Origin of the sequence: Blastococcus saxobsidens, assembly GCF_010682065.1 — a bacterium.
Lineage (GTDB): Bacteria > Actinomycetota > Actinomycetes > Mycobacteriales > Geodermatophilaceae > Blastococcus > Blastococcus saxobsidens_B.
On the sequence record NZ_JAAGWG010000014.1, the window covers coordinates 1 to 57,671 of the forward strand.

Here is a 57,671-nt window from a genome sequence, read left to right on the forward strand (position 1 = left end):
TGAACCGGCCCCACCTGGGCATCGGCGGACGCTCACCCATCGACCGCGTCAACAACGCAGCGGGTCAGTACACCTAGACGACGGCCACGTCCTCGATGGTCACGGTGGTGTTCGGCGTGCCGTCGCCGGGGCCCTCGACGTCCTGGATGCCGCCCTCGGCGACGCGGTCGAGGATCGCCAGGCCGGCCTCGTCGATCGTGCCGACGACCGTGTACTCCGGCGGCAGCGTGACGTCGGTGAAGGTCAGGAAGAACTGGCTGCCCGTGGTGTTGGGCGCCGCCGTCTTGGCCATGGCGATCGTGCCGCGGGGGTAGGTCGTGTCCGCCGTGACCTCCTCGGCGTACTTGTACGTCGGGCCGCCGGAGCCGGTGCCGGTCGGGTCGCCGCACTGCAGCAGCCCGAAGGCCTCCTGGGTGACCAGCCGGTGGCAGCTGCTGCCGGCGTAGAAGTCCTGCTCGGCCAGGTAGACGAAGCTGGCGACCGCGCAGGGCGCCTTGGCCCGGTCGAGGGTCAGCGTCAGGTCGCCCTCGTTGGTGGCCATGCGCAGCGTCGCGGTCCCCTCGGTGGGAGTGGCCTCCGGGGTGGGCGGGGTGCCGACGTCGGTGAGGTTCGGGTTGCCGGTCTCGTCGGGGAGGTACTCGCAGGTGACCGTGCCGTCGGGGTTGGTCGTGCGGGCCGCGGACTCGGTAGCGGCCGGCGTCGACGGGTCGGCGGCCTGGTCGTCGCTCTCGTCGTCGCCGGAGAAGACGCCGGTGATCAGCAGGGCGGCGCCGACCACCACGACGACGGCGAGCGCGGTGAGGAGCAGGCCCAGGTTCCGGCGGCGCTTCTTGGCCAGATCGGTGCGGCGCTCCAGCTGGCGCTGCAGGTGGCGCTGCGCGGCTTCGCGGCGCTGCTTGTTCGTGGGCACGGGTGCGGACTCCTCGGGCGGACGGGCGCGACAGGGCGGCCTCGACGGCGGTGCCGGGCGGGCCGCACCGCGCTGGTCGGGGAGGGAGTCTAGGTGGCGGGGCTGGGGAATCCCTGGCAGCACCGGGGAGCCCGGGTGCGTCCGCGTAACCTGCACGGGTGCTCATCCGCTCCTTCCCCGCCGGCGCGTTCGGCACCAACTGCTACGCCGTCGCCTCCGGGCCGGGGGCCGAGTGCGTCGTCGTCGACCCCGGGATGGACGCCGTCGAGCCGCTGGCCCGGATGCTGGCCGACGACGGGCTGAAGCCGGTCGCCGTCGTCCTCACCCACGGACACCTGGACCACACCTTCTCGGTGCTGCCCGTCTGCGACGGCTACGACATCCCCGCCTACCTGCACCCGTTGGACTCCGGGATGCTGTCGGACCCCGCGCGGTGGCACGGGCCGCAGCTCGCGCCGCTGATCACCGGCGTCCGGTTGCCCGACCCGTCGGAGGTGAAGAGCCTGGACGACGGCGAGGTGCTGTCGCTGGCCGGTGTCGACCTGACCGTGCGGCACGCACCCGGGCACACCCAGGGCTCGGTGATGTTCTCCCTCGACCTGGGCGAGGCTCCCGGGCTGCTCGCCGGGGACGTGCTGTTCGCCGGCTCGGTCGGCCGGGTCGACCTCCCGGGCGGCTCGTGGGACGACATGCTCCGCTCGCTGCGCGACGTCGTGCTGCAGCTGGACGACGAGACGGTCGTGCTGCCCGGCCACGGCCCGGCGACGACGATCGGCCGCGAGCGGGCGACCAACCCCTACCTGGCCGAGGCGGCCTCCGCCCCCAAGGGACGTGGACTGTGAGAGCGACGGGGGAGCGAGCATCGCAGGGAGCGCCAGCGACCGAGGAGCGGAACGAGTCCGGAGCCGAACGGGGAGCACTGTGAGCATCGGCCTGACCGCCCCCAAGGGCACCTTCGACACCCTGCCGCCGGACTCGGCGCGCTTCCTCGCCGTGCGCGACACCCTGACCGCGCCGCTGCGCCGGGCGGGTTACGGCTACGTCGAGACGCCGGTCTTCGAGGAGACCGCCGTCTTCTCCCGCGGCGTGGGCGAGTCCACCGACGTCGTGACCAAGGAGATGTACACCTTCGAGGACCGCGGCGGCCGCTCGCTCACCCTGCGCCCCGAGCTCACCGCCGGGCTGATGCGCGCCTTCATCGAGCACCGGCTGCACGACGGGGCCCTGCCGGTGAAGCTGTGGACCGTCGGCTCGGCGTTCCGCTACGAGCGCCCGCAGGCCGGCCGCTACCGGCACTTCACCCAGGTGGACATGGAGGCTCTCGGCACCGACGACCCGGCGCTGGACGCCGAGGTGGTGGCGCTGGGCGTGCAGGGCTTCCGCGACCTGGGGCTCACCGACTTCGAGCTGCTGCTCACCTCGCTGGGCGACGCCACCTGCCGGCCGCAGTACCGCGAGCTGCTGGTGGCCTACCTGGACAAGCTGGACCTCGACGAGGAGACCCGGCGTCGCGCGGCCATCAACCCGCTGCGGGTCTTGGACGACAAACGGCCCGAGGTGCAGGCGCAGCTCGACGACGCCCCGCTGATGGTCGACCACCTCTCGGACTCCACCAGGGCGCACTACGACGCCGTCCGCCAGCACCTGACCGACCTCGGGGTGACCTGGACCGAGGCGCCGAAGCTGGTGCGCGGGCTGGACTACTACACGAAGACCACCTTCGAGTTCGTGCACAACGGGCTGGGCGCACAGTCGGCGATCGGCGGCGGCGGGCGCTACGACGGCCTCTCCGCGGCGCTCGGCGGGCCGGACGTCTCGGGCATCGGCTACGCCGTGGGCGTGGACCGGACCCTGCTCGCCGTGCAGGCCGAGGGGCTGGACGTCGGCGCGACGGCGGGCGTCCAGGCGTTCGTCGTCCCGCTGGGCGCGGAGGCCAAGCGGCTGGCCGTCCGCCTGGTGGGGCAGCTGCGCCAGGCCGGCGTCGCCGCCGACACCGTGTACGGCGACCGCGGGCTCAAGGGCGCGATGAAGGCGGCCGACCGGTCGGGCGCCACGCACGTCGTCGTCATCGGCGACCGCGACCTGGCCGAGGGCGTCGGCCAGCTCAAGGACATGCGCACCGGAGAGCAGCACGCCGTCCCCGTCGGTGAGCTGTTCGACCGGCTTCGTGAAAGCGTGGAGGCATGAGCATGGAGCAGCGACCGCTCGGACGGACCGGGGCCGATGTCAGCGTGATCGGGCTGGGCACCTGGCAGCTCGGCGGTGACTGGGGCGACGTGACCGAGGACGACGCCGCCGACGTCCTCGACGCCGCGCTCGACGCCGGCGTCACCCTGCTGGACACCGCCGACGTCTACGGCGACGGACGCAGCGAGGAGCGGATCCGCAAGGCGCTCGCGCCCCGGGCCGACCGGCCGTTCGTGGCCACGAAGGCCGGCCGCCGCGCCGACCCGTTCACCGCCGAGCAGTACACGCCCGAGAACCTGCGGGCCTGGATCGACCGGTCGCGCCGCAACCTCGGCGTCGACACGCTGGACCTGGTGCAGCTGCACTGCCCGCCGCCGGCCGTCTACTCCGACCAGCGGGTCTACGACGCGCTGGACGCACTCGTGGCCGACGGCGCCATCGCCGCCTACGGCGTCTCGGTGGAAACCGTCGAGGAGGGCCTGACCGCGCTGCAGCACCCGGGCGTGGCCACGATCCAGGTCATCCTCAACATCTTCCGGCGCAAGCCGCTGGAGGAGCTGCTCCCGGCCGCCCAGCGGGCGGGCGTGGGCATCCTCGCCCGGGTGCCGCTGGCCAGCGGGCTGCTGACCGGCAAGTACGACGAGTCGACGACCTTCCCGGCCGACGACCACCGCAACTTCAACCGCAACGGCGAGGCCTTCGACGTCGGCGAGACGTTCGCCGGCGTGCCCTTCGACGTCGGCGTCTCGGCCGCCCGCGAGGTCGCCGCCATCGCCGGTGACAGCGTGCCGACCGCGGCCTTCGCGCTGCGCTGGGTCATCGACCAGCCCGGCGTCACCACCGTGATCCCCGGTGCCCGCAACGTCACGCAGGTGCGCGGCAACGTCGCGGCCGCCTCGATGGCGCCGCTGTCGGACTCCCAGCTCGCCGATCTCGAGCGGCTGTACGACGAGCGCATCCGCGCCCACGTGCACGACCGCTGGTAACCCACCGCTGCTTCTTCGCCCACCCACCACCCCGGAAGGCAACATCCCGTGCTCCGCACCCACGACGCCGGCGCGCTCCGCGCGTCCGACGCCGGTACCACCGTCACCCTCGCCGGCTGGGTGGCCCGCCGCCGCGACCACGGCGGGGTGGTCTTCCTCGACCTGCGCGACGCCTCCGGGTACGTGCAGGTCGTCGTCCGCGAGGAGGAGGCCCACCACCTGCGCAACGAGTACTGCGTGCTCGTGACCGGTGAGGTGCGCCGCCGTCCGGAGGGCAACGAGAACCCCGAGCTGCCCACCGGCGAGATCGAGGTGGCGACGTCGGAGCTGCGCGTGCTCTCGGCCTCCGCGCCGCTGCCCTTCCCGATCGAGACCGACCAGGCGGCGTCGGACGACGTCCGCTACAAGTACCGCTACCTCGACCTGCGACGTCAGGGCCCGGCGAAGGTCCTGCGGCTGCGCTCGGAGATCAGCCGGATCGCCCGGAACGTGATGGCCGGTCACGGGTTCACCGAGGTCGAGACCCCGAACCTGACCCGGTCCACGCCGGAGGGCGCCCGCGACTTCCTCGTGCCGGTCCGCCTGCAGCAGGGCAAGTGGTACGCGTTGCCGCAGTCGCCGCAGCTGTTCAAGCAGCTGCTGATGATCGGTGGCCTGGAGCGCTACTACCAGATCGCCCGCGCCTTCCGGGACGAGGACTTCCGCGCCGACCGGCAGCCGGAGTTCACCCAGCTGGACTTCGAGATGAGCTTCGTCGACCGCGACGACGTGCTGGCCGTCGCCGAGGACGTCGTCCGCTCGCTGTGGCGCGAGCTCGCCTCCTACGAGCTGCCCGAGATCCCGCGGATGACCTACCGCGAGGCCATGGACCGCTTCGGCTCCGACAAGCCCGACCTGCGCTTCGGGGTCGAGCTGACCGAGCTGACGTCCTACTTCGCCGAGACGCCGTTCCGCGTGTTCCAGGCGCCCTACGTGGGTGCCGTCGTCATGCCGGGCGGCGGCTCGCAGCCGCGGCGCGCGTTCGACGCCTGGCAGGACTGGGCGAAGTCCCGCGGCTACCGCGGCCTGGCCTACGTGACGATCGCCGAGGACGGCACCCTCGGCGGCCCGGTGGCCAAGAACCTCTCCGACGCCGAGCGCGAGGGCCTGGTCGAGGCCGTGGGCGCGAAGCCCGGGGACTGCGTCTTCTTCGCCGCCGGCGCCCGCCGCTCGGCCCAGGAGCTGCTGGGCGCGGCCCGCAACGAGATCGCCAAGCGCCTGGAGCTCATCACACCCGGCTCGTGGTCGTTCCTGTTCGTCGTCGACTTCCCGATGTTCGAGGAGACCGAGGACGGCGACTGGACGTTCATGCACCACCCCTTCACCTCGCCCACCCCCGAGTGGCGGGACCGGTTCGCCGAGGACAAGGGCGCGGCGCTGTCGGACGCCTACGACATGGTGATCAACGGCAACGAGGTCATGAGCGGCTCGGTCCGCATCCACGATGCCGACCTGCAGGAGCGGGTGTTCGAGACCCTCGGCATGTCGCGCGAGGAGGCCCGGGAGCGGTTCGGCTTCTTCCTGGAGGCGTTCGCCTTCGGTCCGCCGCCGCACGCCGGCGCGGCGCTGGGCTGGGACCGGCTCACCGCGCTGCTGGCCGGCGTCGACTCCATCCGCGAGGTCATCGCCTTCCCGAAGACCGGTGCCGGCTACGACCCGCTGACCGGCGCCCCGACGCCGATCACCGCCGCGCAGCGCAAGGAGTCCGGCATCGACGCCGTTGCTGAGAAGGATGGCCTGGAGGAGCCGGCGCTGCCCGGCGTGCCCGGAGCCCCCGGCCCGACCGACCCCACGAAGCAGTAGGAGCGCCGTCGACATGGCCCTGCGTGCCCGCACCCTGCTCGGTCCCGGTCCCTCGAACCCCTACCCCGAGGCGCAGGTCGCGCTGGCCCAGCCGCTGCTGGGTCACCTGGACCCCGAGTTCCTGCGGGTCCTGGACGAGACCTCCGACCGGCTCCGCCAGGTGTTCGGGACGGCGAACCGGCGCACGCTGCCGCTGTCGGCCACGGGCTCGGCGGGCATGGAGGCGGCGTTCGTCAACACCGTCGGCCCCGGCGACGTCGTCGTCGTCGCGGTCAACGGCCTCTTCGGCCGGCGGATGACCGACGTCGCCGCACGCTGCGGCGCCGAGGTGGTCGCCGTCGAGCACGAGTGGGGGCAGCCGGTCGACGCCGAGCGCGTCCTGGCCGCGCATCCCTCGCCCAAGCTGATCGCCGCCGTGCACGCCGAGACCTCGACCGGGGTCCGCTCCGACCTGGCGCCGCTGGCCGCAGGCAAGGGCGAGGCGCTGCTGCTGGCCGACTGCGTCACCTCCCTCGGCGGCATCCCGGTGGAGCTGGACGAGTGGGGCGTGGACCTCGCCTACTCCGGCTCGCAGAAGTGCCTCGGCGTCGCGCCCGGCCTCGCGCCGTTCACGATCAACGACCGGGCCTGGGAGCGGCGGATCGAGAAGCCGCAGAGCTGGTACCTCGACCTGGGCCTCCTCGGCGGCTACGCGGGCGAGGCCGCCGGGGGTGGGCGCACCTACCACCACACGGCGCCGACCGGAATGGTCGTGTCGCTGCACGCCGGTCTCGGCCGGATCCTCGAGGAGGGGCTGGACGCCGTCCACGCCCGGCACGCCGAAGCCGGCCGCCTGCTGCACGAGGGGCTGTCCGAGCTGGGGCTGGAGCTCTTCGCCGCCGAGGGGCACCGGCTGCCGGAGCTGACCACGGTGAAGGTTCCCGACGGCGTCGACTCGGCCGCGGTCCGCACGGAGCTGCTCGAGCGGTTCGGCCTGGAGATCGGTGGCGGAGTGGGCGCCTACGCCGCCACCGTGTGGCGGATCGGGCTGATGGGCCCCAACGCCGCGCCCGACAAGGTGGCGCTGGTCCTCGCTGCCCTGCGGAGCGTCCTCGGGCGCTAGTGTCCCGGCACGTTCCGTAACCGGAGGTGCCCGTGATCGAGGATCCGCCCGCCCGCCCGGCGGCCCGGCGGCTGCCCTGGTGGGCGCTCGTCCCGCTGGCAGCCGTGGCCTGGTGGGTGGGCGGCCACCTGTTCTGGCTGCTCGGCGGGCTGCGGATGACGCCGGTCGGCGCCCGGACGGCTCTGCCGCTCGTGCCCGCCATGCTCTCGTACCTCGTCCTGGGGGCGCTGGTGGGCGGGGTGGCCGCCGGGATGCTCGGCCGGGCGACCGCGCGGCGGGGGCTCGGGGTCGCGGCGACCGCCGGAGGCACGGTCCTGGCGGTCGCGCTCGCTCTCGTGGCGACCGTGACGACGCTGCGCGAGAACGCGCCCGACAACTTCGAGACCGAGCCCGCGGTCCTCCTGGGTCTCGGCGCCGTCGTCGTCGTGGTGTCCGCGCTCGGCTGGGGCGTGGGGGCGCTCGCCGTCCTCGGGCCCGCGGGCGCCGTGCCGGGTCTCGCAGTGCTCGCCGGGGCCGCTCCCTGGTGGTTCTCCTCGGTCGTCTCCGCCCTCGTCGGCTTCGGGTCGGCCACGACGCTCGGCCACGCCGGACCCTGGCTCGGCGCCGCGCTGCTGGTCGCGGCCCTGCTGCTCGTCGGGTCGCGGCCGCTCTCCCGGCTCGGGTGGTGGCCGGTGGTGGTCCTCGGGGCGTGGCTGGTCTCCCCGGCGCTGACGGCGGCGAGCTATCTCGAGCAGTTGCTGCGTCCCGGCTACGGGCTGCCCCGCACGTTGCCGGACTCGCTCTCCGCCGCGTGGGACGTGTTCGGCCTGGCGTCGATGCCGGGGCAGCGGGACCTGGCGCCCTGGCTGGCGGCGGTCGCGGTGGCCGCGGTGCTGACCGTCGTGCTCCCGCGGATCCGGCCGTCGGCGCCCCTACGGCTGGAGCGCCAGGAGGAGGTGACCGGTGTCGTCGGCTGAGCCCGACGCGCGAGATCGGTCGTCGGCCTCGACGCGCACCGGCGCTGCGCTCCACGAGGTGAGCCCGGAGCGGGCGGCCCGGGTCGGCGACCGGGTCCTGCTCGTCCTGCTCGTTCCGCTCGCCGCCCTCACGTGGTGGTTCGTCAGCTCCCTCCCGGCGCTGCTGGAGCGCATGTTCGCGGTGCTGGAGGGCCTGGGGCGGGTCGGGGGAGGGGTGACCGGCCCCGAACCCGGGCTGCTCGCACTGCCGTTGCTCGGCTGGCCGCCCACCTTCGTCTCGGGAGCGCTGCTCGGCGGGGTGCTCGCCGGCCTGCTGGCCCGGCCGGCGGATCCGGCCCGCCGGCGGGCGGCGGCGGGCGCGACCGTCGGCGGGGTCCTCGCGGGGCTCGTCGTCGTGCTCGCGCAGGCCTTCGCCGAGCTGGACGAGGCCGCGACGTCCCCGTTCACGCCGTGGTCCGGGACGGCGATGGCGGTCACCCTGGTGCTGGTGTCGTTGCTGGGCTGGGGAGCGGGCACCGGTGCGCTGGGCGGTCGCACGGGCACGGGGATCGCCCTCGGGGTGGTGGCCGGGACGCTGCCGGCCTGGTTGGCCGGCTCCGCGTTCGCCGTGCTCGGCCCGGGCTCGCTCGGACCCGGGTTCGACCTGGGCTGGACCACGTGGATCGGGGTGGCCGTCCTCGTCGGAGCGCTGGTGACGGTCGGGCTGCGACCGGTCTCCCGGCTCGCGCGCTGGCTCCTCGTCGTCGGGGTGGCGTGGACGGCGCTGCCGCTGGCCTGGTCCCTCCAGGTACTCGTCCCCACCGTCGTGAACTCGACCGGAACCGGCCCGATGGGTGGTCGGCTGCCGTCGCCGTGGCAGGTGCTCCAGGACGCACTGCTGGATGGACCCGGCCGGCCGCTCCCGTTGGTCGCGGCCCTCGTGGTGGCGGCCGGCATCGCGGCGGTCCGCGCACGGGCTGCCGCTCCGCCGGGCCGCTAGCCGGGGAGGATCACGCGCCGTCCAGGCGCGCCAGCTGGTCGGGGGACAGCTCGAGCGCGGCGGCCGCGGCGGAGTCGGTGATCGAGGTCGCCCGCGAGGCGCCCGGGATCGGGACGACCGTGTCGCTCTGCGCCAGGTGCCAGGCCAGCGTCACCCGGTACACCGAGACGGCCAGCTCGTCGGCGACCTCGGCGAACGCCGGCGCGGTCGAGTCCAGCGAGCCTGCCGCGCCCACCCCGCCGAAGGGGCTCCACGGCAGGAACGCGAGCCCGTGCGCCGCGCAGTGCGCCAGCTCGTCGGCCGAGGAGCGCCATCCCGGCGAGAACTGGTTCTGCACGCTGACCAGCGCCTCGCCGACGATGGACCGGGCGACGTCGATCTGCGCGATGTCGGCGTTGGAGATGCCGACCATCCGGACCAGCCCGTCGTCGGCCAACTGCCGCAGCGCACCCATGGAGTCCTCCCACGGCGTGGCCGGGTCGGGCCGGTGGAACTGGTACAGCCCGATCGCGTCGACGCACAGCCGCCGCAGCGACGCCTCGCACGCCCGCCGCAGGTAGGCCGGCGACCCGTCCAGCTCCCAGTCGGTGCCGCGCCGGGTGTGCCCGCCCTTGGTGGCGACCAGCACCGACGACGGATCGCCGCCGTAGGAGCGCAGCGCCGCGGCGACGAGCGACTCGTTGTGGCCGAACTCCGCCTCGTCGCGGGAGTAGGCGTCCGCGGTGTCGATCAGCGTGACGCCGGCGTCCAGCGCCGCGTGCACCACGGCGATCGCGTCGTCCTGGGGCGGCCGGGGGTCCTTGGTGGACAGGGGCATCGCGCCCAGTCCGATGGCGCTCACGGTCGCGTTCCCGATGCGTCGCTGCTGCATGAAGGACGTCGTGCCCCGCGGGTAGCGTTCCCACCCGTGACATCCCTGTTCGACGCGCCCGACGACGGCCCGGCCGCCGTCGACCCGGGTGCCCCGCTGGCGGTGCGCATGCGGCCGCGCTCGCTGGAGGAGGTCGTCGGGCAGCAGCACCTGCTGGGCGACCGGGCCCCGCTGCGCCGGCTGGTGGAGTCCGACGAGCCGATGTCGCTGGTGCTCTACGGCCCGCCCGGCACCGGCAAGACCACCCTCGCGCACGTCATCTCGCTGGCCACCAAGCGGCAGTTCGTGCAGCTGTCGGCGCTGGACTCCGGCGTCAAGGAGGTCCGGGCGGTCATCTCCAGCGCGAAGCAGGAGCTCACCTACGCCGGCCGGCGCACCGTCCTGTTCATCGACGAGGTGCACCGCTTCTCCAAGACCCAGCAGGACAGCCTGCTGAGCGCGGTCGAGGACCGCATCGTCAGCCTCATCGCGGCCACCACCGAGAACCCGTTCTTCTCCGTGGTCAGCCCGCTGCTCTCGCGCAGCCTGGTGCTCGCGCTCCAGCCGCTCACCGACGACGACGTCCGCACGCTGCTGCGCCGGGCGCTGGCCAGCGAGCGCGGGCTGGCCGGCGAGTTCACGCTGACGGAGGAGGCGCAGGAGCACCTCATCCGGATCGCGGGCGGTGACGGGCGCAAGTCGCTGACCGCGCTGGAGTCCGGTGCCGGGGCGGCCCGGGCCGTCGGCGCGACCGAGATCGACCTCCCCACGCTGGAGACGGCGGTGGCGCAGGCCGCGGTCCGGTACGACCGGCAGGGCGACATGCACTACGACGTCGCCAGCGCGCTGATCAAGAGCATCCGCGGTAGCGACGTCGACGCCGCCCTGCACTACCTGGCCCGCATGGTGGAGGCGGGGGAGGACCCGCGCTTCATCGCCCGGCGGCTGGTCATCTCCGCCAGCGAGGACATCGGCATGGCCGACCCGACGGCGCTGCTCACCGCCGTGGCAGCCGCCGACGCGGTCGCCTTCATCGGCATGCCCGAGGGCCACTTCCCGCTGGCCCAGGCCGTCGTCCACCTGGCCACGGCGCCGAAGTCCAACGCCGTGACCGCCGCGATGGGGGAGTCGGTGGCCGACGTGCGCGCGGGGCTGGCCGGCCCGGTGCCGGCCGGTCTGCGAGACGCGCACTACGGCGGGGCGAAGAAGCTCGGGCACGGCAAGAGCTACGTCTACCCGCACTCCCACCCCGACGGGGTCGTGCCGCAGCAGTACCCGCCGGACGCGCTGGTGGGCAAGGACTACTACCGGCCGACCGGCCGCGGCGCCGAGGCGCGGCTGGGGGAGCGGCTGGCCAAGCTGCGGGCGATCATCCGCCGGACCCGCTGACGCCCCGGCGGGGGACGGACGGCGGCGGGGGGCCGCGACTAGTGTGACCAAGCCGGAACGTCGCTCCCGGCGCTGAATCCCCCGAGAACAGGAGCACGCGTGTCCGTAGGAGAGATCGCCGGGCTGATCGCAGCCGGCGCCCTGGTGCTGCTGGTGGTGCTGGTGGCCGTGCCGCTGCTCAAGCTCGGCCGGACGCTCGACGAGACCACCCTGACCATCCGCCAGGTGCGCGAGCAGAGCGCGCCGATCCTGGGCCAGGCCAGCACCACGGTCGCGCACGTGAACAGCAACCTGGAGCGGGTCGACGACATCACCGGCAACGCCGCGAACGTCTCCAGCAACGTCGCCGCCCTCACCAGCGTGGTCGCCGCGACCCTGGGCAGCCCGCTGATCAAGGTCGCCGCGTTCAGCTACGGCGTGCGCAGCGCCACCAAGAAGAAGCGGGAGGGCCAGGCCCTCGCCGACGCCGCCCGCCGCGACAAGGAAGCGCGTCGCTCGCGCCGCGCCGCTCGGCGGGCCGCCTGATGCGCCGCCTGTTCTGGCTCGCCATGGGCATCACCATCGGCGCCCTGGTCGTGCGGAAGCTGTCGGCCGCGGCCGAGAAGATGACCCCGGCCGGCATCGGCGCCTCCATCGCCGAGGGCCTGCGGGACCTCGCCGACGCCATCGGCGACTTCGGGGCCGACGTCCGCGAGGCGATGTCCGAGCGCGAGCTCGAGCTGCGCGCGGGTACGGGCCTGGACGCGCCGCTGCCCGACGCGGGCGAGGCCGCCGCCCTGCGCCGCGGCGCGCACGCCGCCGACTCCTGATCCATCGGCCGGGACGCACCTTCCTGTCCCGGTCCCGTCGAACCGAGTAGACCTGAGATGCAGACCGCCGAGATCCGCCGCCGCTTCCTGCAGCACTTCGAGCAGCGTGGCCACACCGTCGTCCCCAGTGCCTCGCTGGTCTCCCCGGACCCGTCGCTGCTGTTCACCGTCGCCGGCATGGTGCCGTTCATCCCGTACCTGACCGGGCGCGAGCCCGCGCCGTTCCCGCGGGCCACCAGCGTGCAGAAGTGCGTGCGCACCCTCGACATCGAGGAGGTGGGCAAGACCACCCGGCACGGCACGTTCTTCCAGATGAACGGCAACTTCTCCTTCGGTGACTACTTCAAGGCCGAGGCGATCCAGTTCGCCTGGGACCTCGTGACCGGCAAGGTCGCCGACGGCGGACTGGGCCTGGACCCCGAGCGGATCTGGCCGACGGTCTACCTCGACGACGACGAGGCGTTCGACGCCTGGCGCGCCTACGTCCCGGCCGAGCGGATCCAGCGCCGCGGGATGGAGGACAACTACTGGTCCACCGGTGCGGCGGGCCCGGCCGGGCCGTGCTCGGAGATCCACTACGACCGCGGACCGGAGTTCGGGCCGGACGGCGGTCCCGAGGCCGACCCCACCGGCGACCGGTTCCTCGAGATCTGGAACCTCGTCTTCATGCAGTACGAGCGGGGGGACGGGGAGGGCAAGGACTTCCCGATCCTCGGCGAGCTGCCGCGGAAGAACATCGACACCGGCATGGGCCTGGAGCGCGTGGCCTACCTGCTGCAGGGCGTCGACAACATGTACGAGATCGACGAGGTCGCCCCGGTGCTGCGCCGGGCCGCCGAGCTCGCCGGGGTCACCTACGGCAAGGACACCGAGGCGGACGTGCGGCTGCGGGTCGTCGCCGACCACGTGCGCAGTGGGCTGATGCTCATCGGCGACGGCGTCACGCCCGGCAACGAGGGGCGCGGCTACATCCTGCGCCGGCTGCTGCGCCGCGCCGTCCGGTCGATGAAGCTGCTCGGCGTCGAGGACGCGACCCTCCCCGAGCTGCTGCCGGTGTCGAAGGAGGCGATGAAGGCCAGCTACCCCGAGCTGGAGACCGACTTCGCGCGGATCAGCAGCGTCGCCTACGCGGAGGAGGAGGCGTTCCGCCGCACCCTCACCTCCGGCACGGCGCTGTTCGACACCGCGGTGACGCAGGCGAAGAAGGCGGGCACCCCGAAGCTGTCGGGGGAGCAGGCGTTCTCGCTGCACGACACCTACGGCTTCCCGATCGACGTCACCCTCGAGATGGCCGCCGAGCAGGGCGTGACCGTCGACGAGGAGGGCTTCCGCGCCCTCATGAAGGAGCAGCGCGACCGCGCCCGGGCCGACGCCCGCGCCAAGCGCACCGGCTCGGTCGACGTGCTGGCCTACCGCCGGCTGCTGGCCGAGCACGGCCCCACCGACTGGCGGGCCTACGACACCCTGCGCACCGACTCCCGCGTCCTCGGGGTCGTCGCCGAGGACTCCGACGCCGCACAGCGCCCGGTCGGCCCCGGCGAGATCACCCGCGTCGTCCTGGACCGGACGCCGTTCTACGCCGAGTCCGGTGGTCAGATCGCCGACGCCGGCATCCTGACCTGGGACGGCGGCCGCGCAGAGGTCATCGACGTGCAGCGCCCGGTCAAGGGTCTGGTCGCCCACCAGGTGCGGGTGCTCGAGGGAGAGCTGCGCGAGGGCGCCGAGCTCACCGCCGAGGTGGACCACGAGTGGCGGGTGTCGGCCTGCCAGGCGCACTCGGGCACCCACGTGGTGCACGCGGCGCTGCGCGAGGTGCTCGGCCCGCAGGCGCTGCAGTCCGGTTCCTACAACCGGCCGGGCTACCTGCGGCTGGACTTCGCCTGGCAGGGCGCGCTCACCCAGCAGCAGCGCAAGGACATCGAGGACGTCGCCAACGCGGCGGTCCGCGCCGACCACAGGGTCACCGCCTCGTACATGACGCTGCCGGAGGCGCAGGCCTTCGGCGCCATCGCGCTGTTCGGCGAGACCTACGGCGAGCAGGTCCGCGTCGTGGAGATCGGCGGCCCCTGGTCGCGCGAGCTCTGCGGTGGCACGCACGTCCGCGGCAGCGCGCAGATCGGCACCCTGGCACTGACCGGCGAGTCCTCGGTGGGTTCGGGTGCCCGGCGCGTGGAGGCCGTCGTCGGCCTCGAGGGCTTCCGGTACCTGGCCCGCGAGCGCGACCTGGTCCGCCAGCTGGCCGAGATCCTCAAGTCGCCCCAGGACGGCCTCGTCGAGCGGGTCAGCGGCATGGTCGCCCGGATGCGCGACCTCGACCGCGAGCTCGCCGACCTCCGCGCGCAGCAGTCCGTGGCCGCGGCCGGGCAGCTCGCCGCGTCTGCGCGGGACGTGGGCGGCGTCGCCGTCGTCACCGGTGCCCCGGAGGGGCTGGGTGGTGGCGACCTCCGCACGCTCGCCCTCGACATCCGGGGCCGGCTGGCCGCCGACCGGGCCGCGGTCGTGCTGCTGGCCTCGGAGTCCGGTGGCAAGGTGGCCCTGGTGGCCGCACTCAACCCGGCCGCGGTCGCGCAGGGGCTGTCGGCCAACGACGTCCTCAAGGCGGCCTCGGCCCCCGTCGGCGGCCGCGGTGGCGGCAAGTCCGACGTCGCCCAGGGGGGCGGCACCGATCCCGCGGGTATCCCCGCAGCACTGCAGGCCGGCGAGCAGGCGGTTGCGGCCGCCAGTGGGAGGTGAGCCCCGTGAGGAGCTCCGACAACAGCGGATCCGACGAGGGCTTCGGCTCGAACCCGGGGGACACCGGTCCCGTCGGCGGACGTCGCCGCGAGCTGCCGGCCGTGCCACCGGCCCGGCCGCGGACGCCGGGGTCCACCGGTGAGCAGCCGGCGCACCACCCGACCACGGAGATCGACCTCAGCCAGGGGTTCCCGCCGGTCAAGCACGAGACGACCGAGATCGACCTCAGCGGTGGCTGGCCGCAGCACCTGAAGGTGCCGCCGCGGCGCGCCCGCGGCCGGGTGCTCGGGATCGACGTCGGCACCGTCCGGGTGGGGCTGGCGCTGTCGGACCCGACCGGCACGCTCGCCAGCCCCCTGGAGACGCTCCGCCGGGCGAAGGACAGGTCCGATCTGGACCGTCTCGTCACGCTCGTCGTGGAACACGAGGTGACCGAGGTGGTGGTGGGAGAGCCGAGGCATCTGTCAGGTGCGTCGGGCGCCTCTGCCGTCGATGCGGGCAACTACGCTCAGGAACTGGCCGACCGCATAGCGGATGTGCCGGTCCACATGATCGACGAGAGGCTCTCCACCGTGACCGCAGCCAGTCACCTCCGTGAGGGCGGCATCGACAGCCGCCGTCAGCGCCCGGTGATCGACCAGGCGGCCGCCGTGGTCATCCTGCAGCAGTATCTCGACAGCCGGCGGGCGCCCACGTGAGCGCGCCCGGCGGGCCGCCGCGCCGGGGGAGGCACTCCTCCGACGACGGAACCGGTGGTGTGCCCGCGTCCTTCTGGACGTCTCCCGGCGCCCCCATCGGCGGCAGTGTCCCGCCGGGCTTCCCGGTGCAGCCTCCGCACCGCGCCGGAGGCGTCCGCCCCGGCTCGGGGACCATGGACCCCGGAGCCGACCGGACCGGGCCGCTGGTCGAGCCCTCCTGGTGGTCCTACGGCTCCACCGACCACCCGGACCACCCCCGCGCCGGCCGGGCGCCGGACGCCGACGCGCACGGCTTCGGCCGCGAGCACCCGTCCGCGCCGCTGCCCCCGCTGCCGACCGGTGCCTGGGACCGGCTGGGACCGCGCGCCGCCACCGGCGACGACGACCCCACCGTCGCCACGCCGCGCGTGGCCGGCCGCCAGGGCCACGATCCCCACCCGGACGACTCCTTCCTCGACTCCTTCCCCGACGACTCCTTCCCCGACGACCGGTACCCCGGCGCCGACCCGCGGCCGTGGGAGGAGCAGACCGGCGGCCTCGACGTCATCGGCGCCAACGTCGACGAGCCGACCCCCCGCCGTCGCGGACTCCGGCGCGGGCGGCGGAACGCTGCCGCCCCGGCCGACCTGCCCGAGACCGAGGCGATGCCGGCCGTGGCCCCCGACGGGCCGGCAGGGGAGCTCCCGGAGGAGCACCCCGTCCACGAGGAGCAGGACCACGACGCCGAGCCGGTCGGCCCCCTGACCGACGACGCGATCCCGGTGGCGCCCTACGACCCGCGCAACGACCGGCAGCGGCGTCGCCGTCGCCGTCGTCCGTTCGCGGTGGCGCTGGTCGTGCTCGTGCTCGGCGGCATCGTCGCCGGCATCGTGCTCGGCGGGCAGCAGCTGCTGTCGCTGCTCGACCCCGACTCGCGCGACTACACCGGCAGCGGCACCGGCAGCGTCGACGTCCGGGTGAACCAGGGCGACACGCTCAGCGACATCGCCGCCACCCTCGACGGGGCCGACGTCATCGCCTCCACCGGCCCGTTCGTCAGCGCCGCCAAGGCCAACCCGGACGCCACCGGCATCCAGCCCGGCGTGTACACGCTGCGGCTGCAGATGAGCGGCGAGGCGGCACTGCAGCTGCTGCTGGACCCCGCCGCCCGGCAGGTCTCCCGCGTGACGCTGCGCGAGGGGCTCACCGTGACTCAGGTGCTGGCCCGGCTCGCGGAGGACACCGGCACGCCCCTGGAGGAGCTGCAGGCCGCCGCGGCCGACCCGGCCGCGCTGGGTCTGCCGGCCTACGCCAACGGCATGCTCGAGGGCTTCCTGTTCCCCGCCACCTACGACTTCGAGCCCGACGACACCGCCGCCGACATGCTCGGCGCCATGGTGGCCCGGGCGGTCCAGGCGCTGGATGCGCTGCAGATCCCCGAGGCGGACCGGCTGGTGGTCGTGACCAAGGCGAGCATCGTGCAGGCCGAGGCGGCCGGCGCCGAGGACATGGCCAAGGTGGCGCGGGTCCTGGAGAACCGGCTCTCCGACGGCATGCCCCTGCAGCTGGACACGACCGTCAACTACGCCAACGGCAAGGGCGGGATCACGACGACGGCGGCCGACCGGGCCAACCCCTCGCCGTACAACACCTACTTCCACCCCGGGCTGCCCCCGGGCGCGATCAGCAACCCCGGTGAGGACGCGCTCGAGGCGGTGCTGGCCCCGGCCGAGGGCGACTGGCGGTTCTTCGTCGTCGTCAACCCCGACACCGGGGAGACCCGCTTCGCCCGCACCGGCGAGGAGCACCAGCAGAACGTGCTGCTGTTCCAGCAGTGGCTGCGGGAGAACCCCGAGGGATGAGGGCCGCCGTCCTCGGCCGGCCGGTGTCCCACTCGCTCTCCCCGCTGCTGCACCGCGCCGCCTATTCGGCCCTGGGGCTCACCGAGTGGACCTACGACGCCCTGGACGTCGGGGCGGAGGACCTCCCCGACCTCCTGGCCGGGCTCGGTCCCGAGTGGCGGGGGTTCTCGGTGACGATGCCCTGCAAGCAGGCGGCGGTCGCGGTGGCCGACACCGTGCAGCCGTTGCCGGGTCTCCTCCGGGCCGCCAACACCCTGGTGCGCACCGAGGGCGGCTGGCGCGCGGAGAACACCGACGTGGGCGGCATCGGCATGGCCCTGCAGCTGGCCGGGGTGGCGGAGGCTCCGCACGCAGCGGTCCTCGGTGCCGGCGGCACGGCGACGGCGGCGGTCGTCGCCCTCGCGTCGCTGGGTGCCCGGCAGGTCGACGTCGTGGTGCGGGATCCCGCCCGGGCCGGCGAGGTGACCCGGGTCCTGGACGTGCTCGGGGTCGAGGCCACCGTGCTGAGCCTGGACGGCGCGGTGGTCACCGCGCCGGTGGTGGTCAGCACCGTGCCGGTGGGCGGTCAGCCCGCCGTCGCGGCACTGGACTGGCAGGCCGGCCAGACGGTGCTCGACGTGCTGTACGCCCCCTGGCCCACACCGCTGGCCGAGCGGGTCACCGCCGCCGGGGGAACCGTCATCGGCGGCCTCGAGGTGCTGTTCTGGCAGGCCACCGAGCAGGTCGAGCTCATGACCGGTCACCCCGCCCCGATCGGCGCCATGCGGGCGGCGCTGGACGCGGCGCTCGCCGGTCGCTGACCGGCACGGTGGACGTCTCCCGCCCGGTGCTGGCCGGGATCGCGGTGGTGGTCGGCCTGGTGCTGGGGCCGTGGTCGGCGCGGGTCGCCGCCCGGCTCGCCGCCCGGGACGCTTCGGCCCGCTCGTCACCGCCCCGCGACGCCGTGGTCGCCGGGCTCACCGCCGGCCTGCTCTGCGCGGCCACCCTGCTCGGCGGTCTGCGGCCGCTCACCGCCGGCCTCGCCTGGGTGGCCGCGGCCGCCGTCCTGCTCGGCGCCGTGGACCTGGCCGCGCACCGGCTGCCCGACCGCGTCCTCCTCCCGGCCGCCGTGGCGTTCGCCGCGGCCGCGCTCGTCGACGCCGCGGTGCTCGGGACGTGGGGGGCGCTGCTGCGCGGGGCGGCGGCGGCAGCCGTGGCGTACCTGGTCGCGGCGGGTGCGGCGGCGATCTCACCGGCGGCGCTGGGTTACGGCGACGTGAAGCTGCTGGCGCTCCTGGGGCTGGTGCTCGGCTGGTTCGGCTGGGGTGCGCTGATCGCCGGGGTGTTCCTCGGGTTGCTGATCGGCGCCGCCGTCTCGGTGCTGCTGGTCGCCACCCGCCGGGCGGGCTGGCGCAGCACCGTCCCCTTCGGCCCACCGCTGCTCGCCGGTGCCGTCCTGGCGCTCGCGGTGAGCGGCGGCGGTCCGCTGCCGTGATGGAACGGCCTCGGTCCAGAGGCTCACCCCGAGCTTGCGAGGGGGGAGGGGGACCGGGGTCCTTCTACTGGCAGAATCCCTTCCATGTTGCGCTGGCTGACCGCCGGTGAGTCGCACGGCCAGCAGCTCACCGCCATTCTCGAGGGCCTCCCCGCCGGGGTCGAGGTCCAGACCTCCGACCTCGACCTGCAGCTGGCCCGCCGCCGGCTCGGGCACGGCCGGGGTGCCCGGATGTCCTTCGAGCAGGACGTCGTCACGCTCACCGGAGGTGTGCGGCACGGGCGGACGCAGGGCGGGCCGATCGCGGTCCAGGTCGGCAACACCGAGTGGCCCAAGTGGCAGACGGTCATGTCCGCCGACCCGGTGGACGCCGAGATCCTCGCCGGTCAGGCGCGCAACGCGCCGCTCACCCGGCCGCGGCCCGGCCACGCCGATCTGCCCGGCATGCAGAAGTACGGCTTCGACGACGCGCGCCCGGTGCTCGAGCGGGCCAGCGCGCGGGAGACCGCGGCGCGCGTCGCGCTGGGCGCCATCGCCCAGGCCTTCCTCCGCCAGTCCATCAACGTCTCGGTGGTCAGCCACGTGGTGGGCATCGGCCCCGTCGTCGCACCGGACGGCCTTGTCCCCGGCCCGGAGGAGAACCCGCGCCTGGACGAGGACCCGGTGCGCTGCGCCGACCCGGCCACCAGCGAGCGGATGACCGCCGAGATCGACGACGCCCGGAAGAACGGCGACACCCTCGGCGGCGTCATCGAGGTCGTCGTGCACGGCCTGCCGCCGGGCCTGGGCAGCCACGTGCACTGGGACCGTCGCCTCGATGCCCGGCTGGCCGCGGCGCTCATGGGCGTGCAGTCGGTGAAGGCGGTCGAGGTCGGCGACGGCCTGGAGACCGCCCGCCGCCGTGGTTCGGTGGCCCACGACGAGATCGTCAGCCAGGACACCGGGAACGGGCAGGCCCGCATCCAGCGGCTCACCGACCGGGCCGGCGGCATCGAGGGCGGCATGACCAACGGCGAGGTGCTGCGGGTCCGGGCTGCCATGAAGCCGATCAGCACCGTGCCCCGCGCGCTGCAGACGGTCGACGTCGCCACCGGCGAGCCGGCCGTCGCGATCAACCAGCGCAGCGACGCCTGCGCCGTGCCGCGCGGCAGCGTGGTGATGGAGGCGATGGTGGCGCTGGTGCTCGCCGACGCCGTGCTGGAGAAGTTCGGCGGCGACTCGGTGACCGAGACCCGCCGCAACGCCCAGGCCTACCTCGACTCGCTGCCGTACCGGTGAGCGGTCCGGCACTGGTGCTGGTCGGGCCGCCCGCGTCGGGCAAGACGACGGTCGGCACCGCGGTCGCCGCCGCTCAGGACCTGCCGTTCCGCGACACCGATCGCGACGTCGAGGCCGAGACCGGCGCGACGGTCGCCGACCTCTTCGTCCAGCACGGCGAGCCGCACTTCCGCGCCCTGGAGGAGCGGGCGGTCCAGCGGGCGCTCGCCGAGCACCCCGGCGTGCTGGCGCTGGGCGGCGGAGCGGTGACCAGCCCGGCCACCCGGGAGCTGCTGGTCGCGCACGGCCGGGCCGGTGGCACCGTGGTGTGGCTCGACGTCGACGTCGCCTCGGCCGCGCGTCGGGTCGGGCTGTCCCGGGACCGGCCGCTGCTCGCCGTCAACCCGCGCGCGATGCTGCGCACCATGCTGGAACAGCGCGCGCCCCTGTACACCGAGGTGGCCACCCACCGGGTGCCCACCGCCGGGCGCCTCCCGGAGGAGGTCGTCGCCGAGGTGCTCGCCGTCCTGACGCCGGAGGAGGCCCGATGACCCGCCGTGTACCGGTCGCGGGGGAGCAGCCCTACGAGGTGGCCATCGGGGCCGGCGTCCAGGTGGAGCTGGCGCTCGTGCTCGCCGGCACGCCGAAGGTGGCGGTGGTCCACGCGCCGCCGCTGGCCGCCGCGGCCGGTGCCGCCGTCGAGACGCTGCAGACCGCCGGGGTCGCCGCGGAGGCCGTCGTCGTCCCGGACGGGGAGGCCGCCAAGACCGCGGAGGTGGCCGCAGGCCTCTGGGAGGAGTTCGGCCGGCTCGGCCTCACCCGTTCCGACGCCGTCGTCGGGCTCGGCGGGGGAGCGGTGACCGACCTGGCCGGCTTCGTGGCCGCCACCTGGACGCGCGGCATCCGGTTCGTGACGGTGCCCACCAGCGTGCTGGGCATGGTGGACGCCGCCGTGGGCGGGAAGACCGGCATCAACACCGGGGCCGGCAAGAACCTGGTGGGGGCGTTCCACCCGCCGGCGGCGGTGCTCGCCGACACCGACCTGCTCGCCGGCCTGCCCGAGGCCGAGTTCCGCTCCGGGATGGCCGAGGTCGTGAAGTGCGGCTTCCTGGCCGACGCGGAGATCCTCCGTCTCCTGGACGCCGACCCCACCGGCCGTCGCGACACCGAGGAGCTGATCGAGCGCGCGGTGCGGGTGAAGGCCGACGCCGTGGGCGAGGACCTCTACGACACCGGCCGGCGCGAGTTCCTCAACTACGGCCACACCCTCGGCCACGCCATCGAGCGCCTCGAGGACTTCGGCTGGCGGCACGGTGAGGCCGTCGCCGTCGGGCTGGTCTTCGCCGCCGAGCTGGCCGGGCAGGCCGGGCTGCTGACCCGAACCGAGGTCGACCGGCACCGCGACCTGGTCGCCGCCATGGGCCTGCCCACCGGGTACGCCGGCGACTGGGCCCGGCTGCAGCAGGTGATGCGGGTGGACAAGAAGGCCCGCGGCGCGTCCCTGCGGTTCGTCGTCCTCGACGGGCTGGGCAACCCCACGATCCTGACCGACCCCGACCAGTCCTGGCTCGACGCCGCCTGGGCAGCCGTGAACGAAGGAGCGACGTGACGATCCAGGTGCTCAACGGTGCCAACCTCGGCCGGCTCGGCACCCGCGAGCCGGAGATCTACGGGACGACGACGTACGAGCAGCTGGTCGAGCTCGTCGAGGCCGCTGCCCGTGAGCTCGGCATCGAGGTGCAGGTGCGCCAGACCGACGACGAGGGCCAGCTGCTGCGCTGGATCCACGAGGCCACCGACGCCGGGAACCCGATCGTGGTGAACCCTGGAGGCTGGACGCACACGTCTGTCGTCCTGCACGACGCGCTGGCGGCGGTGACCGCCCCGGTGATCGAGGTGCACATCAGCAACATCCACCGCCGCGAGGAGTTCCGGCAGCACTCCTACGTCTCCCGGGTCGCCGACGGCGCCATCGTCGGGCTCGGCGTGCACGGCTACGTGCTGGCGCTGCAGTGGATGACCCTGCGAGGCGTCTCGTGAGCCGGGACACCACGCGCGAGGCGGCGCGGCGGGACGCGCTGCGGGCCACCGCGGCCGAGCGCGGGCTGGACGCGGTCCTGGTCACCAACCTGCTCAACGTCCGCTACCTGACCGGCTTCACCGGCTCGAACGGCGCGCTTCTGGTGCGGGCGGACGGGGACGACCTGTTCGGCACCGACGGCCGGTACACCACGCAGGCCGGGACGCAGGTGCCCGACGTCGAGCTGGTCGTCGACCGGTCGACCGTGCCGGCCCTCGCCCGCGAGGCGGTCCGGCGCGGGAGCGGGCGGCTCGGCTACGAGTCCCACGACCTCACCGTCGACGGCCTGCACGGGCTGGAGCGGGTGCTGGCCGACGCCGCGGCCGGTGGCACGGTCCCCGAGCTGTCGTCGGTGCGTCGAGCCGTGGAGGGTCAGCGCGCGATCAAGGACGACGACGAGATCGAGGCGCTGCGTCGGGCCTGCGCCGTCGCCGACCAGGCGCTGGCCGAGCTCGCCGCCGAGGGCGCGCTGCGACCCGGGCGCACCGAGCTGGAGGTCGGCCGCGAGCTCGACGCCCGGATGCTGGCGCTCGGCGCGGAGGCGCCGTCCTTCGAGACGATCGTGGCCACCGGCGCGAACTCGGCCATCCCGCACCACCGCCCCGACGCCACCGTGCTGCGCGACGGCGACTTCCTGAAGCTCGACTTCGGGGCGACCGTCGAGGGCTACCACTCCGACATGACGCGCACCGTCGTCCTCGGGCACGCGGCCGACTGGCAGCGCGAGGTCTACGAGCTCGTGGCCGCCTCGCAGGCGGCCGGCCGGGCCGCGCTGGCGGTCGGCGCCGACGTCGTCGCGGTGGACTCCGCGGCCCGCGACGTCATCGTCGCCGCCGGCCACGGCGAGCACTTCACGCACGGGCTGGGCCACGGCGTGGGCCTGGAGATCCACGAGGCGCCGGGCATCGGCCAGCTGGGCGCGGGTACGCTGGCCGCCGGCATGGCCGTCACCGTGGAGCCGGGGGTCTACCTCCCCGGCCACGGCGGTGTCCGGATCGAGGACACCCTGATCGTCACCGACGACGCGCCCGAGTTGTTGACCCTCACGAGCAAGGAATTGCTGGTTCTGTAGATGGCTACCACCAACGACCTGAAGAACGGCATCGTCCTCAACCTGGACGGCCAGCTCTGGACCGTCACCGACTTCCAGCACGTGAAGCCCGGCAAGGGCGGCGCCTTCGTGCGCACCACGCTGAAGAACGTGCTGTCGGGCAAGGTCGTGGACAAGACCTTCAACGCCGGCACGAAGGTCGAGACGGCCAACGTGGACAAGCGGTCGATGACCTACCTGTACAAGGACGGCACCGACTTCGTCTTCATGGACGGCGACACGTTCGACCAGATCTACGTGCCCGCCGCGACCGTCGGCGGCGGCGCGGACTACCTGCTGGAGAACACCGAGGTCATCGTGGCGGTGCACGACGGCACCCCGCTCTACGTGGAGCTGCCGGTGACCCTGGAGCTCGTCGTCGAGCACACCGACCCGGGCCTGCAGGGCGACCGCTCCACCGGTGGCACGAAGCCGGCCACGCTGGAGACCGGCGCGCAGATCCAGGTGCCGCTGTTCATCACCACGGGCGAGAAGCTCAAGGTCGACACCCGCGACGGCCGCTACCTCGGCCGCGTCAACTAGAGCGGTCCCCCTCATGGCCGCACGCACCAAGGCGCGCAAGCGTGCAGTCGACGTCCTCTACGAGGCCGACGTCCGCAGCCGTGGGCGCCTGGAGCTCCTCCGCGAGCGGGTCGCCGACGGCAACCCCCCGGTGCCCGACCACACCGTCCGGCTGGTCGAGGGCGTGGAGGAGCACGGCGCGCGCATCGACGAGCTGATCGAGGCGCACGCCGCCAACTGGTCGCTGGACCGGCTGCCCGACGTGGACCGCGCCATCCTGCGGATGGCCACCTACGAGCTGCTCTGGGTCGACGACGTCCCCGACGCCGTGGTCATCGACGAGGCGGTGGAGCTGGCCAAGGCGCTGTCCACCGACGACTCCCCGGGCTACGTCAACGGCGTCCTGGGCGGCATCCTCGCCGCCGAGGTGCCGACCGCCTGAGGCGTCGTCACCAGGGCCAGGAGCGGCCGAAGAACTGTCGGGGCCCGCCGGCACGATCACCCGTGTGACGACGTTCCAGGCAGTGGCTGTGACGCTGCGGGCGGTACTGCCGGGCGCGTCCTACACGTGTGCGTTCGAGCGCGTGGGCGGGCCTACGGTGCAAGTCCGTCTCGGATCGTCTGATCCGCTTCGCCGCCGCATCGGCCGTCTTCCACGCTCTGCTTGCCGGGCCTGAGCTCCTGCTGTACCGAGAACTGGTCGTCTCCGGTCGGTTGGGTCGCGCGGAGATCCCGGCCTGGCCGTTCGAGCTCCTCGCTCTGGCCCACGTTCTCCTTCCGACGGTCGCGGGCAGCGTGATCGGGCATGGGAGGAACAAGCGGTGGCCGTGGGCCACCTGGCGGACCGGTGCGTCGCCTGAGCCGCGAGCCTGGGGACCACGTGTGGACATCGGGGTTCGAGAACAAGGGCGGCCACCCGCCAACGGGCCCGTCGTCTCGGCGCTGCCGAAGGCACCGCAAGGCCCTGCCCCGGGCGCGAGCTCGGGGAGCTCGGCCGGTCCCGGATCCACGGCGAAGAACAGGAAGTAGCACCCTCCCGGCGCCTTCCCTGGCCGCGGAGAAAGACTCAGTGGATGTCGCGACGGGCGAACAGCAGCACGCCGACGCCGACGATGACCACCGCGAACGCGCCGACGACGAGGCCGCCCTGCAGGTTCGTGACCAGGTAGTAGGGCGGCTCGCTCATGTTCGCGGTCATGGCCTCGTAGTCGTACAGCCGGATCCCCCCGGGGAAGACGAGCGCGACCGCGTTGGTGGACAGCAGCCACCTCTCCAGCGTGATGTCGTAGATGCGCAGGGCGTTCTCCACGATCGCGAAGTAGACGAAGCCCACGCCCAGCGCCGCTCCGGTGTTGCGGATCAGGTTGGCCAGGCCGAACCCGATGACGCCGGCCAGCACCGTGAGCAGCACCGACCGTCCCTGGGCCGGCAGCAGCTCCGTCCAGAAGTCGTCCGGCAGCGGCGTGCTCGTGCCCACGAAGCTGCGCAGGATGAAGCCCATGGCCAGCCAGGCGGCCTGGGCCACGACGCCCAGGAGTGCGGTCGCCGCCACGAGGACACCGATCTTCGTGCCCATCACCTTGAGCCGGCTGGGCACCCAGAACAGCAGCGCCACGATGGACCGCGACGACCACTCGGCGCCGATCCAGGTGGCGCCGATGAGGAAGGCCAGCACGGCGGCGCCGGCGGCGAAGGCCATCGCGCCCGCGCCCGCGGCGGACGCGAGGTCGAAGGGCTCGACGCCGATGAAGTCCTCGACGCGCCACTGGGAGGCGTCCAGCGGCGGCCCGCAGAACACCTCCGGATTGTCGCCGGCCCGCTCGGCCTCGGTGAGGCACTCCTCGCGCCACATCTGCTCGTCGGCGATGGCCTGCTCCATCGCGGCCCGGGCGGCGGAGACGTCGGCGTCGGTCGGCTCGCGGAAGGTGCTCAGCCCGATGGCGACCGCCCCGAGCCAGCCGAGGACCGCCAGGCCGACGAGCACCTGGATGAAGCGCCGGGCGGTGAACCGGTGCACCTCCGCGCGGAACAGGCTGCCCCGCCGGCCGGTCGCCGTCGGCCCGGGGGCGGTCGGCTGCTGCAGCATCGCGCTCATGCCTGGTTCCCGGTGAGGGCGAGGAACGCTTCCTCCAGGTCGGGGGTCACGCGGACCAGCTCCTCGACGTAGTGGCCGTGCTGGGCGAGCACTCGGGTGATCTCCCCGGGGGAGGCCGCGCCGTGCACCAGGATCTGGCCGTCGGGCGAGGGGGAGACGGAGAAGCCGGCGGCGGCCAGCAGCGCCGCCGCCGTCGCCGGGTCGGGGACGGCGACCCGCGTGTCGTTGGTGCCGGCACGGGAGAGCACCGACGCCACCGGGCCGGAGGCGATCCGGCGACCGCGGACCAGGATGGTGACGGAGTCGCAGACGTGCTGGATCTCGGCCAGCAGGTGCGAGGAGACGAGGACGGTGGTCCGGCCGTCGCGGCCGAGGCGGCGGACGAGTTCGCGGATGTCGCGGATGCCGGCCGGGTCCAGGCCGTTGCTGGGCTCGTCGAGGATCAGCAGCCGGGGCGACTTGAGCAGGGCCGCGGCGATGCCCAGCCGCTGCTTCATGCCGAGCGAGTAGCCCTTGAAGCGGTCGCCCGCCCGGTCGCGCAGGTCGACCAGCTCCAGGCACTCCTCGACCCGGGTGCCGGGGACGCCGGCGGTCTGGGCCAGGAGCTCCAGGTTCCGCCGTCCGGAGAACGCGGGGAAGAACAGCGGGGTCTCCACGAGCGCGCCGACGTCGCCGATCAGCTGGGGGAGCTCGTCGGGCACCGGCCGGTCCAGCAGCCGGATCTGGCCCACGCCTGCGTCGGGCCGCACGAGGCCGAGCAGCGCGCGGATCGAGGTCGTCTTCCCCGAGCCGTTCGGGCCGAGCAGGCCGTGCACGCCGCCGGTGTCGACGGTCATGTCGAGGGAGTCCAGGGCCCGGAACGGCTGACCGCCCCGTCGGCGGTAGGTCTTGGTGACCCCCACCATCTCCACTGCCGGCATGCGGGCCTCCCTGCCTGCCGGGACCAGCGCCCGGGGTGGAAGCACCCTGGCACAAGGGCACGGGCACGCACAGTGTTCGCCGCGCGTGTCGAGACGGGTGGGGCCCGGAAATGCAGACGGGCCCCCACCGGATCGGCAGGGGCCCGTCGGAGTGCGTCCGGGTCAGCGCGGCGCGCGCCGGCGGTCGCCCCAGGCGGACTCGTCGACGTCCTCCTCGAGGTCGTCGTCGCCACCGGCGCTGATGATCCCCTCCATGCCGGGGGAGAGGACGCCCCACTCGATCAGCCGCGAGGTGAGCTCGTCGGGGCTCATGTCGTAGATGATCGCCAGCGACTTGAGGTCCTCGGCACGGATCGAGAGGACCTTGCCGTTGTAGTCGTGCCGCTGCGCCTGGATGGTCGAGGCGTACCGGGCCAGCGGGCCGGCCTCGTCGGCCGGCAGCGAGCCGAGCGACTCCAGGTTCAGCACGATCTTGTTCGTCGAGGTCACCGCAGAGCTCGGCCGGGGGTCGGGCAACAGCTCGGAGACCGGGACGCCGTAGAAGACGGCGAGCTCGGAGAGGCGCTGCACGGTGACGGCGCGGTCACCACGCTCGTAGGAGCCCACGACGACCGCCTTCCAGCGGCCGTGCGACTTGTCCTCCACACCCTGCAGGGACAGGCCCTGCTGGTTGCGGATCGCGCGGAGCCGGGCGCCGAGGGCCCGTGAGTAGTCGGTGCTCATCGCTGTCTGCTCACTGTCCGTCGTCTCGGATGGGTCTTCGTCGTCACGCAGCGTACTGGCCGAGCCCCGATCGCAACAGGCGGCCCGTGCCGGAAATGGGAGGTGAGCACTCGACCACGCACAGTCGCGGGACGCAGCCCACGCTCGGGTGGCCGACGGCCCGCGGACCCGGGTGCAGTACCGTCGGCACCGGTCCGACCACTCCTTTAACGACCCGTCCAGTGAGGCGGGGAAGGAGGCCTCTTTGGCCCGCTCGTCCGAGCCTGCCCGGAGCTCGACTCCCGGTAGCGCCCCCGGCACCCTGCTCTCCGCCGCCGACGTCGCCCGCGTCGTCGACCGCATGGCCCACCAGCTCATCGAGCGTGCGGCGACCGGCGGTCCCGCATCGGCCGACGGCGGGCTCGCCGACCTCGTGCTGGTCGGTATCCCCACCCGCGGTGCCCCGCTGGCCCGCCGGCTGGCCGCGCGCATCCAGGCCTTCACCGGGACCGGCGTCGACGTCGGTACCGCCGACATCACCCTCTACCGGGACGACCTGCGGCTGCGCGGCGTCCGGGCGCTGGAGCCCACGGTGCTGCCCGACGCCGGCATCGACGGCCGGCTCGTGGTGCTGGTCGACGACGTCCTCTTCTCCGGACGCTCGGTGCGGGCGGCCCTGGACGCCCTGCGCGATCTCGGCCGGCCGCGCAGCGTCCAGCTGGCCGTGCTGGTCGACCGGGGGCACCGGGAGCTGCCGATCAGGGCCGACTTCGTCGGCAAGAACGTGCCGACGTCGCGCTCGCAGCAGGTGAAGGTGCACCTCGCGGAGGTCGACGGCGTCGACGAGGTGCTCGTGACCGAGGCGACCGGGACGGAGGCGGCGCAGTGAAGCGGCACCTGCTGGAGGCCGCCGACCTCGACCGGGACGACGCGACGCTGGTGCTCGACACCGCCGCGCAGATCGACCAGGCGCTGGCCGGCCGCGAGGTGAAGAAGCTCCCCACCCTGCGCGGTCGCACCGTGGTGAACCTCTTCTACGAGGACTCCACCCGCACCCGCATCTCCTTCGAGCTCGCCGCCAAGCGGCTCAGCGCCGACGTCATCAACTTCTCGGCGAAGGGCAGCAGCGTCTCCAAGGGCGAGAGCCTCAAGGACACGGCGCTGACCCTGGAGGCCATGGGCGCCGACGCCGTCGTCGTCCGGCACTGGGCGTCGGGCGCACCGCACCGGCTGGCCAACTGGGTGCGCGGCAGCGTCGTGAACGCCGGCGACGGCACCCACGAGCACCCCACGCAGGCGCTGCTGGACGCGTACACGATCCGGCAGCGGCTGGGCCGTCTCGACGGCGTGCGCGTCACGATCGTCGGCGACGTCCTGCACAGCCGGGTGGCCCGCTCCAACGTCGGCCTGCTGCACACCCTCGGCGCCGAGGTGACGCTGGTGGCCCCGCCGACGCTGCTGCCGGTGGGCGTGGGCAGCTGGCCTGCCGAGGTCGGGTACGACCTGGACGCCGTCCTGCCCAAGAGCGACGTCGTGATGATGCTGCGCGTGCAGGCCGAGCGGATGAACGCCTCGTACTTCCCCAGCGCCCGCGAGTACAGCCGCCGCTACGGCCTGGACGCCCGGCGCATGGCCGCGCTGCCCGACGACGCGATCGTCATGCACCCGGGCCCCATGAACCGCGGCATGGAGATCGCCGCCGAGGTGGCCGACTCCGTCCGCTCCACGATCGTCGAGCAGGTCGCCAACGGGGTCTCGACCCGGATGGCCGTCCTGTACCTGCTGCTCGGAGGCTCTCCCCAGTGACGACCTACCTGATCAAGGGCGCCCGCCCGCTCGGCGGCGAGCCCGCCGACATCCTGGTGAAGGACGGCCGGATCGCCGCGATCGGCGACTCGCTCTCCGCGACCGGCGCCGAGGTGGTCGAGGCGGCCGGGCTGATCGCGCTGCCGGGCCTGGTCGACCTGCACACCCACCTGCGGGAGCCGGGTCGCGAGGACGCGGAGACCGTCGAGACCGGCAGCCGGGCCGCGGCCCTGGGCGGCTTCACCGCGGTGCACGCCATGGCCAACACCGACCCGGTCGCCGACACCGCCGGCGTGGTCGAGCAGGTCTGGCGGCTGGGCCAGGAAGCCGGGCTGGTCGACGTCGTGCCGGTGGGCGCGGTGACCGTCGGGCTGAAGGGCGAGCGGCTGGCCGAGCTCGGCGCGATGGCCGACTCCGCCGCCCGCGTGCGGGTCTTCTCCGACGACGGGCACTGCGTCAGCGACCCCGCGCTCATGCGCCGGGCGCTGGAGTACGTGAAGGCCTTCGACGGCGTCGTCGCCCAGCACGCCGAGGAGCCGCGGCTCACCGTCGGTGCCCAGATGCACGAGGGCGACCGTTCCGCGCGGCTCGGGCTCACCGGCTGGCCGGCCGCCGCCGAGGAGGCGATCATCGCCCGCGACGTCCTGCTCGCCGAGCACGTCGGCGCGCGGCTGCACGTCTGCCACGTCTCGACGGCGGGCTCGGTGGAGATCCTGCGCTGGGCGAAGTCCCGCGGCGTCCAGGTCACCGCCGAGGTCACCCCGCACCACCTGCTGCTCACCGACGCCTGCGCGGAGAGCTACGACCCGGTGTTCAAGGTCAACCCGCCGCTGCGCACGGACGCCGACGTCGAGGCGCTGCGCGCCGGGCTCGCCGACGGCACGATCGACGCCGTCGGCACCGACCACGCCCCGCACGCGGTCGAGGACAAGGAGAGCGAGTGGGCGCAGGCCCGGCCCGGCATGCTCGGGCTGGAGCAGGCCCTCTCGGTGGTCATCGAGACCATGGTCGAGCCGGGCCGCCTCGACTGGGCCGGCGTCGCCGACCGCATGTCGGTGCGCCCGGCCGCGATCGGCCGGGTGGACGGGCACGGCCGCCCGCTGGCTCCCGGTGAGCCGGCCAACCTGGTCCTGGTCGACCCGTCGGCCCGCGCCACGGTCGACCCCGCGGCGCTGGCCAGCCGCAGCCGCAACAGCCCCTATGCCGGCCGGGAACTCCCCGGCCGGGTGGTCGCGACGTTCCTGAAGGGAACGCCGACCGTTCTGGACGGAAAGGCAGTCAAGTGAAGGAAGCGCTGCTCGTGCTCGAGGACGGGCGCACGTTCCGCGGCGAGGCCTACGGCGCGGTCGGGACGACGGTCGGCGAGGCCGTCTTCGCCACCGGCATGACCGGTTACCAGGAGACCCTGACCGATCCCAGCTACGCCGGTCAGATCGTCACGATGACCGCACCCCACATCGGCAACACCGGCGTGAACGGCGAGGACGACGAGAGCAGCCGGATGTGGGTCGCGGGCTTCGTCGTGCGCGACCCCGCCCGCCGCCCGGCGAACTGGCGCGCCACCGGGACCCTGGACGACGAGCTGGCCGCCCAGGGCGTCGTCGGCATCAGCGGCATCGACACCCGCGCGCTGACCCGGCACCTGCGCGACCGCGGCGCCATGCGCGCCGGCATCAGCACCGAGCTGTCCGTCGAGGAGCTGCTCGCGCGGGTGACCGCCGCCGAGAGCATGACCGGCGCGGACCTGGCGCCCACGGTGAGCACCACCGAGCCCTACGTCGTCCCGGCGGTGGGGGAGAAGCGGTTCACCATCGCCGCCCTCGACCTCGGGATCAAGACGGCCACGCCGCGGCACCTGGCCGCACTCGGCGTGGAGACCCACGTGCTGCCCTCGACCGCGACGGCGGAGGAGCTGCTGGCCGCCGGCCCGGACGGGGTGTTCCTCTCCAACGGCCCGGGCGACCCGGCCGCCGCCGACTACGCCGTGGCCGCGGTGCGCGGGGTGCTCGACGCCCGGCGCGCGCTGTTCGGCATCTGCTTCGGCAACCAGATCCTCGGCCGGGCGCTCGGCCTGGGCACCTACAAGCTGCGCTTCGGCCACCGCGGCCTCAACCAGCCGGTGCTCGACCGGGTCAGCGGCACCGTGCGGGTGACCAGCCACAACCACGGGTTCGCCGTGGACGCCCCGCTGGACCGGCCGACCGACACGCCCTACGGGCAGGTCGAGGTCAGCCACGTCGGCCTCAACGACGACGTCGTGGAGGGCCTGCGCTGCCTGGAGGTGCCCGCGTTCAGCGTGCAGTTCCACCCGGAGTCCGCGGCCGGTCCGCACGACGCCGCACCACTGTTCCAGCGCTTCGTCGACCTGATGGAGGAGGCCCGGGCGCACGAGGTGCGCGCCGGCGGGCCGGCCCCGGTCGTCGAGCACACCACCGGGGAGAACGCCTGATGCCCAAGCGCACCGATCTGAAGCACGTCCTGGTCATCGGCTCCGGGCCGATCCTCATCGGGCAGGCCGCGGAGTTCGACTACTCCGGCACGCAGGCCTGCCGGGTGCTGCGCGCCGAGGGGCTGCGGGTCAGCCTGGTGAACAGCAACCCGGCGACGATCATGACCGACCCCGAGATCGCCGACGCCACCTACATCGAGCCGCTGACGCCGGAGTTCGTCGAGAAGGTCATCGCCAAGGAGCGCCCCGACGCCCTGCTGGCCACCCTCGGCGGGCAGACCGCGCTCAACATCGCCATCGGCCTCTACGAGAACGGCGTCCTGGAGAAGTACGGCGTCCAGCTCATCGGCGCCGACGTCGACGCGATCAACCGCGGCGAGGACCGGCAGATGTTCAAGGACATCGTCCGGTCCATCGGCGCCGACGCCCCCCGCTCGACGGTCTGCTCGACCGTCGAGGAGGCGATCGCCACCGCCGAGGAGGTCGGCTACCCGGTCGTCATCCGGCCGTCGTTCACCATGGGCGGTCTCGGCTCGGGCTTCGCCACCGACGAGGCGATGCTCCGCCGGATGGCCTCCCACGGCCTGGCCGACTCCCCGGTGCACACCGTGCTGATCGAGGAATCGGTGCTGGGCTGGAAGGAGTACGAGCTCGAGCTGATGCGCGACCGCAGCGACAACGTGGTGGTCATCTGCTCGATCGAGAACATCGACGCGATGGGCGTGCACACGGGTGACTCGGTGACCGTCGCCCCGGCGATGACCCTCACCGACGTCGAGTACCAGAAGATGCGCGACGTCGGCATCGCCGTGCTGCGCGAGGTCGGCGTGGACACCGGTGGCTGCAACATCCAGTTCGCCGTCAACCCGAAGGACGGCCGGCTGGTCGTCATCGAGATGAACCCGCGCGTCTCCCGCTCCAGCGCGCTCGCGTCCAAGGCCACCGGCTTCCCGATCGCCAAGATCGCCGCGAAGCTGGCCATCGGCTACACCCTCGACGAGATCACCAACGACATCACCGGCGTCACCCCGGCGTCGTTCGAGCCGTCGCTGGACTACGTCGTCGTGAAGATCCCGCGGTTCGCCTTCGAGAAGTTCCCGGGTGCGGACCCGCGGCTGACCACGACGATGAAGAGCGTCGGCGAGGTCATGTCGATGGGCCGCAACTTCGCCGAGGCCCTGGGCAAGGCGATGCGCTCCACCGAGACGAAGGTGGCCGGCTTCTGGACCGGTACCGCCGACAACCGCTCGGCCGAGGAGCTGCTGGAGGCGCTGCGCACCCCGGTCGACGGCCGGCTCTACACCGCCGAGGCCGCCCTGGCCGCCGGCGCGACGGTCGAGCAGGTCGCCGAGGCCAGTGGTTTCGACCCGTGGTTCGTCGACCAGATCGCGCTGGTCCGCGAGGTGGGCGAGGCCGTCCGCGAGGCGCCGTCGCTCACCGAGCCGCTGCTGCGCCGGGCCAAGCGGCACGGTCTCTCCGACCGGCAGATCGCCGCCCTTCGGCCGGAGCTGGCCGGTGAGGACGGCGTCCGCGCGCTGCGCCGCCGGATGGGCGTGCGGCCGGTCTACAAGACCGTCGACACGTGCGCCGCCGAGTTCGCCGCCCGCACGCCGTACCACTACTCCTCCTACGACGAGGAGACCGAGGTCCAGCCGCGCGAGAAGCCGGCGGTGCTGATCCTCGGCTCGGGGCCGAACCGGATCGGGCAGGGCATCGAGTTCGACTACTCCTGCGTGCACGCCGTCATGGCGCTGCAGGACGCCGGCTACGAGGCGGTGATGGTCAACTGCAACCCCGAGACCGTCTCCACCGACTACGACACCGCCGACCGGCTCTACTTCGAGCCGCTCACCTTCGAGGACGTCCTCGAGGTGGTCGAGGCCGAGCGCGCGGCCGGCCCGGTGGCCGGGGTCATCTGCACCCTGGGCGGGCAGACGCCGCTGGGCCTGGCGCAGCGGCTCAAGGACGCCGGCGTCCCCGTGCTGGGCACCTCGCCGGAGGCCATCGACGACGCCGAGCACCGCGGTGCGTTCTCCCGGGTGCTGGCCGACACCGGCCTCCTCGCCCCCAAGCACGGCACGGCCACCACCTACGCCGAGGCGCACGAGATCGCCTCCGGTATCGGCTACCCGGTGCTGGTCCGCCCGTCCTACGTGCTGGGTGGCCGGGGCATGGAGATCGTCTACGACGACGCCACGCTCGAGGCCTACATCGCCAAGGCCACCGACGTCAGCACCGCGCACCCGGTGCTGGTGGACCGGTTCCTGGAGGACGCCGTCGAGATCGACGTCGACGCGCTCTACGACGGCACCGACCTCTACCTGGGCGGCGTCATGGAGCACATCGAGGAGGCCGGCATCCACTCCGGCGACTCGGCGTGCGCCCTCCCGCCGATCACGCTGGGCTCTGCGGACCTGCTCAAGATCCGCGCGGCCACCGAGAAGCTCGCCGCCCGCATCGGCGTCCGCGGGCTGATGAACGTCCAGTACGCGATCAAGGACGACATCCTCTACGTCATCGAGGCCAACCCGCGGGCCAGCCGCACGGTGCCGTTCGTGTCCAAGGCGACGGCGGTGCAGTTGGCCAAGGCCGCGGCCCGGATCGCGGTGGGCGAGACGATCGCCCAGCTGCGGAGCACCGGGGTGCTGCCGGCGACCGGTGACGGCACCGACCTGCCCGAGGACGCCCCGATCGCGGTCAAGGAGGCGGTCCTGCCCTTCCACCGGTTCCGGACCGTCGAGGGCCACGGCGTGGACACGGTGCTGTCGCCGGAGATGAAGTCCACCGGTGAGGTCATGGGCCTGGATGCGGAGTTCGGCACCGCGTTCGCCAAGTCGCAGGCGGCCGCCTACGGGGCGCTGCCCACCGAGGGCACGGTCTTCGTCTCGCTGGCCAACCGGGACAAGCGCTCGGCGGTCTTCCCGGTCAAGCGGCTGGCCGACCTCGGCTTCCGCGTGCTGGCCACCTCGGGCACCGCGCAGGTGCTGCGCCGCCACGGGGTGACCTGCGAGGTCGTGGGGAAGTTCAGCGAGGGACCGGGCAACGTGGTCGAGGCGATCCTCGCCGGCGACGTCGACATGGTGGTCAACACGCCGTTCGGGTCGCCGGGCAACAGCGGCCCGCGGCTGGACGGCTACGAGATCCGCACCGCCGCGGTGAGCTCCGGCATCCCGTGCATCACCACGGTGCAGGGCCTGTCGGCGGCCGTCCAGGGGATCGAGGCGCTGCGGCGCGGCGACGTCGGCGTGCGCAGCCTCCAGGAGGTCCACGCGGCACTCGCCGGGCCCCGCCCGTGACCGCTGTCCGGGCGGTCCGGGACGACCTGGTCGCACGCGGGCTGGTCGACGGGCTGCCCGGGGCGTTCCTGGCCGGGGTGACCCGGTTCGGCCGGCCGCCGCAGGCCGAGCTGGACGCGCTCAGGGCGGACGCCGCCGCGCTGGCCGACCGGCTCGCGGCCGGCCAGGTCGAGGACGCGGACCTGCCGCTGCTCACCCGGGTGCTGTACGTCGCCGGTCAGGCCGACCTGCTGGCCGCCTCCGGCGTGCTGAGCCCCATGTACGACGTGCTCGGGGGCTTCCGGGACAACCTGGCCCGCCCGCTGGGACCGCGGCTGCCCGAGCGGCCCTCCGCGGGCGGCCGGCGCTGGTCGCTGCTGGGGCGCCGGATCGGCTTCCCCGTCGGTATCCCGGCCTGCGTGCTCAACGGCAGCGAGGCGTGGGTGCGGCACAACGTCGCCAACGGCTGGAACGTGCTGACCTACAAGACCGTCCGCAGCCGGGCCCACCCGGCCAACGAGCAGCCCAACTGGGTGTTCGCCGCCCGGGCGACCGCGAGCCTGCCCCCGGGGGCGGACGCCGACGTCGTCGCCGATCCCTGGGACTGGGTGGCGCCGGGCTCGGCGACGGTCAGCAGCGTCAACTCCTTCGGCGTCCCCTCCCCGGCACCGGAGGAGTGGATGCCCGACCTGGCGCGCGCCGTCGACGCGGTCGGCGACGAGCAGTTGCTCCTGGTCAGCGTCATGGGGGAGGGCAACGGTCCCGAGCTGGTCGAGGACTTCGCCCGGACCGCGCGCCTGGCGCAGGAGGCCGGGGCATCGGTCATCGAGCTCAACCTCTCGTGCCCGAACACGCTGAGCGCCTCCGGGGGCGGGGTGAAGCCCCCGCTGTGCCTGGACCCCGACGCGACCGTGGCGGTGGTGGAGGCCGTCCGCAGGGCGCTGGACGACCGCACCGGGCTGGTCGCCAAGCTGTCCTGGCTCGACGAGCGTCGGCTGGCGGCCCTGGTGCCGCGGCTGGCCCCGCTGGTCGACGGCATCGCCGGGATCAACACGCTGCAGAGCCGGGTGCGCCGCAGCGACGGCGCTCCGACCTTCCCTGGCCGCGAGCTGGCCGGGCTGTCGGGCATCGCCGTGCGCGACTCCGCCCTGGACCTCACCCGGCGGCTGGTGGCCCTGCGGGAGGCCGGCGGGGTGCACTTCGACGTCGTCGCGATGGGCGGGGTGACCGATCCGGCGTCGTTCGAGGCGCTCTTCGCCGCCGGCGCCGACGCGGTGCAGTCCGCCGCCGGCGCCTTCGCCGACCCCTTGCTCGCCCAGCGGTGCATCGGCGCCCTGGGCGAGACCCTGCCCCGAGCCGTGGAGGCCCCGTGACCGTCCCCTTCGGCCGGCGCCTGTCGGCCACCGTCGCCGAGCGCGGCCCTCTCTGCGTCGGCATCGACCCGCACGAGCAGCTGCTCCTGGACTGGGGCGTCGGCGACTCGCTGGACGGGCTGCGCCGCTTCACCGACGCCGTCGTCGAGGCGCTGGCCGGATCGGTCGCCCTGCTGAAGCCGCAGATCGCCTTCTACGAGCGGTTCGGCTCCGGCGGTCTCGCCGTCCTGGAGGACGCGGTGGCCGCGTGCCGGGCCGCCGGCGCGCTGGTGCTGCTGGACGCCAAGCGGGGCGACATCGGCTCGACGATGGCCGCCTACGCCGACTACCTGCGCCCGGACCACCCGCTGGCGGTGGATGCGATGACCGTGAGCCCGTACCTGGGGCCGGAGTCGCTGGAGCCGGCGGTGAGCACCGCCAAGCACCACGGCGGCGGCCTGTTCGTGCTGGCCCGGACCTCGAACCCGGACGCCGGCACCCTCCAGCACGCGACCGTGGGGGACCGGTCGGTCGCGCAGGTCGTCGTCGACACCGTGCGGGGGTGGAACACCGAGGTCGCCGGAGGCGAGGTCCCGGACGGCAGTGGCTTCGGTCCCTCCCTCGGTTCCTTCGGGCTCGTCGTCGGTGCCACGCTGCCCGCGCTGGACGTGGACCTTGACGGTCTGCGCGGGCCGGTCCTCGCGCCCGGTCTCGGCGCCCAGGGGGGCACGGTGGCCGACCTGCGCCGGCTCTTCGGCTCCGAGCGGGCCGTCGTCCCCACGGTCTCCCGGGACGTCCTCGGGGCCGGTCCGGACCCCTTCGCGCTCCGGGCCGCCGCCGACCGCTGGTCGGAGTCGCTGGCCGTCTGACGGCACCGCCGGCCGCCGCACGTCGGGGGATCCGTCCCGGCGTGTCGGATCCACGGCGTGTCGCGGTCTCGCCGCCCACCTGCACCGGACGGAGGTATTGCGGAACGAATCCGGTCCCTCTACCGCCCTGAGCTGCTGCGATCACGCTGCGTGACCGGCCGCGCGGGCACAGTACGGGCTCCCCGTGGCGGGAAAGTGGCACCGATTCCGCGCGGTCGGGCGTGACCTGCGGATTTGCCGGGCATTACCGTGGCGGTGACGCTTTCAGCAGCGAGCTGCCGCTCCTCCTGACACAGCGGAACACCGCCGGCCCAGCGGGCCGGCGTCGACACGATTGGGTTGCACCATGCCCCTCCCTGACCTGTCCCCGGAACAACGCGCCGCAGCCCTCGAGAAGGCTGCCGCCGCCCGCAAGGCGCGCGCCGAGCTCCGCGAGCGCCTCAAGAGCAAGGGCGCCACGGTCGGCGACGTCCTCAAGCAGGGCGAGACCGACGAGGTCATCGGCAAGATGCGCGTCTCCGCCGTCCTGGAGTCCCTGCCGGGAGTCGGCAAGGCCCGGGCTGCGAAGATCATGGAACGCCTGGAGATCTCCCCGACGCGCCGCGTCCGGGGTCTGGGCGCCAACCAGCGCCGTGCGCTGGAGACCGAGTTCGGCGGCGACCAGGTCGTCTGAGCCCGGCCCGAGGACGCACGCACGACGGGCGAGGACGACGAGTGGCAGCAGCGACACCGGCACGACTGACCGTGCTCTCCGGCCCCTCCGGGGTGGGCAAGGGCACCGTGGTCGCCGAGGTCCGGCGCCGGCACCCCGACGTCTGGGTGTCGGTGTCGGCCACCACTCGTCGTCCCCGGCCGGGCGAGGTCGACGGGGTGCACTACCACTTCGTCGACGACGCCGAGTTCGACCGGCTGATCGCCACCGACGGCCTGCTGGAGTGGGCCGAGTACGCCGGCAACCGCTACGGCACCCCCGTGGCGCCGGTCCGGGCCCGGCTGCACACCGGCCGGCCCGCTCTCCTGGAGATCGAGCTGCAGGGCGCCCGCCAGGTGCGGGCCCGGGCTCCGGAGGCCCAGCTGGTCTTCCTCGCGCCGCCGTCCTGGGCGGAGCTGCAGAGCCGGCTGGCCGGCCGGGGCACCGAGCGGCCCGAGGTCCAGGAGCGCCGGCTGGCCCTCGCCCAGGCCGAGCTGGACTCCTCGGGGGAGTTCGACGTGGTCGTCGTCAACGACGACGTGGCCCGCGCCGCCGACGAGTTGGTAGGCTTGCTGACTGCGCCGTCACCCGGGGTCTCCCAGGGGGCCGGCGCTCACGAGTGAGACGGTGGCCGAAGGTCTCACCGCCCCGCTCACTCCCGCCGAACGATTGAGGAGCACGCCCGCCCGTGTCCGGAGTCGCACCCGCCCCCGAGGGCATCACCAACCCGCCGATCGACGAGCTGCTCGAGCGCACCAGCAGCAAGTACGGCCTGGTCATCTTCGCCGCCAAGCGCGCGCGTCAGATCAACGCCTACTACAGCCAGCTCTCCGAGGGTCTGCTGGAGTACGTCGGCCCCCTGGTCGACACCGCTCCGCAGGAGAAGCCCCTGTCGATCGCGCTTCGCGAGATCAACGAGGGTCTGCTCGCCCACACCGCCGGCGAGAACTGACACCGGTCCCGTCCCCCCCGAGGGGCGGGCCACCCGTACTGATGACGACGCCCCCGGCTCCGGCCGGGGGCGTCGTCGTGCGTGGGGGAGGATGGGCGGCGTGAGTCGGATCGTGCTGGGCGTCAGCGGCGGTGTCGCCGCCTACAAGGCCGCGCTGCTGCTGCGTGCCCTGACCGAGGGCGGGCACGACGTCCGCGTCGTCCCCACCCCCGGCGCGCTGCACTTCGTGGGCGCCGCCACCTTCGAGGCGCTGTCCGGCCACCCGGTCACCACCGACGTCTGGTCCGACGTGCCGGAGGTCGCCCACGTGCGGATCGGCCAGGAGGCCGACCTCGTCGTCGTCGCCCCGGCCACCGCCGACCTGCTGGCCCGGGCCGCCATGGGCCGCGCCGACGACCTGCTCACCGCCACCCTGCTCACGGCGCACTGCCCGGTCGTGTTCGTCCCGGCGATGCACACCGAGATGTGGCTGCACCCGGCCACGCAGGACAACGTCGCGACGCTCCGCCGCCGCGGCTCGATCGTGCTGCCGCCCGCGGTGGGCCGGCTGACCGGGCCGGACTCCGGCCCCGGACGGCTGCCGGAGCCGGCGGACATCGCCGCGCTGGCCTCGGTCGTGCTCGCCTCCGGCGCCGAGGCGCTGGCGCCGGACCTGGCGGGCCGCCGGGTCGTCGTCAGCGCCGGCGGCACCCGCGAGCCGCTGGACCCCGTCCGCTACCTGGGCAACCGGTCCTCGGGGAAGCAGGGCTGGGCGCTGGCCCGGGTCGCCGCCGCCCGCGGCGCCGAGGTCGTGCTCGTCGCCGCGAACGTCGAGCTGCCCGCCCCCTTCGGCGTGCGGGTGGTCCCGGTCGGCACGGCCGAGGAGCTCCGCGCGGCGATGCTCACCGAGGCGGGGGACGCCGACGTCGTCGTCATGAGCGCCGCGGTCGCCGACTTCCGGCCGGCCGCGGTCGCCGCCACCAAGATGAAGAAGGGCTCGGCCAGCGAGCCGGACGCCGTGCCGCTGGTGCGCAACCCCGACGTGCTGGCCGAGCTGGTCACGAAGCGGGCGCCGGGTCAGCTCGTCGTCGGTTTCGCCGCCGAGACCGGCGACGACGACGGCGACGTGCTGGCCCACGCGCGGGCCAAGCTCGCCCGCAAGGGCTGCGACCTGCTGGTGGTCAACGACGTCTCCGCCGGGCAGGTGTTCGGCCGCGGGGAGAACGCGGTCGTGGTGCTCGCCGCCGACGGTGGCAGCACGGAGGTGCCGCTCGGCAGCAAGGACGCCGTCGCCGCCGGGATCTGGACGGCCGTGCGGAACCGTCTGCCCTCCTCCGCGGAGGGCTGAGCAGCCCTGCCCCGGGGGCGCCGGTAACGTGCGCACCCGGTGCCCCGCACCGACCGTCGTCCTCACCACCGTGCCCTGTCCTCACCCACCCACCGCCCCAGGGAGTCATCGAGTGCCACGCCGCCTCTTCACGTCCGAGTCGGTGACCGAGGGCCACCCGGACAAGATCGCCGACCAGATCAGCGACTCGATCCTGGACGCGATGCTCACGCAGGACCCGCGCAGCCGGGTCGCGGTGGAGACCCTGATCACCACCGGGCAGGTGCACATCGCCGGTGAGGTCACCACCGCCGGCTACGTCGACATCCCCGCGATCGTGCGGGACACCGTGCTGCGGATCGGCTACGACTCCTCCCGCAAGGGCTTCGACGGTGCCTCCTGCGGCGTGAGCGTCTCCATCGGCGCGCAGTCGCCCGACATCGCGCAGGGCGTCGACACCGGCTACGAGGCGCGCACCGGCGGCAGTGCCGACGACGCCATCGAGCGCCAGGGCGCCGGCGACCAGGGCCTGATGTTCGGCTACGCCACGGACGAGACCCCCGAGCTGATGCCGCTGCCGATCGCGCTGGCCCACCGGCTGTCGCGACGGCTGTCGGCCGTGCGCAAGGACGGGTCGGTGCCCTACCTGCGCCCCGACGGCAAGACGCAGGTCACCGTCGTCTACGAGGACGACCGGCCGGTCGCCGTCGACACCGTGGTGGTCTCCTCGCAGCACGCCGAGGACATCTCGATCGAGACGCTGCTGACCCCCGACATCGAGGAACTGGTCGTCGAGCCGGAGCTGGCCGCCCTCGGCCTGCCCACGACCGGCCACCGGCTGCTGGTGAACCCGACCGGCAAGTTCGTCATCGGCGGCCCGATGGGCGACGCCGGGCTCACCGGCCGGAAGATCATCGTCGACACCTACGGCGGCATGGCCCGCCACGGTGGCGGCGCCTTCTCCGGCAAGGACCCGTCGAAGGTCGACCGCTCCGGCGCCTACGCGATGCGCTGGGTGGCCAAGAACGTCGTCGCCGCCGGGCTGGCCCGCCGCTGCGAGGTCCAGGTCGCCTACGCGATCGGTGCCGCCCACCCGGTCGGCCTGTTCGTGGAGACCTTCGGCACCGGCACGGTGGCCGACGAGGTGCTGGAGAAGGCGATCACCTCGGTGTTCGACCTCCGCCCCGGCGCCATCGTCCGCGACCTGGACCTGCTCCGGCCGATCTACGCGCCCACGGCGGCCTACGGGCACTTCGGCCGGTCGGACCTGGACCTGCCCTGGGAGCGCCTCGACCGCGTCGAGGCGCTGCGCTCGGCTGTCGCCTAGCACCGCGCCCGCCCCGGACGGGGCGGGACTGTCGGTATGAGCGCGGAGACTGGTCCGGTGCAGGTGGCCCGGGTCGTCGTGGACGTCCCGCTGGCCCACCTGGACCGGCCGTTCGACTACGCGGTGCCGGAGAAGTTCGCCGACGTCGTCCGGGCCGGCTGCCGGGTGCGGGTGCGCTTCCACGGCCGGCTGCGCGACGGCGTCGTCTGGGAGCTCGCGGACAGCACCGACTTCGCCGGTGCCCTGCAGCCGCTCTCGCACGTGCCGTCGGGGGAGCCGGTGCTCACCCCGCAGGTGGCCCGGCTGGTCCGCGCCGTCGCCGACCGGTACGCCGGCACGGCGAGCGACGTCCTCCGGCTCGCCCTGCCGCCGCGCCGGTCGGCGGCGGAGAAGCGGCCCTCGCCCACCCCCGAGGAGCTGCCCGAGCCGCCGGACCCGGCCGGATTCGCCCGCTACCAGGCCGGGCCGGCGCTGCTGACGGCGCTGGCCGAGGGGCGGCCCGCGCGGGCGGTCTGGACGGCGCTGCCGGGGGAGGACTGGCCCACCCGGCTGGTGGAGCTGTGCCGGGCCGCGCTGTCCGGCCGCCGCGGGGCCCTGGTGGTCGTGCCCGACGGCAAGGACCTCGACCGGCTCACGGCCGCGGCGGAGCGGCTGCTGCCGGCCGACTCGTTCACCGTGCTGAGGGCCGACGACTCGCCGGAGAGGCGCTACCGCCGGTTCCTGGCCGCCTCCCGGGGCGCCGCACAGGTGGTGATGGGCACCCGGGCGGCCATGTTCGCCCCCGTCCGCGACCTGGGCCTGGTGGTCGTCTGGGACGACGGCGACGACCTGCACTCCGACGACCACGCGCCCTATCCGCACGCGCGCGACGTGCTGGTGCAGCGGGCCTGGCTGGACTCCTGCGCCGCAGTGGTCGCCGGAACCTCGCGCACCGCCGAGGCCGCGCTGCTGGTCGAGTCGGGGTGGGCGCACGAGCTCGTCGCCGACCGTGCGGTGCTGCGGTCCGCGGCGCCCCGGGTGCAGGCGCTCGGTGACGACTTCGAGCTGGCCCGCGATCCGGCCGCCCGCACCGCCCGGCTGCCCTCGCTGGCCTACGAGGTGGCCCGCAAGGCGCTGGCCGCCGGAGCGCCGGTCCTGGTGCAGGTGCCGCGGCGGGGGTACGTCCCGTCGCTGTCGTGCGCCCGCTGCCGGGCGCCCGCGCGGTGCGCGCACTGCGCCGGGCCGCTGGGCATCTCGCCGCGTCCCGGTCCGGGGGGCAGCCGGATCCCGGCCTGCCGCTGGTGCGCCCGCCCTGCCGCCACCTTCGACTGCCCGCACTGCCACGCCACCAAGCTGCGCGCCGCGGTGATCGGGGAGTCCCGTACGGCCGAGGAGCTGGCCCGCGCCTTCCCGGGCACCAGCGTCCGGACGTCGGGCAGCACGTCCGGGGTGCTCGCATCGGTGCCGGGCGGGCCGGCGCTCGTGGTGGCCACGCCGGGGGCCGAGCCGGTGGCCGGGGGCGGCTACGGCGCCGCGCTGCTGCTGGACTCCTGGGCGCTCCTGGGCCGGGCCGACCTGCGGGCGGGTGAGGAGACGCTGCGCCGGTGGACCAACGCCGCGTCCCTGGTCCGCCCGGCGTCGGCCGGGGGGTCGGTCGTCGTCGCCGCGGACGCCGCGCACCCGGTGGTGCAGGCGCTGGTCCGCTGGGACCCGGCGTGGCTGGCCGAGCGGGAGCTGGCCGACCGGCGGGAGCTCGGCTTCCCGCCGGTGACCCGGATGGCGTCGCTGGCGGGGTCGCCGGCCGCGCTCGCGGAGTTCCTGGCCGCGGCCCGGCTGCCGGCCGACGCCGACCTGCTCGGCCCTGTGCCGGAGCGGCCGCGACCCGGGCAGGAGGGCGAGCGGGAGCGGTACCTGGTCCGGGTGCCGCGCGCCGAGGGCGGGGCGCTGGCGCACGCGCTGGCCCAGGTCCAGGGCGTGCGCAGTGCGCGGAAGGCCCCCGAGCACGTCCGCGTCCAGCTGGATCCGCTCGACCTCGTCTGAGCGGTGTTTACAACGTAAGTGTGCCCGCGTCCGGCTCGGGTACGTGGCCTCTCGTCCCCCGATCGGGGGCCGCGCGCGGACGGCGTGCGACCGGATCCCGGCGACGCCGCGGCGGTCGCGGCCGTGCGCGCTCACCACGAACCCGAGGAGCACCTCAGTGACTGCTGCACGCCCGTCTCCCGACCCGGCCCGCCCGGTCGGCGCCACCCCCGTCTCCGGTGGGAACAAGGGCGGAGGGCGTCGCAAGGGTCTGCTCCTCGGCGCCTTGCTGCTCGCCGTCCTGCTCCTGGCGGCGCTGCTGCTGAGCCAGTGCGGTTCGGACGACGACTCCGGCAGCGACCCGGCCGGGCAGACGAGCGGCGCCGGGGGTTCGTCGTCCTCCTCGCCGTCCTCGTCCTCCTCGGCCGCTCCGTCCACCTCCGCGGGGAGCCCGTCCGGCACCGCCGGCGCCGGCGGCAGCGCGGCCGGCCAGATGGTGACCGCGGAGGGCGAGTCCGTGCTGGAGCTCGCCGCCGGCCCCGACGGTGCGGCGGCCCTGGCCGGGGTGACCGGGCAGTCGGTCACCGGCACGGCGGTGCAGGTCCTCTCGGTGCCCGCCGACGAGGGCTTCTGGGTCGGTACCTCCGACACCGACCGGGTGTGGGTGCAGCTCACCGGCGAGGCGGGGGAGTCCCCGTACCAGGTGACCGAGGGCGACACCGTCGACTTCGAGGGCACGGTCGTCGCCCACGAGCCCGGGTTCGCCGCCGGGGTCGGCGTGGACGAGGCCGAGGGCGCGTCCGTGCTCGACGGCCAGGGACAGCACCTCGAGGTCGCGAAGTCGGCGGTCACGCTGTCGGAGTGACACCTCCGGGGTGGGTGCGCCCGGACGGCGATCAGCCCTCCGGGCGCACCCACCTACGATCGACGGGTGAGCGTGACCCCCATCCGCCTGTTCGGCGACCCGGTGCTGCACCGGCCCGCCGCCCCGGTCGTCGACTTCGACCGCGAGCTGCGGCAGCTCGTCGCCGACCTGACCGAGACCATGCACGCGGCCGGAGGCGCGGGTCTTGCGGCGCCGCAGATCGGCGTCGGCCTGCGGGTGTTCACCTGGTTCGTCGACGGCGAGGTCGGCCACCTGGTCAACCCCGACGTCGTCGCGGTGGGGGAGGAGATGCAGGACGGCCCCGAGGGCTGCCTGTCGATCCCCGACCTGCGCTACGACTGCCTGCGGCACCTGCACGTGGTCGCGACCGGCTGGAACATGCACGGCGAGCCGGTGCGCATCGAGGGCTCGGAGCTGCTCGCCCGCGCCATCCAGCACGAGACCGATCACCTCGACGGCGTGCTGTTCGTCGACCGGCTCGCCGACGCCGACCGCGCGGCCGCGCTCGCCGAGATGCAGGCCGCCGAGTGGGCCGGTCACGCCAGCTACCTCCCCGTCGTGAAGGTGAGCCCGCACTGAAGCTCCTGTTCGCCGGTACTCCGGCGCCCGCCGTCCCGTCGCTGGAGGCGCTGATCGCCTCCGGCCACGACGTCGTCGCCGTCCTGACCCGGCCCGATGCCCGCTCCGGACGGGGGCGGAAGGTGAGTCGCTCGCCGGTGGCCGAGCGGGCGGACGAGGCCGGGATCCCGGTGCTGCAGCCGCGCTCGCCCCGTGAGCCGGAGTTCCTGGCGCAGCTGGCCGACCTCGCCGTCGACTGCGCGCCGGTGGTGGCCTACGGCGCGCTCGTCCCGCAGGCGGCCCTGGACCTGCCGCGGCACGGCTGGGTCAACCTGCACTTCTCGCTGCTGCCCGCCTGGCGCGGGGCGGCTCCGGTGCAGCACGCGATCATGGCCGGCGACGAGGTGACCGGTGCCTCGACCTTCCTGCTCGAGGCCGGCCTGGACACCGGCCCGGTCTTCGGGACGCTCACCGAGGCGATCGGGCGGCGCGACACGGCCGGGGACCTGCTGGACCGGCTGGCGGTCGGCGGCGCGCAGCTGCTCGTGGCCACCCTGGACGGCATCCAGGCCGGCGCCCTGGAGCCGCAGCCCCAGCCGTCGGACGGCGTCAGCCTGGCCCCGAAGGTGGAGAGCGCCGACGCCCGTGTCGACTGGGCGCTGCCCGCACACGTGGTGGACCGGCGCGTCCGCGGCGTGACGCCCGCCCCGGGCGCGTGGACGACGTGGCGCGGCGAGCGCATGCGCGTCGCGCCCGTGGAGCCCGTGGCCGGCGGGCCCGACCTGGCGCCCGGCGAGGTGCTGCTCGACGGCCGTGCCGTCGTCGTCGGCACGGGCAACGGAGCGGTGCGGCTCTCCGAGGTGCAGCCGGCCGGCAAGCGGATGCTGCCGGCCGCCGACTGGGCCCGGGGCGCGCGGCCCGCGGCCGGCGAGCGGGTGGGCGAGTGACCCGGCCGCCGTCGCGGCGCGGTCCCCGCCGGCACCCGGGCACCCGTCGCCCGGTGCTGGACGGGCCGCGGCTGACCGCCTACGACGTCCTGGACGCCGTCAGCTCGCGGGAGGCGTTCGCCAACCTGCTGCTGCCGCAGCTGCTGCGCGAGCGCCGGCTGGACGCCCGCGACGCCGCGTTCACCACGCAGCTGGCCTACGGCGCGCTGCGGGCCCAGGGCACCCTCGACGCGATCCTCACCGGGCTGGTGTCCCGTCCGCTGGCCGAGCTCGACCCGCGGGTGCTGGATCTGCTGCGGCTCGGCGCGTACCAGATCGTCGACCTCCGGGTGCCGGCGCACGCCGCCGTCGACACGACCGTGGACCTGACCCGCGCCATCGTCGGGCCGGGGGCGGCCGGGCTGGTCAACGCCGTGCTGCGCAAGGTGGCCGCGGGCGGTGACCGGGACGCCTGGCTGGCCGCCCTCGGGGCCGACGGTGACGAGCGGCTGGGGCTGGCCACCGACCACCCCCGCTGGATCGTCGAGGCGTGGCGGGAGGCGCTGGGCGGCGACGAGGAGCTGGAGCCGGCGCTGTTCGCCGACGACGAGGCGCCGGAGGTGCACCTGGTCGCCCGGCGCATGACCCGCGAGGAGCTGGTGACCGAGGCCGGTGGCGAGCCAGGCCCATGGTCGCCGTATGCGGTGCGGCTCGGTGGGGGAGACCCCGGCCGGCTGGCGTCGGTGCGCTCCGGCCGCGCCGCCGTGCAGGACGAGGGCAGCCAGCTCGCCGCCCTGCTGCTCACCCGCGCCCCGCTGGAGGGACCGGACGCCGCCTGGCTGGACATGTGCGCCGGGCCCGGCGGCAAGTCCGGACTGCTGGCCGCCACCCGGCCCGACGGCGTGCGGCTCACCGCGGCCGACCGCGCCCCGCACCGTGCGGACCTCGTCCGCCAGGCGCTGCGCGACGAGCGGGACGTCGAGGTGCTGGCAGCTGACGGGACGCAGCCGCCGTGGCAGCCCGGCTCGTTCGACCGCGTGCTGCTCGATGCGCCGTGCACCGGGTTGGGCGCGCTGCGCCGCCGCCCGGAGGTGCGCTGGCGGCGGACGGCCGAGGACGTCGCGCCGCTGGCGGAGCTGCAGACGGCGTTGCTGGACAGCGCCCTGCGCTCGGTCCGGGTGGGTGGCGTGGTCGCCTACGTGACCTGCTCACCGCACACTGCCGAGACCACCGACGTGGTGGAGGTCGCGGCGCGGCGGGACGACGTCGAGGTGCTGCCCGTGGCGCCGCTGTTCCCGGAGGTCCCGGACATCGCCCGTGGTGAGCACGGGCAGCTCTGGCCGCACCGGCACGGCACCGACGCCATGTTCATGGCGCTGCTCCGCCGCACCCGCTGACGCCTGCTCAGAAGGGCGGCGGGTCGTCGGCCAGGTGCGGTGGTGGCGGCGGTGGTCCGGTGAGCACGCGGTAGCCGGGTGGGCGGCTGATCCGGGTGACGCCGGAGGGTGTGGTGACGGTGAGCACGCCGTCGGCGTCGAGGGTGTGGGTCCAGCCGGGTGCGTGGGTCTTGAGCCGGTGGTGGCGTCGGCACAGGCAGCACAGGTTGTCGCAGGAGGTGTCCCCGCCGTCGGCGTGCGGGACGACGTGGTCGAGGTCGGCCCAGCCGGCGCGCACGGTGCAGCCGGGGTGCCGGCAGGTGCGGTCCCGGGTTCGTAGGAACCGCTGCTGGGCGGGTGTGGGGCGGTACCGGTCGACCGCGCCGGGCGGGCCCAGGACCGGGCAGGCGCAGGTTCCGTCGGGGTGGTCGGGGCAGCCGCGGGCGGCCAGCCGTTCCAGCTCTCGGCGGCCGGTGAGTGCGAGCAGGGCGCCGGTGGCGTCGGTGATCGCGATGTCCAGGGTGCCGCCGGCCGGTGCCTGCACGCCGCCGGGGCACAGGGCGTCGAGCTGGGTGAGCAGTTCGCGCAGGTGGGCGGCGGTGATGGGCTCGCCGTCGACCTCGCCGACCGGCGCGGGAATCCCGGGCGGGGTGATGGCCGGCCGCGGGGCCAGGGCCGTGAGCGGTGCGATCACGGTCAGGTGGGCGGTGACCGGCGGCTGCTCCTGCCAGGGGCGCAGCAGGAGGTCGGCGACGGCACCGGCGCGCAGCATCCCGATCGGGCGGAGGTCACCGGCGCGCTTCGCCGCCTGGGCGTGCCGGTCGACCGCGTCCCGGCAGGCGCGGGCCTCGGGGTGCGGCAGAAGGGCGCGGAACTCGCTCATGCCGTCCCCGACCGGGCGCACGGTCACGTCGGTTCCGCGGCGGCGGTGCTCCCGCCGCCGGTCGGCGGCGGCGGCGTCGCGGGCGATCAGCTCGGCGCGCACCGCCTCCCGCAGCCTGCCCACCCCGAGTTCGCTCGCGACCGGCAGCACCGCGGCCTCCGCCCCGGCGATCACTGCTGGGTCGGTCTCCCGGCCCACCGCGGCGACCTCGGCGGCGATCGCCCGGGCACGGGGCCAGTCCAGCCGCCCCATCCGCAGCTCGCTGAACGTGGCCGGCAGCACGGTGGTCAGGACCTCGGCGTGCTCGAGCAGGGTGACCGCGGCGGCCCGGCTGCAGTTCTGCGCCGCCGCCAGCTCGTCGGGCACGAACTCGCTGGCGTCCGGCGGGCCGGTCTGCCCAGGACGCTCACCGCCTGGCAGCGGATCGGCCGGCGCCGGGCGGGCGGCGGCCAGGTCCATCACCAGCTCCACCCGGAGTGCAGCCAGCTGCGCCTCGGCCGCCACGACCTGACCCAACAGCGCCGCGGCCTCGGCGGCGCTGCGGCGGGCCGGCAACCAGGCGCTCAACGGCTCGGCACACGGCAACGGATCGGGATCGGCCAGCTCCCACGGCGAGGGCAGCGGGTCGACCGGCAGCACGGTCACCCCGACCGCGAACCCCGCCACCGACGACATACCCGCAGGCTAGGCAGGGGGTACGACAGTTCTGCGCCGCGCGACCGAGGCGCCGGCCGGAGTCCGGCGGACCCCGGCCGACGCCCGCAGAGCCCTCAGAACGGGAACTTGCGCTTGGTGTGCTGGACGCTCACCCAGTGGTCGGTGGTGAACTCCTCGATCGCCCACTCGCCGCCGAAGCGCCCGAGCCCCGAGTCCTTCTCGCCGCCGAACGCGGTGTTGTTCTCGTCGTTGAGCGGCGAGTCGTTGACGTGGGTCATCCCGGCCTCGACCCGGAGCGCGAAGTTGACGCCGCGCAGCGTGTCCTCGGTGAACACCGCGCTGGACAGCCCGTACTCGGTGTCGTTCGCGATGGCGAGGGCGTCGGCCTCGTCGCGGGCCCGGATGATGGTCACCACCGGCCCGAACATCTCCTGCCGGGCGCTGGCCACGGTGTTGTCGCCCAGCAGCACGTGCGGCGGGAGCACCGAGCCGATCGGGCCGGAGGGGTCCCCGCCGAGCACCTGCCGGGCGCCGTCCTTCCGAGCCTCGGCGATCTTCTCCTGGATGCCCTCGAGCTGGCTGCTGTTGATGATCGGCCCGATCACGGTGTCGTCCTCGCGCGGGTCGCCGGCCTTGAGCCCACGGGCCCGCTCGACGAAGCGCTCCACGAACGCGTCGTGCACCGAGTCGTCCACCACGATCCGGTTGGTGATCATGCAGACCTGACCCTGGTGGAAGAACTTGCCGAAGATCGCCGCGTCCACCGCGTAGCCGAGGTCGGCGTCGTCCAGCACGACCAGCGGACCGTTCCCGCCGAGCTCCAGGGAGAGCTTCTTCAGCCCGGCCTTCTCCGCGATCCCCTTGCCGACCGGGGTCGACCCGGTGAAGGAGACGACCCGGGGCGTCGGGTGGGAGACGATCGCGTCGCCGATGTCGCGACCCGCCCCGATGAGGACGGAGAGCAGCCCCTCGGGCAACCCGGCCTCCTCGTAGATCTTGGCCAGCAGCAGGCCGCCGGTCACCGGGGTGTCACCGGCCGGCTTGAGGACGACGGCGTTGCCCGTGGCCAGCGCGGGGGCCACCGAGCGGTTGGACAGGTGCATCGGCACGTTCCACGGGCTGATCACGGCGACCACGCCCACCGGACGGCGGTAGACGCGGCTCTCCTTGCCCTCGATGTCGGCGGGCAGGATCCGGCCCTCGACGCGGTAGGGATAGGACGACGCCTCGTGGAAGTCCCGCAGGGTGATCGCGTACTCGAACTCGGCGGCGGGGGCGGCGGCACCGCTCTCCTCGATGTGCCAGCGCACGACCTCGTCCTTGCGCGCCTCCATGATCCGCGCGGCGCGGCGCATCACGTCGGCGCGGTCGCTGGGCAGCCGGGCCGCCCAGTCGCGCTGCGCCTCCTTGGCCTTCGCGTAGGCCTCGTCGAGGTCGTCGGAGTTCGCGAGCGGGATCTCGGTCAGCGTCTCGCCGGTGTAGGGGTTGGTGTCGGTGGCCGTCTTGCCCGCGCGACCGGCTCGCCAGGTGCCGGCGATCGGCATCCGGTCGAAGCCGTCGTAGGGCGTGGGGGCGGAGGTGTCGGAAGCCATGGTCGGGCACTACCCGGTCGTCCACAACGGACACGTGGGGCCCGGCACCCTCCGGCGCCTTGTCAGTCGCGCGGCGGGCCGGGAGGGTCGGCGAGCCAGTGGCGTCCGGCTCGCGCCTCGCGACATGACTCCGCGAGGAGCAGCAGCGCTGCGACCAGCGCGCACGCCGCGCCTGGGATGGTCGTGGCCAGGTCCTCCCAGGCCGCGAGCGCCAGGTGCGGGGCGAGCAGCACGAGCAGGAACAGCGGACCGAGGATCCTCATCCGGGCCATGTCCGCCGCACGACGGTCGGCCGCCTGCCGACGCCCCGGTCCCGGGTCGGCGTGCCGCCGCACCGCGTACTCGGCCAGCAGGCGCCGGCTCTGCGGCCGGCGGCCGCGCTCGGTACCGAGGAGCGCCCAGGCCACCAGCGCCAGCATCGCGCTGAAGGCGCCCGCGGTTCCCCAGCCCCCCGCGGACCACTGCGCCGGCTCCAGGCGCAGGAGCGCGACGCCGACGACGAGCGGGGGCGCGGTCAGAGCCAGGTGGCGCAGCTCGTGCCGGGCCTGGTCCCGGATCTCGGCCGTCGCGTCGTCCCCGATCAGCTCCGGGGAGGCGAACGCGCCCGGATCGTTCACGCGCGCAGCCTAGGAGGGCGCGGTCCCGTCGGTGGACCGCGGAGTACCGGTTCACCCGTTCGCGTCTCGGTGCTGGGGGTGGACGTGGGCCGGACCACGGGGAGGCCCCACCTAGACTCCGCGGACGTGTCCCGGGAACCGATGATCGCTCCGAGCCTGCTGTCCGCGGACTTCGCGCGCCTGGCCGACGAGGTGGCCCGGGTGGCCGACGCCGACTGGCTGCACGTCGACGTCATGGATGCGCACTTCGTCCCGAACCTCACCCTCGGCCTGCCCGTCGTCGAGGCGATCCAGCGGGTGAGCCCGGTACCGCTGGACTGCCACCTGATGATCACCGATCCCGAGCGCTGGGCCCCCGGGTACGCCGAGGCCGGCGCCCGCAACGTCACCGTGCACGTGGAGGCCTGCCGGGACGCCCGCGCCGTCGCCCGTGACATCCGGGCCGCCGGCGCCCTGGCCGGGCTGGCCATCAAGCCCGGCACCCCGCTGGAGGACCACCTCGAGCTCCTCCGCGACTTCGACACCCTGCTGGTCATGAGCGTGGAGCCCGGCTTCGGCGGCCAGTCCTTCATCGCCGACGTGCTGCCCAAGGTCCGGGAGGCCCGCCGGCGCGTCGACAGCGGCGAGCTGACCCTGATCGTCGAGATCGACGGCGGCATCAACGCCGACACCATCGAGCAGGCGGCCGAGGCCGGCGTCGACATGTTCGTCGCCGGCTCCGCGGTCTATGGCGCCGACGACCCCGGCACGGCGATCGCGGCGCTCCGCGCGCAGGCCGCCGCGGCGATGCGCGGGTGAGCGTCGAGGCGCAGGCCATGGCCCGGGCCCGGGAGCTCGGGGAGTCGGTGCTCGGCACCACCAGCCCGAACCCGGCCGTCGGGGCCGTGGTCCTCGCCGCCGACGGGACGGTCGTGGGGGAGGGGGCCACCCAGCCGCCCGGTGGTCCGCACGCCGAGGTCCGCGCCCTGGCGCAGGCCGGCGAGCGGGCCCGCGGCGGCACCGCCGTCGTCACCCTCGAGCCGTGCGCGCACACCGGACGCACCGGCCCGTGCGCCGACGCGCTGCTGGCCGCGGGGATCGCGCGCGTCGTCGTCGCCGTCCCCGAGCCGACCGAGCTGGCCGGTGGGGGAGCGGAGCGCCTCCGGGCCGCCGGGGTCGACGTCGTCGTCGGCGTCGAGCAGGAGGCCGCCGAGCGCGGCGCGCTGGCCGGCTGGCTGACCGGTGTCCGCGAGCAGCGGCCCTACGTGATCTGGAAGGTCGCCGCCACGCTCGACGGCAGGGTCGCCGCGGCCGACGGCAGCAGCCGCTGGGTCACCGGCCCCGAGGCGCGCGCCGAGGTGCACCGGATCCGCGCGGGGTGCGACGCCGTCGTCGTCGGCTCCGGCACCGCGCTCACCGACGACCCCCAGCTCACCGTTCGCGACGCCGACGGCCGCGACGCCGCCCGGCAGCCGCTGCGGGTGGTCCTGGACCGGCGCCACCGCCTGCCGGCGACCGCCCGGGTGCGCGACGACGCCGCGCCCACGCTGGTCAGCGATGCCGCGACGCCGGCGGCGCTGCTGACCGAGCTGTTCGCCCGCGACGTCCGCCGGGTGCTGCTCGAGGGCGGCCCCACCCTGGCCGCCGCCTTCCTGCGGGACGGGCTGGTGGACGAGGCCCTGCTCCACCTCGCCCCGAAGCTGCTGGGGACCGGCCCCTCCCTCGTCGGGGACCTGGGAATTCCCGGCATCGGCTCGGCGCTGTCCTTCTCGATCGCCGATCTCACCCCCCTGGGCGGGGACGTGCAGATCCGGCTGCACCCCACCCGGCACACTGGTGGGGTCCCCCGCACCAGCGGGGACGGCACGGACGGAGGGAGCTGAGGTGTTCACCGGCATCGTCGAAGAGGTGGGCACCCTGGCGGCCCGCGAGGACCAGGGCGACTCCGCCGTCCTGCGGATCCGCGCCCGCACCGTCCTGACCGACGTCTCGCTGGGCGACTCGATCGCCGTCAACGGCGTCTGCCTCACCGTCACCGGCGTGCAGCCCGAGGCCGACGGCACGGGCGTCTGGACCACCGACGTGATGGCCGAGACGCTGCGGCGCAGCAGCCTCGGCGCCGTCGTCGAGGGCGCGCCGGTCAACCTGGAGCGCGCCGTCAGCCCGCAGACGCGGCTGGGCGGCCACCTGATGCAGGGGCACGTGGACGGCGTGGGCCGGATCGTGTCCCGCACCCCGGCCGAGCACTGGGAGGTCGTCCGCATCGGCCTGCCGGCCGGGCTCGGCCGCTACGTCGTCGAGAAGGGCTCCATCGCCGTCGACGGCGTCTCGCTCACGGTGAGCGCCGTCAGCCCCCTGGCCGACCCCGAGCCCTGGTTCGAGGTCAGCCTCATCCCCACCACCCTCCGCGAGACCACGCTCGGTGCGCGCGCCCCGGGGGAGCCCGTCAACCTGGAGGTCGACGTGATCGCCAAGTACGTGGAGCGCCTGCTGGAGGCCCGCGCATGAGCGAGAGCACCCCCCGGCTGGACTCCATCGAGTCGGCCCTGGCCGCCATCAAGAGCGGCCGGCCCGTCGTCGTCATCGACGACGAGGACCGCGAGAACGAGGGCGACCTGATCTTCGCCTCCGAGCTCGCGACGCCCGAGCTGGTCGCGTTCATGGTCCGGTACACGTCGGGCTACATCTGCGTCGCCGTGAGCGAGTCCGACGCCGACCGCCTCGACCTGCCCCCGATGCACCGGGTGAACCAGGACCGGCTCGGCACCGCCTACACCGTCACCGTGGACGCCCGCGAAGGCGTCACGACCGGCATCTCCGCCTCCGACCGGGCGCACACCATCCGCACCCTGGCCGCGGCCGAGACCACCTCGGCCGACCTGGCCAGGCCCGGGCACGTCGTCCCGCTGCGGGCCAGGGACGGCGGCGTGCTGCGCCGGCCCGGGCACACCGAGGCCGCCGTCGACCTGGCGCTGCTGGCCGGCCTGCGCCCCTCGGGCGTGCTGTGCGAGATCGTCAGCGAGAAGGACCCGATCGGCATGGCGCGCAGCGAGGAGCTGCGGGGCTTCGCCGACGAGCACGACCTGTGCCTGATCTCGATCGCCGACCTCATCGCCTACCGCAAGCGCTTCGACAAGCTGGTCGAGCGGGTCGCCGAGGCGATCGTGCCGCTGGCCCCGGGCACCTTCACCGCGGTGGGTTACCGCAGCTCCTACGACGAGCGCGAGCACGTGGCCTTCGTCTACGGCGACATCGGCGACGGCGAGGACGTCCTCGTCCGCGTGCACTCCGAGTGCCTCACCGGCGACGTGTTCGGCTCGCTGCGCTGCGACTGCGGGCCCCAGCTGCAGGCGGCGCTGGCCGCCGTCGCCCAGGAGGGGCGCGGCGTCGTGCTCTACATCCGCGGGCACGAGGGCCGCGGCATCGGCCTGCTGCACAAGCTGCAGGCCTACCAGCTCCAGGACATGGGCGCCGACACCGTCGACGCCAACCTCGACCTGGGGCTGCCCGCCGACGCTCGCGACTACGGCACCGGCGCCCAGATCCTCGTCGACCTGGGCATCCGCACCATGCGCCTGCTGACCAACAACCCGGCCAAGCGCGCCGGGCTCGAGGGCTACGGCCTCCGGGTGCTGGGCCGGGTGCCGCTGCCCAGCCACGTCACCGAGGAGAACCTCGGCTACCTGCGCACCAAGCGCGACCGCATGGGCCACCTGCTCGACATCATCGAGCCGGAGACCGAGTCCGGTCCCGCCGACACCGTGACCGCCCCGGCCGACGCCCCGGGGGCCACCACGGTGCCGGGCACCGACGTGCCCCTCGGGCAGAACGAGCAGCCGGCATGAGCGGCGCCGGCGCACCCGAGGCCCGGCCCGTCGACGCCGCGGGGCTGACCCTCGGCATCGTGGCCACGACCTGGCACCCGGAGATCACCGGAGCGCTGCTGGACCGGGCACTGGCCGCGGCGCAGGCCTGCGGGGTCCAGTCGCCGACCGTCGTCCGGGTGCCGGGTGCCGTGGAGCTGCCCGTGGTGGCGCAGGCGCTCACCGAGCGGCACGACGCCGTCGTGGCGCTCGGCGTCGTCGTCCGCGGCGGCACCCCGCACTTCGAGTACGTCTGCGACTCGGTCACCGATGGGCTGACCCGGGTGGCGCTGGACGCCGGCAAGCCGGTCGGCAACGGCGTCCTCACCACCGACGACGAGCAGCAGGCCCGCGACCGGTCAGGCCTGCCCGACGCGGGAGAGGACAAGGGCTGGGAGGCGACGATCGCCGCGCTGCAGACCGCGCTCGTCCTGCGGGAGCTGCGGGCGCCCCAGCGGTCCACCGGTTTCGCCGCCACCCCGGCCCAGGAGGCCCGTCCGTGAAGACCTTCGACTCCCTGTTCGCCGAGCTCGCCGCGAAGGTGGCCGAGGGCGACCCCGCCTCGGGCACCGTCAGCGCTGTGCGCGACGGCGTGCACGCGGCGGGCAAGAAGGTCGTCGAGGAGGCGGCCGAGTCCTGGATGGCCGCCGAGCACGAGGGTGAGGAGCGCACGGCCGAGGAGATCAGCCAGCTCCTCTACCGGGTGCAGGTCCTCATGCTCGCCCGGGGGCTCACGCTCGACGACGTGTACACCCACCTGTGACCGAAGGAGATCGACGCGTGCTGCGCATCGCCGTGCCGAACAAGGGCGTCCTGAGCGAGCCGGCCGCGGAGATGCTCGCCGAGAGCGGGTACCGGCAGCGACGCAGCACCAAGGACCTCGCGGTCTACGACCCGGAGAACGACACCGAGTTCTTCTACCTGCGCCCCCGCGACATCGCCGTCTACGTCGCCGCCGGCACGCTCGACGTCGGCATCACCGGCCGCGACATGCTGCTGGAGACCGCACCGGCCGACGGCGAGGGCCCGGCCGCGGTCGAGGTCATGCCGTTGGGCTTCGGCCGGTCCTCGTTCCGCTTCGCCACCCCGGTGGAGTCGGGCCTGGAGCAGGTGGACCAGCTGGCCGGCAAGCGCGTCGCCACGGCGTACCCGGTCCTGGCCGAGCGCTACCTGCGCGAGTCCGGGATCAAGGCCGACGTCGTGAAGCTCGACGGCGCGGTGGAGACCGCGTGCCGGCTGGGCGTGGCCGACGCCGTCTGCGACGTGGTGGAGACCGGCACGACGCTGCGCGCCGCGGGCCTGCACATCATCGGTGAGCCGGTGCTCACCAGCGAGGCGATCCTGGTCCGCCGGGAGGGTGCCGAGGAGATCCCGGCAGTGGCCCAGCTCCGCCGCCGGCTCAAGGGCGTCCTGGTGGCCCGGCAGTACGTGATGCTGGACTACGACTGCCCGAACGACATCCTCGCCGAGGCCACCGCCGTCACGCCCGGCATCGAGGGGCCGACGGTCAGCCCGCTGCAGACCCCCGGCTGGTCGGCCGTCCGCGCGATGGTGGCGAAGGCCGAGACCAACCGGGTGATGGACGAGTTGTGGGAGCTCGGCGCCCGCGCCATCCTCGTCACCAGCATCCACGCCTCCCGGATCTGAGGAGGACCCCCGTGCCCCTCGCTCCCCGCAGGTTCGCGGCGGGGTCCCGCGCGGGGGCCGTCGGGCTGCTCCTCTCCGGTGCCGTCGCCCTCGCGGCCTGCGGCTCGCCGGCCGGCGACGACGGCGGGGCGGCCTCGGGTCCGAGCGCACCGGAGACCGCCGACGGCGGCGCCGCGGCGGGCATCTCCCAGGCGGAGAACGACCTGCGCATCGACGTCGACCGCGGGGACGGCAGCCCGCCGGAGTCGTGGACGCTGGTCTGCGTCGGTCTCGTGGAGGGCACGCACCCGCAGGCTCAGGCGGCCTGCGACCACCTCGCCGGGATGGCGGACCCGTTCGCGCCGCTCCCGGAGGACGCGATGTGCACCCAGCAGTACGGCGGTCCCCAGACCGCCCGGATCACCGGCCGCTGGGCCGGCGATCCGGTCGACCTCGAACTCTCCCGGGTGGACGGCTGCCGGATCTCCCAGTGGGACTCCCTCGGCCCGCTCCTCCCCGTGCCGGTAGGCGGGACGCAGCCGCTCGGCTGACCGCTCAGCGGGTGCGCGTGGTCCGCTCGACCAGGTCGATCGCCGTGCACAGGCCCAGGGCCAGCGCCCGACCGGTGACCGGCCCCGTCGCGAGCAGCCGGTCGACCGCGGGACCCAGCGGGCGCTCGCCGACCAGCCCGCGCAGCACGGCCGCGTACTCCGCGTTCACCCGGCCCGCCGCGGCGTGCCGGAGGAGTGCCCCCGAGAGCTCGGTGGTGCGGCCCGCGGCCAGCGAGCAGACCCCGGCCGCGAACCGTTCCGCCGCGGGGTGGCCGAGCAGGACCAGACCGGCGATCGTGCCGGCCATGACGTCGTCGCCGGCCGGGGTGAGGCCGGGGCCGGCCCCGATCAGCCGGATCGCCGTCCGCAGCGCCGCCTCCAGGTCGGCCCGGCGGACGGCGCCGCGCAGCGCGGCCAGCGGGCCACCGGGACCGGTGGGCAGACCGGGGAGCGTGAAGGCGCTGTGCGGCACCCCCTCGCCGTACAGGGTGGTGCGGAGCTGGCGCACGCCCTCGGGCAGCAGCGCCGGTCGCCCTCCGGGGAGCCGGGGGCGCGGGTCCCACCAGGCTGCGGCGCTCACCGCGAGGTCGCCGACGACGGCCCGGCCGCCACCGACCTCGGCCGGTGCGCCGGTGGGGAGCCCGACGAGAGGGCGCCCGTTGCTCGGGCGGAACAGGACGCAGCCGAGCGGGAGGCGTGCCGCGTCGCTG

The 57,671-nt window shown here is 74.5% G+C and carries 56 protein-coding genes (1 of these 56 running past the window's edge); 47 read left to right on the plus strand and 9 right to left on the minus strand.

Annotated elements, in window-relative coordinates; all coding sequences use genetic code 11:
- Positions 1–73: 73 nt before the first annotated feature.
- Complete coding sequence (locus GCU60_RS10995; RefSeq protein WP_163205107.1) at positions 74–910, minus strand: peptidylprolyl isomerase; 837 nt, start codon at positions 908–910, stop codon at positions 74–76.
- A gap of 158 nt (positions 911–1,068) precedes the next feature.
- Here GCU60_RS10995 and GCU60_RS11000 point away from each other — a divergent pair, with 158 nt between their 5' ends.
- The 7 genes from GCU60_RS11000 (at position 1,069) to GCU60_RS11030 (ending at position 8,962) form a co-directional block, all read left to right on the plus strand.
- Positions 1,069–1,752: an MBL fold metallo-hydrolase gene (locus tag GCU60_RS11000; RefSeq protein ID WP_163205109.1), complete on the plus strand. Its 684-nt coding sequence runs from the start codon at positions 1,069–1,071 to the stop codon at positions 1,750–1,752.
- A gap of 79 nt (positions 1,753–1,831) precedes the next feature.
- Entirely contained in the window at positions 1,832–3,097 is a 1,266-nt protein-coding gene (gene hisS, locus GCU60_RS11005) for a histidine--tRNA ligase (protein ID WP_163205111.1), read from the plus strand.
- Complete coding sequence (locus tag GCU60_RS11010; RefSeq protein ID WP_239520960.1) at positions 3,094–4,083, plus strand: aldo/keto reductase; 990 nt, start codon at positions 3,094–3,096, stop codon at positions 4,081–4,083. The genes hisS and GCU60_RS11010 overlap by 4 nt, the downstream gene beginning before the upstream one ends.
- 48 nt (positions 4,084–4,131) lie before the next feature.
- On the plus strand, positions 4,132–5,925 hold the full coding sequence (aspS, locus tag GCU60_RS11015; protein ID WP_163205113.1) for an aspartate--tRNA ligase: 1,794 nt from the start codon (positions 4,132–4,134) through the stop codon (positions 5,923–5,925).
- A gap of 13 nt (positions 5,926–5,938) precedes the next feature.
- On the plus strand, positions 5,939–7,027 hold the full coding sequence (locus GCU60_RS11020; RefSeq protein ID WP_163205116.1) for a pyridoxal-phosphate-dependent aminotransferase family protein: 1,089 nt from the start codon (positions 5,939–5,941) through the stop codon (positions 7,025–7,027).
- Between the two features lie 32 nt (positions 7,028–7,059).
- Positions 7,060–7,983 (plus strand): hypothetical protein, encoded by a 924-nt coding sequence (locus tag GCU60_RS11025; protein ID WP_163205125.1) that lies wholly within the window; start codon positions 7,060–7,062, stop codon positions 7,981–7,983.
- Positions 7,984–8,041: 58 nt separating this feature from the next.
- Positions 8,042–8,962, plus strand: coding sequence for a hypothetical protein (locus GCU60_RS11030; protein WP_163205127.1), 921 nt, complete (start codon positions 8,042–8,044; stop codon positions 8,960–8,962).
- Positions 8,963–8,972: 10 nt separating this feature from the next.
- Here the strand turns inward: GCU60_RS11030 and GCU60_RS11035 are convergent, their stop codons facing one another.
- Positions 8,973–9,803: an aldo/keto reductase gene (locus GCU60_RS11035; protein ID WP_345770531.1), complete on the minus strand. Its 831-nt coding sequence runs from the start codon at positions 9,801–9,803 to the stop codon at positions 8,973–8,975.
- A 66-nt stretch (positions 9,804–9,869) separates the two neighbouring features.
- Here GCU60_RS11035 and GCU60_RS11040 point away from each other — a divergent pair, with 66 nt between their 5' ends.
- The 15 genes from GCU60_RS11040 to nusB all read left to right on the plus strand — a co-directional run bounded on the left by GCU60_RS11040 (position 9,870) and on the right by nusB (position 24,147).
- Positions 9,870–11,201 carry an AAA family ATPase gene (locus GCU60_RS11040; RefSeq protein WP_163205131.1) on the plus strand — a complete coding sequence of 444 codons (1,332 nt, stop codon included), beginning with the start codon at positions 9,870–9,872 and terminating at the stop codon, positions 11,199–11,201.
- Positions 11,202–11,300: 99 nt separating this feature from the next.
- Positions 11,301–11,726 (plus strand): DUF948 domain-containing protein, encoded by a 426-nt coding sequence (locus tag GCU60_RS11045; RefSeq protein WP_163205133.1) that lies wholly within the window; start codon positions 11,301–11,303, stop codon positions 11,724–11,726.
- The gene (locus tag GCU60_RS11050) at positions 11,726–12,010 is read left to right on the plus strand and encodes a hypothetical protein (RefSeq protein WP_163205135.1); all 285 of its coding nucleotides are present in this window, start codon (positions 11,726–11,728) and stop codon (positions 12,008–12,010) included. The genes GCU60_RS11045 and GCU60_RS11050 overlap by 1 nt, the downstream gene beginning before the upstream one ends.
- A gap of 57 nt (positions 12,011–12,067) precedes the next feature.
- Positions 12,068–14,743 carry an alanine--tRNA ligase gene (gene alaS, locus GCU60_RS11055; protein WP_163205137.1) on the plus strand — a complete coding sequence of 892 codons (2,676 nt, stop codon included), beginning with the start codon at positions 12,068–12,070 and terminating at the stop codon, positions 14,741–14,743.
- Positions 14,744–14,748: 5 nt separating this feature from the next.
- The gene (gene ruvX, locus GCU60_RS11060; protein ID WP_345770532.1) at positions 14,749–15,441 is read left to right on the plus strand and encodes a Holliday junction resolvase RuvX; all 693 of its coding nucleotides are present in this window, start codon (positions 14,749–14,751) and stop codon (positions 15,439–15,441) included.
- Positions 15,442–15,614: 173 nt separating this feature from the next.
- Positions 15,615–17,282, plus strand: coding sequence for an endolytic transglycosylase MltG (gene mltG / locus GCU60_RS11065; RefSeq protein WP_239520963.1), 1,668 nt, complete (start codon positions 15,615–15,617; stop codon positions 17,280–17,282).
- The gene (locus GCU60_RS11070; RefSeq protein ID WP_163205141.1) at positions 17,279–18,082 is read left to right on the plus strand and encodes a shikimate dehydrogenase; all 804 of its coding nucleotides are present in this window, start codon (positions 17,279–17,281) and stop codon (positions 18,080–18,082) included. The genes mltG and GCU60_RS11070 overlap by 4 nt, the downstream gene beginning before the upstream one ends.
- A gap of 8 nt (positions 18,083–18,090) precedes the next feature.
- On the plus strand, positions 18,091–18,756 hold the full coding sequence (locus tag GCU60_RS11075; protein WP_163205143.1) for a prepilin peptidase: 666 nt from the start codon (positions 18,091–18,093) through the stop codon (positions 18,754–18,756).
- Between the two features lie 84 nt (positions 18,757–18,840).
- The gene (aroC, locus tag GCU60_RS11080; RefSeq protein WP_163205145.1) at positions 18,841–20,034 is read left to right on the plus strand and encodes a chorismate synthase; all 1,194 of its coding nucleotides are present in this window, start codon (positions 18,841–18,843) and stop codon (positions 20,032–20,034) included.
- Positions 20,031–20,564 carry a shikimate kinase gene (locus GCU60_RS11085; RefSeq protein WP_163205147.1) on the plus strand — a complete coding sequence of 178 codons (534 nt, stop codon included), beginning with the start codon at positions 20,031–20,033 and terminating at the stop codon, positions 20,562–20,564. The genes aroC and GCU60_RS11085 overlap by 4 nt, the downstream gene beginning before the upstream one ends.
- Positions 20,561–21,622: a 3-dehydroquinate synthase gene (gene aroB, locus GCU60_RS11090; RefSeq protein WP_163205149.1), complete on the plus strand. Its 1,062-nt coding sequence runs from the start codon at positions 20,561–20,563 to the stop codon at positions 21,620–21,622. The genes GCU60_RS11085 and aroB overlap by 4 nt, the downstream gene beginning before the upstream one ends.
- Positions 21,619–22,053: a type II 3-dehydroquinate dehydratase gene (gene aroQ, locus GCU60_RS11095; RefSeq protein ID WP_163205151.1), complete on the plus strand. Its 435-nt coding sequence runs from the start codon at positions 21,619–21,621 to the stop codon at positions 22,051–22,053. Before aroB ends, aroQ begins: the two co-directional genes overlap by 4 nt.
- A complete protein-coding gene (locus GCU60_RS11100) occupies positions 22,050–23,165 on the plus strand; it encodes a M24 family metallopeptidase (protein ID WP_163205153.1) in 1,116 nt (371 codons plus the stop codon). Before aroQ ends, GCU60_RS11100 begins: the two co-directional genes overlap by 4 nt.
- Complete coding sequence (efp, locus tag GCU60_RS11105; RefSeq protein ID WP_163205155.1) at positions 23,166–23,726, plus strand: elongation factor P; 561 nt, start codon at positions 23,166–23,168, stop codon at positions 23,724–23,726. It begins immediately after the preceding gene.
- Between the two features lie 13 nt (positions 23,727–23,739).
- Entirely contained in the window at positions 23,740–24,147 is a 408-nt protein-coding gene (gene nusB, locus GCU60_RS11110; protein WP_163205157.1) for a transcription antitermination factor NusB, read from the plus strand.
- Positions 24,148–24,771: 624 nt separating this feature from the next.
- Here nusB and GCU60_RS11115 read toward each other — a convergent pair.
- From GCU60_RS11115 to GCU60_RS11125, 3 genes are all read right to left on the minus strand, one after another.
- Entirely contained in the window at positions 24,772–25,800 is a 1,029-nt protein-coding gene (locus GCU60_RS11115) for a hypothetical protein (protein WP_163205159.1), read from the minus strand.
- Positions 25,797–26,720, minus strand: coding sequence for an ABC transporter ATP-binding protein (locus tag GCU60_RS11120; RefSeq protein ID WP_163205161.1), 924 nt, complete (start codon positions 26,718–26,720; stop codon positions 25,797–25,799). The genes GCU60_RS11115 and GCU60_RS11120 overlap by 4 nt, the downstream gene beginning before the upstream one ends.
- 162 nt (positions 26,721–26,882) lie before the next feature.
- Positions 26,883–27,443, minus strand: a complete 561-nt coding sequence (locus GCU60_RS11125) for a transcriptional regulator BldD (protein ID WP_163205163.1) — start codon at positions 27,441–27,443, stop codon at positions 26,883–26,885.
- A gap of 244 nt (positions 27,444–27,687) precedes the next feature.
- On the opposite strand from GCU60_RS11125, the gene pyrR reads away from it, so the two are divergent.
- The 17 genes from pyrR to GCU60_RS11210 all read left to right on the plus strand — a co-directional run bounded on the left by pyrR (position 27,688) and on the right by GCU60_RS11210 (position 47,214).
- Positions 27,688–28,311, plus strand: coding sequence for a bifunctional pyr operon transcriptional regulator/uracil phosphoribosyltransferase PyrR (gene pyrR, locus GCU60_RS11130; protein ID WP_163205165.1), 624 nt, complete (start codon positions 27,688–27,690; stop codon positions 28,309–28,311).
- A complete protein-coding gene (locus GCU60_RS11135; RefSeq protein ID WP_163205168.1) occupies positions 28,308–29,228 on the plus strand; it encodes an aspartate carbamoyltransferase catalytic subunit in 921 nt (306 codons plus the stop codon). Before pyrR ends, GCU60_RS11135 begins: the two co-directional genes overlap by 4 nt.
- The gene (locus tag GCU60_RS11140) at positions 29,225–30,514 is read left to right on the plus strand and encodes a dihydroorotase (RefSeq protein ID WP_163205170.1); all 1,290 of its coding nucleotides are present in this window, start codon (positions 29,225–29,227) and stop codon (positions 30,512–30,514) included. Before GCU60_RS11135 ends, GCU60_RS11140 begins: the two co-directional genes overlap by 4 nt.
- On the plus strand, positions 30,511–31,677 hold the full coding sequence (gene carA / locus GCU60_RS11145) for a glutamine-hydrolyzing carbamoyl-phosphate synthase small subunit (RefSeq protein WP_163205172.1): 1,167 nt from the start codon (positions 30,511–30,513) through the stop codon (positions 31,675–31,677). Before GCU60_RS11140 ends, carA begins: the two co-directional genes overlap by 4 nt.
- Positions 31,677–34,973 (plus strand): carbamoyl-phosphate synthase large subunit, encoded by a 3,297-nt coding sequence (carB, locus tag GCU60_RS11150; protein ID WP_163205174.1) that lies wholly within the window; start codon positions 31,677–31,679, stop codon positions 34,971–34,973. The genes carA and carB overlap by 1 nt, the downstream gene beginning before the upstream one ends.
- The gene (locus tag GCU60_RS11155; protein WP_345770533.1) at positions 34,970–36,325 is read left to right on the plus strand and encodes a dihydroorotate oxidase; all 1,356 of its coding nucleotides are present in this window, start codon (positions 34,970–34,972) and stop codon (positions 36,323–36,325) included. The genes carB and GCU60_RS11155 overlap by 4 nt, the downstream gene beginning before the upstream one ends.
- Positions 36,322–37,173 (plus strand): orotidine-5'-phosphate decarboxylase, encoded by an 852-nt coding sequence (gene pyrF, locus GCU60_RS11160; protein WP_163205176.1) that lies wholly within the window; start codon positions 36,322–36,324, stop codon positions 37,171–37,173. Before GCU60_RS11155 ends, pyrF begins: the two co-directional genes overlap by 4 nt.
- A gap of 346 nt (positions 37,174–37,519) precedes the next feature.
- Positions 37,520–37,846: an integration host factor, actinobacterial type gene (gene mihF / locus GCU60_RS11165; protein WP_091769659.1), complete on the plus strand. Its 327-nt coding sequence runs from the start codon at positions 37,520–37,522 to the stop codon at positions 37,844–37,846.
- Positions 37,847–37,887: 41 nt separating this feature from the next.
- A complete protein-coding gene (gene gmk, locus GCU60_RS11170; protein ID WP_163205178.1) occupies positions 37,888–38,487 on the plus strand; it encodes a guanylate kinase in 600 nt (199 codons plus the stop codon).
- A gap of 65 nt (positions 38,488–38,552) precedes the next feature.
- Positions 38,553–38,816 (plus strand): DNA-directed RNA polymerase subunit omega, encoded by a 264-nt coding sequence (gene rpoZ, locus GCU60_RS11175; protein ID WP_014376157.1) that lies wholly within the window; start codon positions 38,553–38,555, stop codon positions 38,814–38,816.
- Between the two features lie 100 nt (positions 38,817–38,916).
- Entirely contained in the window at positions 38,917–40,143 is a 1,227-nt protein-coding gene (gene coaBC / locus GCU60_RS11180; protein ID WP_345770534.1) for a bifunctional phosphopantothenoylcysteine decarboxylase/phosphopantothenate--cysteine ligase CoaBC, read from the plus strand.
- A 112-nt stretch (positions 40,144–40,255) separates the two neighbouring features.
- Complete coding sequence (gene metK, locus GCU60_RS11185; protein ID WP_163205182.1) at positions 40,256–41,449, plus strand: methionine adenosyltransferase; 1,194 nt, start codon at positions 40,256–40,258, stop codon at positions 41,447–41,449.
- A 36-nt stretch (positions 41,450–41,485) separates the two neighbouring features.
- Entirely contained in the window at positions 41,486–43,468 is a 1,983-nt protein-coding gene (locus tag GCU60_RS11190; protein WP_204261845.1) for a primosomal protein N', read from the plus strand.
- Positions 43,469–43,625: 157 nt separating this feature from the next.
- A complete protein-coding gene (locus GCU60_RS11195; protein WP_163205184.1) occupies positions 43,626–44,312 on the plus strand; it encodes a hypothetical protein in 687 nt (228 codons plus the stop codon).
- A gap of 66 nt (positions 44,313–44,378) precedes the next feature.
- On the plus strand, positions 44,379–44,912 hold the full coding sequence (gene def / locus GCU60_RS11200) for a peptide deformylase (protein ID WP_163205186.1): 534 nt from the start codon (positions 44,379–44,381) through the stop codon (positions 44,910–44,912).
- Entirely contained in the window at positions 44,861–45,838 is a 978-nt protein-coding gene (gene fmt, locus GCU60_RS11205) for a methionyl-tRNA formyltransferase (protein ID WP_345770535.1), read from the plus strand. The genes def and fmt overlap by 52 nt, the downstream gene beginning before the upstream one ends.
- Positions 45,835–47,214, plus strand: a complete 1,380-nt coding sequence (locus tag GCU60_RS11210) for a transcription antitermination factor NusB (protein ID WP_163205188.1) — start codon at positions 45,835–45,837, stop codon at positions 47,212–47,214. Before fmt ends, GCU60_RS11210 begins: the two co-directional genes overlap by 4 nt.
- A gap of 7 nt (positions 47,215–47,221) precedes the next feature.
- On the opposite strand, the gene GCU60_RS11215 is transcribed toward GCU60_RS11210, so the two are convergent.
- From GCU60_RS11215 to GCU60_RS11225, 3 genes are all read right to left on the minus strand, one after another.
- A complete protein-coding gene (locus tag GCU60_RS11215; protein WP_163205190.1) occupies positions 47,222–48,751 on the minus strand; it encodes an HNH endonuclease signature motif containing protein in 1,530 nt (509 codons plus the stop codon).
- A gap of 95 nt (positions 48,752–48,846) precedes the next feature.
- Entirely contained in the window at positions 48,847–50,325 is a 1,479-nt protein-coding gene (locus GCU60_RS11220) for an aldehyde dehydrogenase family protein (RefSeq protein ID WP_163205192.1), read from the minus strand.
- 62 nt (positions 50,326–50,387) lie between these two features.
- Positions 50,388–50,942, minus strand: coding sequence for a hypothetical protein (locus GCU60_RS11225; RefSeq protein ID WP_163205194.1), 555 nt, complete (start codon positions 50,940–50,942; stop codon positions 50,388–50,390).
- Positions 50,943–51,068: 126 nt separating this feature from the next.
- Here GCU60_RS11225 and rpe point away from each other — a divergent pair, with 126 nt between their 5' ends.
- The 8 genes from rpe to GCU60_RS21590 are packed head-to-tail and all read left to right on the plus strand — an operon-like array spanning position 51,069 to position 56,961.
- Positions 51,069–51,740 (plus strand): ribulose-phosphate 3-epimerase, encoded by a 672-nt coding sequence (gene rpe, locus GCU60_RS11230; protein WP_345770536.1) that lies wholly within the window; start codon positions 51,069–51,071, stop codon positions 51,738–51,740.
- On the plus strand, positions 51,737–52,804 hold the full coding sequence (gene ribD, locus GCU60_RS11235) for a bifunctional diaminohydroxyphosphoribosylaminopyrimidine deaminase/5-amino-6-(5-phosphoribosylamino)uracil reductase RibD (RefSeq protein WP_345770537.1): 1,068 nt from the start codon (positions 51,737–51,739) through the stop codon (positions 52,802–52,804). Before rpe ends, ribD begins: the two co-directional genes overlap by 4 nt.
- 1 nt (position 52,805) lies before the next feature.
- Positions 52,806–53,429 carry a riboflavin synthase gene (locus tag GCU60_RS11240; RefSeq protein ID WP_163205196.1) on the plus strand — a complete coding sequence of 208 codons (624 nt, stop codon included), beginning with the start codon at positions 52,806–52,808 and terminating at the stop codon, positions 53,427–53,429.
- Positions 53,426–54,766 carry a bifunctional 3,4-dihydroxy-2-butanone-4-phosphate synthase/GTP cyclohydrolase II gene (locus GCU60_RS11245; RefSeq protein ID WP_163205198.1) on the plus strand — a complete coding sequence of 447 codons (1,341 nt, stop codon included), beginning with the start codon at positions 53,426–53,428 and terminating at the stop codon, positions 54,764–54,766. Before GCU60_RS11240 ends, GCU60_RS11245 begins: the two co-directional genes overlap by 4 nt.
- Positions 54,763–55,287: a 6,7-dimethyl-8-ribityllumazine synthase gene (gene ribH / locus GCU60_RS11250; protein WP_163205199.1), complete on the plus strand. Its 525-nt coding sequence runs from the start codon at positions 54,763–54,765 to the stop codon at positions 55,285–55,287. The genes GCU60_RS11245 and ribH overlap by 4 nt, the downstream gene beginning before the upstream one ends.
- Complete coding sequence (locus tag GCU60_RS11255; protein WP_163205201.1) at positions 55,284–55,547, plus strand: phosphoribosyl-ATP diphosphatase; 264 nt, start codon at positions 55,284–55,286, stop codon at positions 55,545–55,547. The genes ribH and GCU60_RS11255 overlap by 4 nt, the downstream gene beginning before the upstream one ends.
- A gap of 17 nt (positions 55,548–55,564) precedes the next feature.
- Positions 55,565–56,431, plus strand: coding sequence for an ATP phosphoribosyltransferase (gene hisG, locus GCU60_RS11260; protein ID WP_163205203.1), 867 nt, complete (start codon positions 55,565–55,567; stop codon positions 56,429–56,431).
- Positions 56,432–56,442: 11 nt separating this feature from the next.
- Complete coding sequence (locus tag GCU60_RS21590) at positions 56,443–56,961, plus strand: SSI family serine proteinase inhibitor (RefSeq protein WP_204261846.1); 519 nt, start codon at positions 56,443–56,445, stop codon at positions 56,959–56,961.
- 4 nt (positions 56,962–56,965) lie between these two features.
- On the opposite strand, the gene GCU60_RS11270 is transcribed toward GCU60_RS21590, so the two are convergent.
- Positions 56,966–57,671 carry the 3' portion of a DUF2877 domain-containing protein gene (locus tag GCU60_RS11270; protein ID WP_163205205.1) on the minus strand. The gene runs 302 nt beyond the window's last position, so the window shows 706 of its 1,008 coding nt (coding positions 303–1,008); the start codon falls outside the window, past its right edge; it ends in the stop codon at positions 56,966–56,968.

Coding starts and splice junctions, on each gene's coding strand:
- GCU60_RS11010 (WP_239520960.1), top strand. CDS start 3,094: ATGAGCATGGAGCAGCGACCGCTCGGACGGACCGGGGCCGATGTCAGC.
- GCU60_RS11020 (WP_163205116.1), top strand. CDS start 5,939: ATGGCCCTGCGTGCCCGCACCCTGCTCGGTCCCGGTCCCTCGAACCCC.
- GCU60_RS11050 (WP_163205135.1), top strand. CDS start 11,726: ATGCGCCGCCTGTTCTGGCTCGCCATGGGCATCACCATCGGCGCCCTG.
- alaS (WP_163205137.1), top strand. CDS start 12,068: ATGCAGACCGCCGAGATCCGCCGCCGCTTCCTGCAGCACTTCGAGCAG.
- mltG (WP_239520963.1), top strand. CDS start 15,615: ATGGACCCCGGAGCCGACCGGACCGGGCCGCTGGTCGAGCCCTCCTGG.
- GCU60_RS11070 (WP_163205141.1), top strand. CDS start 17,279: ATGAGGGCCGCCGTCCTCGGCCGGCCGGTGTCCCACTCGCTCTCCCCG.
- aroC (WP_163205145.1), top strand. CDS start 18,841: ATGTTGCGCTGGCTGACCGCCGGTGAGTCGCACGGCCAGCAGCTCACC.
- aroB (WP_163205149.1), top strand. CDS start 20,561: ATGACCCGCCGTGTACCGGTCGCGGGGGAGCAGCCCTACGAGGTGGCC.
- efp (WP_163205155.1), top strand. CDS start 23,166: ATGGCTACCACCAACGACCTGAAGAACGGCATCGTCCTCAACCTGGAC.
- nusB (WP_163205157.1), top strand. CDS start 23,740: ATGGCCGCACGCACCAAGGCGCGCAAGCGTGCAGTCGACGTCCTCTAC.
- GCU60_RS11115 (WP_163205159.1), bottom strand. CDS start 25,800: ATGAGCGCGATGCTGCAGCAGCCGACCGCCCCCGGGCCGACGGCGACC.
- GCU60_RS11120 (WP_163205161.1), bottom strand. CDS start 26,720: ATGCCGGCAGTGGAGATGGTGGGGGTCACCAAGACCTACCGCCGACGG.
- GCU60_RS11125 (WP_163205163.1), bottom strand. CDS start 27,443: ATGAGCACCGACTACTCACGGGCCCTCGGCGCCCGGCTCCGCGCGATC.
- carB (WP_163205174.1), top strand. CDS start 31,677: ATGCCCAAGCGCACCGATCTGAAGCACGTCCTGGTCATCGGCTCCGGG.
- mihF (WP_091769659.1), top strand. CDS start 37,520: ATGCCCCTCCCTGACCTGTCCCCGGAACAACGCGCCGCAGCCCTCGAG.
- GCU60_RS11190 (WP_204261845.1), top strand. CDS start 41,486: ATGAGCGCGGAGACTGGTCCGGTGCAGGTGGCCCGGGTCGTCGTGGAC.
- GCU60_RS11215 (WP_163205190.1), bottom strand. CDS start 48,751: ATGTCGTCGGTGGCGGGGTTCGCGGTCGGGGTGACCGTGCTGCCGGTC.
- GCU60_RS11220 (WP_163205192.1), bottom strand. CDS start 50,325: ATGGCTTCCGACACCTCCGCCCCCACGCCCTACGACGGCTTCGACCGG.
- GCU60_RS11245 (WP_163205198.1), top strand. CDS start 53,426: ATGAGCGAGAGCACCCCCCGGCTGGACTCCATCGAGTCGGCCCTGGCC.
- ribH (WP_163205199.1), top strand. CDS start 54,763: ATGAGCGGCGCCGGCGCACCCGAGGCCCGGCCCGTCGACGCCGCGGGG.